Source organism: Variovorax nitratireducens (assembly GCF_051216545.1).
Lineage (GTDB): Bacteria > Pseudomonadota > Gammaproteobacteria > Burkholderiales > Burkholderiaceae_C > Variovorax.
In genome coordinates, this window is sequence record NZ_JBPJZO010000003.1 from 112,566 (window position 1) to 168,240 (window position 55,675).

The 55,675-nt window shown below is 65.2% G+C and carries 54 protein-coding genes (2 of these 54 only partly in view); 31 read left to right on the forward strand and 23 right to left on the reverse strand.

From position 1 onward, the window contains the following. Both ACSFA8_RS09780 and ACSFA8_RS09785 read left to right on the forward strand, forming a co-directional pair. Window positions 1-1,297 carry the 3' portion of an RAD55 family ATPase gene (locus tag ACSFA8_RS09780; RefSeq protein WP_435479318.1) on the forward strand. The gene continues 167 nt to the left of window position 1, outside the view, so the window shows 1,297 of its 1,464 coding nt (coding positions 168-1,464); its start codon lies off the left edge, out of view; the stop codon is at window positions 1,295-1,297. Window positions 1,298-1,316: 19 nt separating this feature from the next. Next, on the forward strand, window positions 1,317-2,648 hold the full coding sequence (locus ACSFA8_RS09785; RefSeq protein WP_435479319.1) for a hybrid sensor histidine kinase/response regulator: 1,332 nt from the start codon (window positions 1,317-1,319) through the stop codon (window positions 2,646-2,648). Between the two features lie 23 nt (window positions 2,649-2,671). Here the strand turns inward: ACSFA8_RS09785 and ACSFA8_RS09790 are convergent, their stop codons facing one another. Then, window positions 2,672-3,862 carry a sensor histidine kinase gene (locus ACSFA8_RS09790; RefSeq protein WP_435479320.1) on the reverse strand — a complete coding sequence of 397 codons (1,191 nt, stop codon included), beginning with the start codon at window positions 3,860-3,862 and terminating at the stop codon, window positions 2,672-2,674. A gap of 34 nt (window positions 3,863-3,896) precedes the next feature. On the opposite strand from ACSFA8_RS09790, the gene ACSFA8_RS09795 reads away from it, so the two are divergent. The 7 genes from ACSFA8_RS09795 (at window position 3,897) to ACSFA8_RS09825 (ending at window position 7,989) form a co-directional block, all read left to right on the forward strand. Next, a complete protein-coding gene (locus ACSFA8_RS09795; protein WP_435479321.1) occupies window positions 3,897-4,277 on the forward strand; it encodes a response regulator in 381 nt (126 codons plus the stop codon). Between the two features lie 188 nt (window positions 4,278-4,465). Beyond that, window positions 4,466-5,233, forward strand: a complete 768-nt coding sequence (locus ACSFA8_RS09800) for a TIGR04325 family methyltransferase (RefSeq protein ID WP_435479322.1) — start codon at window positions 4,466-4,468, stop codon at window positions 5,231-5,233. Window positions 5,234-5,287: 54 nt separating this feature from the next. Continuing rightward, window positions 5,288-5,521 (forward strand): DUF2933 domain-containing protein, encoded by a 234-nt coding sequence (locus tag ACSFA8_RS09805; protein WP_435479323.1) that lies wholly within the window; start codon window positions 5,288-5,290, stop codon window positions 5,519-5,521. After that, window positions 5,518-6,117, forward strand: coding sequence for a methyltransferase family protein (locus tag ACSFA8_RS09810; protein ID WP_435479324.1), 600 nt, complete (start codon window positions 5,518-5,520; stop codon window positions 6,115-6,117). The genes ACSFA8_RS09805 and ACSFA8_RS09810 overlap by 4 nt, the downstream gene beginning before the upstream one ends. Window positions 6,118-6,371: 254 nt before the next feature. After that, window positions 6,372-6,635: a proteophosphoglycan ppg4 gene (locus ACSFA8_RS09815; RefSeq protein WP_435479325.1), complete on the forward strand. Its 264-nt coding sequence runs from the start codon at window positions 6,372-6,374 to the stop codon at window positions 6,633-6,635. Between the two features lie 59 nt (window positions 6,636-6,694). Next, window positions 6,695-7,327 carry a L,D-transpeptidase gene (locus tag ACSFA8_RS09820; RefSeq protein WP_435479326.1) on the forward strand — a complete coding sequence of 211 codons (633 nt, stop codon included), beginning with the start codon at window positions 6,695-6,697 and terminating at the stop codon, window positions 7,325-7,327. Between the two features lie 137 nt (window positions 7,328-7,464). Next, window positions 7,465-7,989, forward strand: coding sequence for a hypothetical protein (locus tag ACSFA8_RS09825; RefSeq protein WP_435479327.1), 525 nt, complete (start codon window positions 7,465-7,467; stop codon window positions 7,987-7,989). Between the two features lie 84 nt (window positions 7,990-8,073). Here ACSFA8_RS09825 and ACSFA8_RS09830 read toward each other — a convergent pair whose 3' ends face one another. Next, complete coding sequence (locus tag ACSFA8_RS09830; protein WP_435479328.1) at window positions 8,074-8,601, reverse strand: YidB family protein; 528 nt, start codon at window positions 8,599-8,601, stop codon at window positions 8,074-8,076. 216 nt (window positions 8,602-8,817) lie between these two features. Here ACSFA8_RS09830 and ACSFA8_RS09835 point away from each other — a divergent pair, with 216 nt between their 5' ends. Next, a complete protein-coding gene (locus ACSFA8_RS09835; protein WP_435479329.1) occupies window positions 8,818-9,261 on the forward strand; it encodes a hypothetical protein in 444 nt (147 codons plus the stop codon). Between the two features lie 59 nt (window positions 9,262-9,320). Here the strand turns inward: ACSFA8_RS09835 and ACSFA8_RS09840 are convergent, their stop codons facing one another. After that, complete coding sequence (locus ACSFA8_RS09840; RefSeq protein ID WP_435479330.1) at window positions 9,321-9,722, reverse strand: Bug family tripartite tricarboxylate transporter substrate binding protein; 402 nt, start codon at window positions 9,720-9,722, stop codon at window positions 9,321-9,323. 119 nt (window positions 9,723-9,841) lie between these two features. Between ACSFA8_RS09840 and ACSFA8_RS09845 the strand changes: the two genes are divergently transcribed. Continuing rightward, window positions 9,842-10,072, forward strand: a complete 231-nt coding sequence (locus ACSFA8_RS09845; RefSeq protein WP_475544487.1) for a LysR substrate-binding domain-containing protein — start codon at window positions 9,842-9,844, stop codon at window positions 10,070-10,072. Here ACSFA8_RS09845 and ACSFA8_RS09850 read toward each other — a convergent pair. Genes ACSFA8_RS09850 through ACSFA8_RS09870 form a run of 5 tightly spaced genes read right to left on the reverse strand, consistent with a single transcriptional unit; the run spans window position 10,060 to window position 15,206 of the window. Next, window positions 10,060-11,052 (reverse strand): tripartite tricarboxylate transporter substrate-binding protein, encoded by a 993-nt coding sequence (locus ACSFA8_RS09850; protein ID WP_435479331.1) that lies wholly within the window; start codon window positions 11,050-11,052, stop codon window positions 10,060-10,062. The genes ACSFA8_RS09845 and ACSFA8_RS09850 overlap by 13 nt on opposite strands. Window positions 11,053-11,090: 38 nt before the next feature. Next, entirely contained in the window at window positions 11,091-11,951 is an 861-nt protein-coding gene (locus tag ACSFA8_RS09855) for an HpcH/HpaI aldolase/citrate lyase family protein (protein ID WP_435479332.1), read from the reverse strand. Window position 11,952: 1 nt separating this feature from the next. Beyond that, window positions 11,953-13,134: a CaiB/BaiF CoA transferase family protein gene (locus tag ACSFA8_RS09860; protein WP_435479333.1), complete on the reverse strand. Its 1,182-nt coding sequence runs from the start codon at window positions 13,132-13,134 to the stop codon at window positions 11,953-11,955. 16 nt (window positions 13,135-13,150) lie between these two features. Then, complete coding sequence (locus ACSFA8_RS09865; RefSeq protein WP_435479334.1) at window positions 13,151-14,320, reverse strand: acyl-CoA dehydrogenase family protein; 1,170 nt, start codon at window positions 14,318-14,320, stop codon at window positions 13,151-13,153. A gap of 13 nt (window positions 14,321-14,333) precedes the next feature. Then, on the reverse strand, window positions 14,334-15,206 hold the full coding sequence (locus tag ACSFA8_RS09870) for an HTD2 family dehydratase (RefSeq protein ID WP_435479335.1): 873 nt from the start codon (window positions 15,204-15,206) through the stop codon (window positions 14,334-14,336). A 104-nt stretch (window positions 15,207-15,310) separates the two neighbouring features. Here ACSFA8_RS09870 and ACSFA8_RS09875 point away from each other — a divergent pair, with 104 nt between their 5' ends. Next, window positions 15,311-16,207: a LysR family transcriptional regulator gene (locus tag ACSFA8_RS09875; protein ID WP_435479336.1), complete on the forward strand. Its 897-nt coding sequence runs from the start codon at window positions 15,311-15,313 to the stop codon at window positions 16,205-16,207. A 104-nt stretch (window positions 16,208-16,311) separates the two neighbouring features. On the opposite strand, the gene ACSFA8_RS09880 is transcribed toward ACSFA8_RS09875, so the two are convergent. Beyond that, window positions 16,312-17,622, reverse strand: a complete 1,311-nt coding sequence (locus ACSFA8_RS09880) for an aminotransferase class V-fold PLP-dependent enzyme (RefSeq protein ID WP_435479337.1) — start codon at window positions 17,620-17,622, stop codon at window positions 16,312-16,314. A 170-nt stretch (window positions 17,623-17,792) separates the two neighbouring features. Between ACSFA8_RS09880 and ACSFA8_RS09885 the strand changes: the two genes are divergently transcribed. Beyond that, window positions 17,793-18,716: a LysR family transcriptional regulator gene (locus tag ACSFA8_RS09885; protein WP_435479747.1), complete on the forward strand. Its 924-nt coding sequence runs from the start codon at window positions 17,793-17,795 to the stop codon at window positions 18,714-18,716. Window positions 18,717-18,734: 18 nt separating this feature from the next. On the opposite strand, the gene ACSFA8_RS09890 is transcribed toward ACSFA8_RS09885, so the two are convergent. Then, the gene (locus ACSFA8_RS09890) at window positions 18,735-19,628 is read right to left on the reverse strand and encodes an amino acid ABC transporter substrate-binding protein (protein WP_435479338.1); all 894 of its coding nucleotides are present in this window, start codon (window positions 19,626-19,628) and stop codon (window positions 18,735-18,737) included. Window positions 19,629-19,807: 179 nt separating this feature from the next. Next, entirely contained in the window at window positions 19,808-20,446 is a 639-nt protein-coding gene (locus ACSFA8_RS09895) for a TetR/AcrR family transcriptional regulator (RefSeq protein WP_435479339.1), read from the reverse strand. A gap of 191 nt (window positions 20,447-20,637) precedes the next feature. On the opposite strand from ACSFA8_RS09895, the gene ACSFA8_RS09900 reads away from it, so the two are divergent. Next, a complete protein-coding gene (locus ACSFA8_RS09900; protein ID WP_435479340.1) occupies window positions 20,638-21,891 on the forward strand; it encodes an aromatic ring-hydroxylating oxygenase subunit alpha in 1,254 nt (417 codons plus the stop codon). Between the two features lie 11 nt (window positions 21,892-21,902). On the opposite strand, the gene ACSFA8_RS09905 is transcribed toward ACSFA8_RS09900, so the two are convergent. After that, on the reverse strand, window positions 21,903-22,640 hold the full coding sequence (locus tag ACSFA8_RS09905; protein ID WP_435479341.1) for a Crp/Fnr family transcriptional regulator: 738 nt from the start codon (window positions 22,638-22,640) through the stop codon (window positions 21,903-21,905). Between the two features lie 144 nt (window positions 22,641-22,784). Here ACSFA8_RS09905 and ACSFA8_RS09910 point away from each other — a divergent pair, with 144 nt between their 5' ends. Then, a complete protein-coding gene (locus tag ACSFA8_RS09910) occupies window positions 22,785-23,729 on the forward strand; it encodes a 3-hydroxyacyl-CoA dehydrogenase NAD-binding domain-containing protein (protein ID WP_435479342.1) in 945 nt (314 codons plus the stop codon). Window positions 23,730-23,737: 8 nt separating this feature from the next. Then, a complete protein-coding gene (locus ACSFA8_RS09915; protein WP_435479343.1) occupies window positions 23,738-25,537 on the forward strand; it encodes a feruloyl-CoA synthase in 1,800 nt (599 codons plus the stop codon). Window positions 25,538-25,545: 8 nt separating this feature from the next. Here ACSFA8_RS09915 and ACSFA8_RS09920 read toward each other — a convergent pair whose 3' ends face one another. The 5 genes from ACSFA8_RS09920 to ACSFA8_RS09940 form a co-directional block, all read right to left on the reverse strand. Beyond that, complete coding sequence (locus ACSFA8_RS09920; protein WP_435479344.1) at window positions 25,546-25,971, reverse strand: hotdog fold thioesterase; 426 nt, start codon at window positions 25,969-25,971, stop codon at window positions 25,546-25,548. 53 nt (window positions 25,972-26,024) lie between these two features. Beyond that, entirely contained in the window at window positions 26,025-27,302 is a 1,278-nt protein-coding gene (gene boxA, locus ACSFA8_RS09925) for a benzoyl-CoA 2,3-epoxidase subunit BoxA (protein ID WP_435479345.1), read from the reverse strand. Window positions 27,303-27,432: 130 nt separating this feature from the next. Further along, window positions 27,433-28,860, reverse strand: a complete 1,428-nt coding sequence (boxB, locus tag ACSFA8_RS09930; protein WP_435479346.1) for a benzoyl-CoA 2,3-epoxidase subunit BoxB — start codon at window positions 28,858-28,860, stop codon at window positions 27,433-27,435. Between the two features lie 136 nt (window positions 28,861-28,996). Next, on the reverse strand, window positions 28,997-30,676 hold the full coding sequence (gene boxC, locus ACSFA8_RS09935) for a 2,3-epoxybenzoyl-CoA dihydrolase (protein WP_435479347.1): 1,680 nt from the start codon (window positions 30,674-30,676) through the stop codon (window positions 28,997-28,999). A 141-nt stretch (window positions 30,677-30,817) separates the two neighbouring features. Further along, window positions 30,818-31,726, reverse strand: a complete 909-nt coding sequence (locus ACSFA8_RS09940; RefSeq protein ID WP_435479348.1) for a helix-turn-helix transcriptional regulator — start codon at window positions 31,724-31,726, stop codon at window positions 30,818-30,820. Window positions 31,727-31,898: 172 nt separating this feature from the next. On the opposite strand from ACSFA8_RS09940, the gene ACSFA8_RS09945 reads away from it, so the two are divergent. From ACSFA8_RS09945 to ACSFA8_RS09985, 9 genes are all read left to right on the forward strand, one after another. After that, the gene (locus tag ACSFA8_RS09945; RefSeq protein WP_435479349.1) at window positions 31,899-32,366 is read left to right on the forward strand and encodes a 4-hydroxylaminobenzoate lyase; all 468 of its coding nucleotides are present in this window, start codon (window positions 31,899-31,901) and stop codon (window positions 32,364-32,366) included. A 27-nt stretch (window positions 32,367-32,393) separates the two neighbouring features. Continuing rightward, window positions 32,394-33,950 carry a 3,4-dehydroadipyl-CoA semialdehyde dehydrogenase gene (locus tag ACSFA8_RS09950; RefSeq protein WP_435479350.1) on the forward strand — a complete coding sequence of 519 codons (1,557 nt, stop codon included), beginning with the start codon at window positions 32,394-32,396 and terminating at the stop codon, window positions 33,948-33,950. Window positions 33,951-33,985: 35 nt separating this feature from the next. After that, a complete protein-coding gene (locus ACSFA8_RS09955; protein ID WP_435479351.1) occupies window positions 33,986-35,554 on the forward strand; it encodes a benzoate-CoA ligase family protein in 1,569 nt (522 codons plus the stop codon). Beyond that, on the forward strand, window positions 35,551-36,354 hold the full coding sequence (locus tag ACSFA8_RS09960; protein ID WP_435479352.1) for an alpha/beta fold hydrolase: 804 nt from the start codon (window positions 35,551-35,553) through the stop codon (window positions 36,352-36,354). Before ACSFA8_RS09955 ends, ACSFA8_RS09960 begins: the two co-directional genes overlap by 4 nt. Beyond that, window positions 36,351-37,520 carry an ABC transporter substrate-binding protein gene (locus tag ACSFA8_RS09965; protein ID WP_435479353.1) on the forward strand — a complete coding sequence of 390 codons (1,170 nt, stop codon included), beginning with the start codon at window positions 36,351-36,353 and terminating at the stop codon, window positions 37,518-37,520. Before ACSFA8_RS09960 ends, ACSFA8_RS09965 begins: the two co-directional genes overlap by 4 nt. 151 nt (window positions 37,521-37,671) lie before the next feature. After that, a complete protein-coding gene (locus ACSFA8_RS09970; RefSeq protein ID WP_435479354.1) occupies window positions 37,672-38,544 on the forward strand; it encodes a branched-chain amino acid ABC transporter permease in 873 nt (290 codons plus the stop codon). Next, window positions 38,541-39,494: a branched-chain amino acid ABC transporter permease gene (locus ACSFA8_RS09975; protein ID WP_435479355.1), complete on the forward strand. Its 954-nt coding sequence runs from the start codon at window positions 38,541-38,543 to the stop codon at window positions 39,492-39,494. The genes ACSFA8_RS09970 and ACSFA8_RS09975 overlap by 4 nt, the downstream gene beginning before the upstream one ends. Then, window positions 39,491-40,237: an ABC transporter ATP-binding protein gene (locus tag ACSFA8_RS09980; RefSeq protein ID WP_435479356.1), complete on the forward strand. Its 747-nt coding sequence runs from the start codon at window positions 39,491-39,493 to the stop codon at window positions 40,235-40,237. The genes ACSFA8_RS09975 and ACSFA8_RS09980 overlap by 4 nt, the downstream gene beginning before the upstream one ends. 1 nt (window position 40,238) lies before the next feature. Then, window positions 40,239-40,940 carry an ABC transporter ATP-binding protein gene (locus ACSFA8_RS09985; protein ID WP_435479357.1) on the forward strand — a complete coding sequence of 234 codons (702 nt, stop codon included), beginning with the start codon at window positions 40,239-40,241 and terminating at the stop codon, window positions 40,938-40,940. A 516-nt stretch (window positions 40,941-41,456) separates the two neighbouring features. Here the strand turns inward: ACSFA8_RS09985 and ACSFA8_RS09990 are convergent. The 3 genes from ACSFA8_RS09990 to ACSFA8_RS10000 form a co-directional block, all read right to left on the reverse strand. Beyond that, window positions 41,457-43,382: an acyl-CoA synthetase gene (locus ACSFA8_RS09990; RefSeq protein WP_435479358.1), complete on the reverse strand. Its 1,926-nt coding sequence runs from the start codon at window positions 43,380-43,382 to the stop codon at window positions 41,457-41,459. A gap of 58 nt (window positions 43,383-43,440) precedes the next feature. Next, window positions 43,441-44,541: a BMP family ABC transporter substrate-binding protein gene (locus tag ACSFA8_RS09995; RefSeq protein ID WP_435479359.1), complete on the reverse strand. Its 1,101-nt coding sequence runs from the start codon at window positions 44,539-44,541 to the stop codon at window positions 43,441-43,443. Window positions 44,542-44,660: 119 nt separating this feature from the next. After that, window positions 44,661-45,713, reverse strand: a complete 1,053-nt coding sequence (locus tag ACSFA8_RS10000; protein ID WP_435479360.1) for an adenosine deaminase — start codon at window positions 45,711-45,713, stop codon at window positions 44,661-44,663. Between the two features lie 190 nt (window positions 45,714-45,903). Between ACSFA8_RS10000 and ACSFA8_RS10005 the strand changes: the two genes are divergently transcribed. After that, window positions 45,904-46,179 carry a DUF4242 domain-containing protein gene (locus tag ACSFA8_RS10005; RefSeq protein WP_435479361.1) on the forward strand — a complete coding sequence of 92 codons (276 nt, stop codon included), beginning with the start codon at window positions 45,904-45,906 and terminating at the stop codon, window positions 46,177-46,179. 135 nt (window positions 46,180-46,314) lie between these two features. Next, entirely contained in the window at window positions 46,315-47,691 is a 1,377-nt protein-coding gene (locus ACSFA8_RS10010; RefSeq protein WP_435479362.1) for an FAD-binding oxidoreductase, read from the forward strand. 7 nt (window positions 47,692-47,698) lie between these two features. Here the strand turns inward: ACSFA8_RS10010 and ACSFA8_RS10015 are convergent, their stop codons facing one another. Then, window positions 47,699-50,629 (reverse strand): helix-turn-helix transcriptional regulator, encoded by a 2,931-nt coding sequence (locus ACSFA8_RS10015; protein WP_435479363.1) that lies wholly within the window; start codon window positions 50,627-50,629, stop codon window positions 47,699-47,701. A gap of 284 nt (window positions 50,630-50,913) precedes the next feature. Between ACSFA8_RS10015 and ACSFA8_RS10020 the strand changes: the two genes are divergently transcribed. The 4 genes from ACSFA8_RS10020 (at window position 50,914) to ACSFA8_RS10035 (ending at window position 53,577) form a co-directional block, all read left to right on the forward strand. Then, window positions 50,914-51,594, forward strand: coding sequence for a TetR/AcrR family transcriptional regulator (locus ACSFA8_RS10020; RefSeq protein ID WP_435479364.1), 681 nt, complete (start codon window positions 50,914-50,916; stop codon window positions 51,592-51,594). Then, window positions 51,591-52,319 carry an oxygen-binding di-iron domain-containing protein gene (locus ACSFA8_RS10025; protein WP_435479365.1) on the forward strand — a complete coding sequence of 243 codons (729 nt, stop codon included), beginning with the start codon at window positions 51,591-51,593 and terminating at the stop codon, window positions 52,317-52,319. Before ACSFA8_RS10020 ends, ACSFA8_RS10025 begins: the two co-directional genes overlap by 4 nt. A 199-nt stretch (window positions 52,320-52,518) precedes the next feature. Next, on the forward strand, window positions 52,519-52,938 hold the full coding sequence (locus tag ACSFA8_RS10030) for a hypothetical protein (RefSeq protein WP_435479366.1): 420 nt from the start codon (window positions 52,519-52,521) through the stop codon (window positions 52,936-52,938). Window positions 52,939-53,175: 237 nt separating this feature from the next. Continuing rightward, a complete protein-coding gene (locus ACSFA8_RS10035; protein ID WP_435479367.1) occupies window positions 53,176-53,577 on the forward strand; it encodes a cupin domain-containing protein in 402 nt (133 codons plus the stop codon). A gap of 190 nt (window positions 53,578-53,767) precedes the next feature. Here the strand turns inward: ACSFA8_RS10035 and ACSFA8_RS10040 are convergent, their stop codons facing one another. Both ACSFA8_RS10040 and ACSFA8_RS10045 read right to left on the reverse strand, forming a co-directional pair. Continuing rightward, complete coding sequence (locus ACSFA8_RS10040) at window positions 53,768-54,937, reverse strand: BMP family ABC transporter substrate-binding protein (protein WP_435479368.1); 1,170 nt, start codon at window positions 54,935-54,937, stop codon at window positions 53,768-53,770. Window positions 54,938-54,987: 50 nt separating this feature from the next. After that, window positions 54,988-55,675, reverse strand: partial view of an ABC transporter permease gene (locus tag ACSFA8_RS10045; protein WP_435479369.1) — the 3' portion only. The gene runs 233 nt beyond the window's last position; the window shows 688 of its 921 coding nt (coding positions 234-921); its start codon lies beyond the right edge, outside the window — the gene reads right to left on this strand; it ends in the stop codon at window positions 54,988-54,990.

Sequence of the window (55,675 nt, forward strand, 5' to 3'; positions counted from 1 at the left end):
CCACCGCGCCATCTTCTTCACTGTCCTCGGGGAACCTCCACTGAAAATGCTGCGCTACCAGCAGCAATACAGCTTCTTCGATGCGGCCAAGGTCAACGACTCGATCCGATTCATCAACCTGGCCGACGAAGTCGAAGCCGGTGACTACAACCGCGTCCTGAAGCGGATCGTCGAGGAGGTCGAACGCTTCGGGCCCGCGCTTGTCATGGTCGACTCGTTTCGCTCGGTGGTTCAGTCGGCAAGGAGCGTCGGCAAGAATGAGATGGATCTGCAGCAGTTCGTGCAGCGCCTCGGCATGCTCCTCACCACCTGGCAGGCCACGACCTTCCTGATCGGAGAGTACGTCGCTCTTGAAAGCGAGGCCAATCCGATTTTCACCGTTGCCGACGGCATCATCTGGATGGCTCAGTCTGTCGAGCGCAACTCGGTCGTGAGAAAAATCCAGATCATGAAAATGCGCGGCCATGCCACCATTCCAGGCCTGCACACTTTCCGTATCACCGACCACGGCCTTCAGATTTTCCCTCGCACGATCGGGGTGAGCCCCAGGCCCCCCGACGCCAAAGCATCCCTCGATGGCGGCAGCACTCCGGCGCGACTATCAATGGGCGTGCCACTGCTTGACGGTTTGATGGGCGGCGGCCTGCCGCTTGGGTATTCGCTTCTGGTCGCAGGGCCCACCGGTTCTGGAAAGTCGCAGCTTGCCGCGGCTTTCCTGGCCGAGGGCGCGCGCGCCGGAGAAAAGGGGGTCATCGCCGCCTTCGAAAGAACTCCGGCGCGATCTCACCAGGTGCGACTCGATGAATTGATCAGCAGCGGCGAGGTCGCGATGATCGATACGCGCGCGCTCGACTTGTCAATCGACGAGACGCTCCACGCCCTGACCGAACTGATCGAACGCACGGGCGCAACGAGGGTCGTGATCGACTCCATATCGGGGTTCGAGCTCGCACTGGCACCGAGCTTCCGGGAGGATTTCCGTGAGTCGCTGCATCGCATGATCGCAGTGCTCACCGGCTTGGGGGCGGCAGTGTTGTTGATCTCGGAGTTGGAAGACCGCTACATGGATCTTCGTTTCAGTCCCTACGGGGCAGCCTTTCTCACGGACGCCATCATCGTGCAGCGCTATGTGGAACTCGAAGGCCAACTTCAGCGAGTCATGGCCGTGGTCAAGATTCGGAACAGCGATCACAGCCATGAGCTTCGTCCCTATGAAATCACCGATGCCGGCATCGTTATCGGGCAAGCCACCCCGGGCATGTCTGGGTTACTGACGGGACATCCGCGGCAAACCTGAAGTCTTTTGAGGTTCCATCGTGACCGCCGAATTTCCGGATCCTCCAGCCCAAGCTGGCAGTTCGACGCCACAAGATCCCGCCGCGCAACCCGATCACGCCGCGGCAACCTACGATGATGCGACATTAAAGCTGATGCGGTTGGAAGCACGCAGCGACGATCTGAGAGAAGCCAACGAGCGCTTGGTCTTGGCCACACTTGCCGCAGAGACGCTCGAAGAAGCAGCCCGGAAATCGAAGCATCAGCAGGACGAATTCCTTGCGATGCTGGCGCACGAACTGCGCAATCCCTTGGCTCCCATTCGAAGCGCCGTCGCGCTGCTTGAGCGGCTGGACACGATCGATCCCCGGTTGACGACGATCAAGGAGGTGGTTCGGCGACAGGTCGATCACATGGCGCGGCTGCTGGACGATCTGCTTGACGCGTCGCGAGTGACCAGCGGCAAAGTTACGCTGCACCAGCAGACAACGAAGGTGAGCGAGTTTGTCAATCAGGCTGTCGAGATGTATAGAGCGCTCATCGACGCGCGTGGCCAGCAGCTCACACTGGACATGCCTGTCACGCCCATCTACGCACATGGGGACCCGACACGCCTGGCGCAAATCATCGGCAACCTGCTTCACAACGCGGCGAAGTACACGCCGGAGGGGGGCACCATCGCGGTGAGCGCCCGACCGGTGCAAGACACTATCGTGGTTCGGGTGATCGACAACGGAAGCGGCATTTCGGCCGAGGCGATGCCCCATATCTTTGACCTGTTCGCGCAGGAAGAGCGTTCCCTCAGCCGCAGTCAGGGTGGCCTCGGCATCGGGCTCACAGTGGTTCGCAACATGGTCGAGCGGCATGGCGGCACGATCGAGGCACGAAGCGGCGGACCTGACGCAGGCAGCGAGTTCATCGTGACCCTGCCGCGCGTGGAGAAGGTGGAGGAACCTGTCTTGGCGCCGACGCCCAAGGTCGCATTCGTCCCAGCTCGCATACTGCTCGTCGACGACAACGTCGACGCAGGCCTCTTGCTATCCATGCTGTTGAGAATGTCCGGGTATGAGGTCGAGGTCGCTCTTGACGGGGCCAGCGCTATGGTCGCGTTCGCCAACCAGCGGTCCCAGATAGTTCTCTGCGACATTGGATTGCCCGACATGAATGGGTATGAGGTCGCCAAGCGCATGCGCCAAATGGGCACTACTGGGCATTCACCGCCGCTCTTGATTGCGCTGACGGGCTACGAGGCCCCTGAAGACCGAAGACGCTCTCTGGCGGCAGGCTTTGATCACCATGTGGCCAAACCGGTCGACTTCGATGACCTGCTCAGGCTGCTTGAGAAGGCCGAGATTCCCTCGGGCGAATCGTAAGAGCGTAGCGCAGGGCTTAATTCTCAGAGCACATCCGAGCGGCGCGGGCGGACGTGTGAAGATTTCGGAAGAGTCACCGTGAACTGCACCCGGTGAGGGGAGGAATGGCCATGTACCTCTCCCCCATGCACCTTTGCAATTTGTCTGACGATGAACAGACCAAGGCCAAAGTGCGAGCGGTCAGGCCCCGGTTTGTGTGCGGCCCTACGGCGCAGCGGCTCGAATAGCTGCTCCATTTCGTTAGCGCCAATCTCATGGGTAGCCGCGTTCTCGACTATCAGCCGAACCACTTGATCCTCGCCCTCCAACCTGACCATCACGGGTTCTGAAGAAATCCCATGTTTGACAGCATTCGTAACCAGATTGCCGAGCGCCTCGCGGATTCGGGAGCCGTCGAACTCGCCTCGCGTGTCCCCTCGCACAGCCAACTCGATCGTGGCGCCTGGAAGTGCTGCGCGTTGCAGTTCAAGTTCGTCGCTGCATGCCGCCTCCAGGTCGATCGACACTCTCTCGATCGCCATCCCGCTGCCCAAGCCAGCCCTGTTGTATTCCAGCAGTGAGTCCATCAGCGAGGCCATCCGACGAGTGCTCCGCGTCAGTGTTGCTGTTGGCAGGGCAAGGTCTCTTGGCGCCTTCCGGGCGATGATCTCGGCGGTCATCGCGATGGCATTCAATGGGCCGCGCAGGTCGTGGCCAAGAACACCGAGAAAAATCTGTCGCCATCGCTCGACTTCGGCCGCATACACCCGAACTGACTCTGCCAGCGCCTGATCGATCGCCTCATTGAAACGACCGACGTCGTGCAACGCATTTGGGTCTGGAGGAGCAGCCTCCGACCAGAGACGCACGACACAAGAGCGTAGAGCGCGATATTCGGCAATGACCTGCTCGATGTGCAGCCCACTGCGAGCGCGAACGAGACCGTGGGTCTCGGCGGCGGTTTCCCGAGTTGTACCGGCGGCAAACGGGTCGCCATGAGACTTCTCAATCGACTCCGTCCTACTTTGGGCAGTGCGCAGGTCGGCTGAAATGGCTTTCAACACCTTCGGCAGATGGTCCCGAAGAACGACTTCGTCTTCGTCTTTCAACAACAGGATCGTTTTGGCATATGTAACCGATTCGGCCAAGATTTCTTCCCTGGCGAGTTCTAGAAAGTCAGCTAGTTGCATGGTCTCGGATGATGTCTGCGTCCGCGGGACGTCGGGTTTGCCCATTGATAGCCCATGCTTTACGGGAAAGCAATAAGAGATGACGCAAGCTTTTGAAATCCTCGTTCTTGACGACGAGCACGATGCCGCTGACATGATGTTTAGCTTGCTCACCTTGGAACTTCAAGGCGCCGTTGTCCGCGTTGTCTACACCGGCGAGGACGCCGTGGCGGCCGGCACAGAGCACCGCCCTGACGCTGCGATCTTTGATCTGGAGATGATTGGCTTGGGCGGGGAAGGGGCGGCACGAGCCCTGCGTTCAGCATACCCAGACTCCCAACTGCTTCTCATAGCACTCTCCGGAAACGTATTGCGACTTGCTGCACTTCGGGAGACGGGCACCTTCGACTACCTCTTGAGCAAACCACTTGACGTTGCAATGGTGATTGGTCTGTTGAAGGGTCAAGTTCGCGCAGCCTAGTTCTGGAAGCAAAGAGCTGCCAGGAGGCTGTGATGCTCGGGCCTGGGCGCGGCCGAGCCTGTCGCGCTCCGACGCCCCTTGCAGATCGGGCCCCTCGGGCGCGCAACTGTTACGCGGAAAACCCCAATTGAATACTTTTGAAGTACTTCGTACACTTTGTATCGCTTCCCAACCAACTTGGAGGAGGTATGAGTCTGCATCTACTGCCCTCGTCCATTCGCGAGTCGGTGTATCGCCGCAAGTTCCTGGAAAACCGCGAAGAGAATCTCTTCATGGGGTCCTTCGAAAGCTTTCGCGCCGCCGAGGCGGGCGCACCGCCCACGAAGGCCGTTGGATATGACAACGCGCCGGCCGAGGCCTTCTATAGCCATCAAATCTATTTCTACGACTATCCGGGCCTGTTTTGGTTGAGGCACTCGCTGGATGACGGCATGCGCAGCATTTTTGATCTGGGCGGCCACGTGGGTATCAAGTACTACGCGTTTCGCCGCATGCTGCACTACCCCGCCGATCTGCGCTGGACTGTCTGCGACGTGCCCACAGTGGTGAAATGCGGTCGGGAACTGGCGATGAAGCGCGAGGCCACTGCGCAACTCAGCTTCACCCCCAGTTACCAGGACGCGAGTGGTTACGACGTGCTCTATGCCTCCGGCAGTCTGCAGTACCTGCCAATGCAGTTGGCAGACATCCTTGCCGATCTGCCGATAAAGCCGAAACGGATCGTGCTCAACACGACCGCCGTGCATCCTGACCGCACGATCTACACGCTCAATAGCATTGGCTTTGCCGTTTGCCCTTATCGCGTCCAGCACCACGACGAGCTGCTAGCCGAACTTGTGGGTGCCGGCTACAGGCGGCGCGATGCTTGGCGAAACGAAGGCAAGCCTATCGAGGTGCCTTTCGTCGACGGCGGGGACAAGGCTTACTACGCAGGTTGCTGCTTTGACCGGTTCTAAGCGGGCGAGCCCAGTCTACGAACCCAGTAGCCCCTTCTTCCACGGAGCGTTGAAATGGAAACTCAGAGCAGTGAGCCGAGTTTTTGGCTGTCGGCGGGCGGAGACGCTTTGCTTGTCCTGGTGCTTATCGGCGGCTTCTTCCTCTACACCGAACATCGCGCACATCTGTTCGGGATGCTTCCATATCTTCTCGTCCTTGCGTGGCCGTTGATGCATGTGTGCATGCACCATGGGCACCCCCATGGCGGAAGTCGCTCAGGTCGTTTCCCGTCGGAAGATGATCTATGAACAGCGCCAACAATGACTATGGACTGTGGAGCCTTGTGCTCCTGAATTCCGTCGTGTTCATCGGATTCGCATATAGCTTCTTCAAGCCGTCCAAACAGCGGGACTGGACGAGCTTCGGCGCTTACTCCGCGTTCATCGTGGCATTGTTTGCGGAGATGTATGGCTTCCCACTCACGATTTTCCTGTCGGCTGGGTTCGGGCACGAGGCAGGGCATCTGCGGTGGCTGTTCACGTTCACGGGACAGCACAGCCATCCGCACACGGGGTTGTCGCACCTCCCCAGCTTCGTGACCATCTCTGCCGGCTTCCTGCTTTTGTCAAAGGCATGGCATGTTCTGTATCACGCGCAGCGACGCCACAAGGTTGCGACAGCAGGCCCGTATCACAGCATCAGGCATCCGCAGTATGTTGCGTTCGTCCTCATCATGTTCGGCTTCCTGCTCCAATGGCCGACACTGCTGACGCTCGCGATGTTCCCGGTGCTGGTCGTGACGTACGTCCGCCTTGCAATATCCGAAGAACATGAATCAGAGCGGGAGTTCGGGGAGGCCTGGCGTGCATATGCTGACGTGACTCCCCGCTTCTTCCCGTCCTGAAGCGGAGGTTCGCAGCAGCGCGCCTAATACTGCCGTGCCATCCGTGCCCGTCGTCCGCCTGGGAAGGCGGGGCGTCGCAAAGACGTCCAAAGGCCAAGGCCTATGCACCCGCCTGGGCCGAGGGCCCTTCAAGCGGCGGGAAGCGCCTACATCCTGACGCGCAACGTGCCGACCTCGTGTGCACACTCGCCCATTACCTTGGGTTTGCACTGTCCGGTCGGACAGTGATTCGGCAACGACCCAAGGAGACTCTCATGAAATTCACGTCACCGCTTTTCGCCGCCTTGCTTTTCGGCAGTGCGACGCTCGCCTGGGCACAAGGCACACCCCCCACGGTCACTCCGGCCAACCCGGCCACGGCGGCAGGCCAACAGAGCCCCGCGGGTGGCCCGATGGGCACGACTGGAACACTGCCACAGAACCAGGCGCCCACCGCGGCCCCTGCTGCGGCACCCGCACCGGCGCCGATGGATTCGACAGCGCCGCCGATGCGCCGGGCACGCGCGGACCGCAACTGAACGCGCGGCAGCCCTCCTTCCGGGGTTCCGTCCCCGGACTCGTTTTCTGAGGTTTTCAAATGACCTTCCAGAACCGCGGTGCCATCCCGCTCACCGCACTGCTGCTTGCCGCACTGTGCGCCAACGGGGCGCCCGCGGCGGACAGACCTGACGAGCCCGCCATCGCTGCGCAGCAATTTGCTGCTGCAGCGGTGCGCGCAGGCGACAACCAGCGCTTGCCATTTGCCGTAGTCGACAAGGTGAACGCCCGCGTCTGGGTGTTCGGCGTAGACGGCGAATTGCGCGGCACGGCACCGGTACTGCTGGGCCTCGCGATCGGCGACGATTCGGTGCCGGGCATCGGCGAGCGAAAGATGTCGCAAATCAAGCCCGCCGAGCGCACCACCCCGGCGGGCCGTTTCGTCGCCGAGCCGGGTCGCAATCTGCGGGGCGAAGACATTGTCTGGGTCGACTACGAGGCCGCAATCTCGATGCACCGGGTGCGCGCGACCAACGCCGCCGAGCGCCGGCTCGAGCGCCTCGCCACGCCCAGCGTGCGGGACAACCGGATTTCGTTCGGATGCATCAACGTGCCTGCGGCCTTCTATGACCTGCACATCCAGCCGGCATTGGGACAGGCGCGTGGCATCGTTTATGTGCTGCCGGAGACCCGCGCCCCGCGCGATCGCTTCGGCTTCCTCGGCACACCTTGAGTCTGCACATAGCTGTAGGTGTGCACTGGCAGCCCCCACAGCCCGTCGCCTTCACGCCGACAAGCACGCGGGCGCTGTCGAACCTGAAGCGCACGGTACAACTTTGGTTTCCCTACGTTTATTTTTGGAGACATTCCATGATTGATCGAAACGACACCCGTGTGCCCGGGGACGATGCAGATTCGCATCCCGCTGCGACTGGCCTTGGAGCCGTGCTCGGCGGCGCTGCAGGTGGTGTGGCGGGCGGCGCCGCAGCAGGCGCGGCGATTGGGGGAATGACGGGACCCGTTGGCGCCGCCGTCGGCGCCACAATTGGCGCGGTGGCTGGGGCTTTGGCCGGCCGCAGCTTGGCCAAGGCGGATCCGGTCGCCGAGGATACCTACTGGCGAGACAACTACGCGGATCGCTCCTACGTGGACGCCGGGTCGAGCTACGACGACTATGCACCGGCCTACCGCTACGGTGTCGACGCCTATTCGCGCAACCCGAATCGGAAGTTCGACGACGTGGAGCCGGAGTTGAGCCGCGATTGGGGCACGGCCCGTGGACGCTCCTCGCTGGAGTGGGAGCGCGCCAAGCACGCGACGCGAGACGCTTGGCAGCGCCTCAGCGACAACGTGGAACGCGCCGTGCCCGGCGACTCGGATCGCGACGGCCGCTGAGGGCTGAGCGTCTGCAGCAACAAACGGCCCGCGAGGGCCGTTTTGTTTGGGCGCGTGCGCAGTGGTTGACCCGGCCAGCGACGATCAGGACAGGCGCTTCAAATAGTCATCGACGCTGTTGGCAAGCGTGTTCCCTTCGGGCACCGTGCCGCCCGGCGTGAAATGGTCGACCACGTCGGGCAGGAGTTCGGAGAGGCCCGACCTCGCCTCGTCGCTGCTGATTCCGGCCTGCTGCGCCATCTGTTGCAGTTCATCCTCGCCGAACACATCATCGATCGCCCGCGCAGGCAGCGGCTCGTTCGAGCCGGTGCCCACCCAGGAGGCGGCCTGCTGACCGTAGCCCCGCTGCGAGAGGCGGCCAAGCAGGTCGCCCAAACCACCCCCACCCCCACCGCCGTCCCCCTGGTGGCCGCGCTGACTCAGCATGCCCAGGACGACCGGCAGCAAGGCCATCAGCACCGGACTCAGCCCGCTGCCGCGCCGGGCATCGTTGCGCCCGCCGAGCGCACTGCCGGCGAGGCCGCCGAGGATTTGGGATAAAAGGCTCATGATCATCTCCTGAAGGTTGGCCGCGAGCGCAGCACTTTGCATCGCATCGCCGGTGTAGTGCAACGATACGCGTACATCCGGCGGCCGCGGTGACGGCACACTTCGGCTTTCGGCCGCAGAGGGAACCTACGGCGGGTGCTATTGCTTCCGGAGCTTGCCGTTTCCGCCCTCGCGTTCAGGCCGCCTTCCGACGCTTTTCCGACGGTATGCCGACACCAAGCAGCGCCGTGATCTCCTGCACCAGGGGCACATTCCTCGTCTTGCTCCAGGCCACAGCCGTTGTCGCTGATCCGCCGCAAGGCGGGTACGATCGCGCAACGAATGAACACCGAGCACGACATGCGGATGCAGGCCGGCCGGCTCAGAGAGCTGGCCGAGGAGGCAGAACGATTCAATGTGGCGAGCAGCTGTGCTTGCCGGCTGATACGTGCTACTGGCTGGGAGAGCATGCCGGAGGAACGCTGGCCGGCCGAACTCATGAAGTTGCAAGGGACGTTGCGCGACGCTTCGGTCGACGAGCCGACTTTCGAAGAATTCCATCCAGCGGGCACGCGCTACGACTCACCGGATGCGCCCATTGCGTTGAACTTCTTCCCGTTCAACCGGTGCGACGTCTATCGGTGCACCCGTTGCCTGCTTCCCGCCCTTCGCTATACCGAGTACGGCGGCTACTACGTCGACCCCCGGGCACGTTGCGTGAGATCGGCGCTGATCGTCGATTGAACGCAGGCTGAAGAAGCTGACGTACGCACCACATGGCGCGCCGTGTCTTCAACCTGGCCTCAATCCGCTTTGATGCCCGCGTCCTTGATCACCTTCGACCACATCGCCGTCTCCTGATCGACGAACTTCGCGAGCGTCGGCGGATCCATGTAGGCGGCAAACGCGCCTTGATCCTCGACCTTCTTCTTGTAGGCCTCGCTCTCGACGATGGATTTGATCTGGGCCGTCAGACGTGCGACGACGGCGGGCGGCGTCTTGGCCGGCGCGAACAGGGCAAACCAGGACTCGACTTCGTAGCCGGGCAAGCCTGCCTCGGTGGCCGTTGGCACATTGGGCATCGACGGGTGCCGCTTGGCGCCCGCATAGGCAAGCGCCTTGATCTTGCCTGCCTGCACCTGCCCGATCACCGACGGCGGTGTGGTGATGAACATGTCCACCTGCCCGCTGATCAGGTCGGCCACCACCGGGCCGGCCCCCTTGTAGGGGACGTGCGTTGCGGGAACCTTCGTCTGGCGCGCGCTGCGGCCAATGCCGGGCGGCCCTTGCGACTGCGCGTACAGGTTCGCAGTTTCGACGCCATGTGCAGATGATTGCCGCGAGGCTCGGCGTCGGTGTGCTTCCCTTGCCCGCATGCAAGGAGCGCTTGGGCCCGCGCGGCCTGAAGGCGGTGCGCCTGACCGATGATTGGGCGCATCGCCACCTGATGCTCGGCTACAGCGCAGCGCGCCCACTTTCGGCGGCCGCGCGGCTGATGGTGGAACACCTGCTGCTTCCCGCTGGCGACGCGAAGGAATTCGGCTACTCGGCCTGAACGCCGGCGGCGCGGATGACCTTGCCCCACTTCACCGTCTCTGCCTCGAGGTGCTTGCGCAGGCCCTCGGGCGTCACCTTCTCGGGCGAAACGATTTCCGAACTGAGTTCGGCCAGCCGGTTCTTGACGTGGTCATCCTGCAATGCAGCGCGCAGCGCGGTGTTCAGCTTGGCCAGCGCATCCGGCGGCGTCTTCTTCGGCGCATAGACGCCATGCCACACCTTGACTTCGAAACCCTTGAGGCCCTGCTCGTCCAGCGTCGGAAGGTCGGGCATGGTGGAAAGGCGCTTCGACGTGGTGACGCCATAGACCTTCACGCGGTTGCCGTCCTTGATCACGGGCGCCGTCTGGGTGGTCTGGTCGCACAGCAGATCGACCTGCCCGCCCATGAGGTCGTTGAGCGCCGGCCCGGCCCCCTTGTAAGGCACCTCGGTCAGCTTCACGCCGATCTGATGGATGAACAACATCCCGCAAAGCTGCGATACCGCGCCGATGCCGGCATTGCCGATCGAAACCTTTTCTTTGTTCGCCTTCACGTAGGTAAGAAGCTCCTGGAAATTCTTCGCCGGAAAGTCCTTGCGCGACAGCAGCGTCATCGGGACGTCCATCACCTGGCCGATGTACTCGAAGTCCTTGAGCGGATCGTATGGAAGCTTTTTGTAAAGCGCCGGCGCCGTGGCCATGCCCATGTGATGGATGAGGATCGTGTAGCCGTTGGGCGCCGCGCGCGCCACGCGCGTGGCGGCGATGGTGCCGCCGGCCCCCACCGTGTTTTCGACGATGACCGTCTGCCCCAGCGACTTTCCCATCGGAATCGCGAGCATGCGGGCCACGACGTCCGTCGGCCCTCCTGCGGAATACGGCACCACCAGGGTGACCGGCTTGTCCGGCCATGCGCCCTGGCCCATGGCGGGTGTCGAAAGGGCCGCTGCGCATGCAACGATCCATGCGCCCGCGCGCAAGTTGCTGTTCAATTTCATGTCTTTGTCTCCGTTATGAATCTGGCCGAATACCTTGGTCAAAGTTGACCCTGTGCGTCGAGTGAGAGAAGCCGTTCGGCAAGCTTCACCACCGGCAAATCGACCATCCGGCCGTCGAGGCTGATGACGCTGCCGCGCGCGGCCTGCGCGGCGCCAATGACCCGGTGCGCCCACGCGAGCTCGTCGACGCTCGGCCCAAGCGCCCGGTGCGCAGGTGCGACCTGCTCGGGATGGATGCACAACTTGCCACCGAACCCCCCGCGTCGCGCGCGTCTCACGTCGGATTCCAGTCGAGCCACGTCGCGCCAATCGGGTGTGACGCCATCGACGGGCGCCGCAAGCCCGGCGCAGCGCGAGGCGAGAACAATCGCCAGTCGCACCGACACCAATTCCACCTCGTCGGCATCGCAGGCAAGACCGAGGTCGGCCTGAAAGTCCAAATGCCCGAACGCGAGGCGCAGAACCTGGGGTACGGCGGCGATGGCGTCCAGGCCAGCCCAGCCGGCGGCGGACTCGATCAGCGGCACCAACACGCCGGCCGGCCCCATGGCCTCTGCCAACCCCGCCAGGTCACGGGGGTCTTCAGCCTTGGGGGCCATGAGGCCGGCGAGCCCAGCCGCGGCCAACCGTGTCGCCAGCGCTTTGTCTTCGTCGTGCCACGGCGAGCCCGCCGCATTGACGCGAACCAGCACGCGCGCCCGGTCGACCTCCGGCAAGGCGAGGAATCCCTCTTCCAGGAGAACGCGGGCCGGTGCTTTCTTGTCCGGCGCGACGGCGTCTTCCAGATCGATGATCACCGCGCCGGCACCCGTGCCCAGCGCGCGCGCATAGCGCTCGGGCCTGTCGGCCGGCACGAACAGAAAGGTGCGGGCCAGTGCCAACGCAGATGCGGTGCGCATGTCAGATCGCCTCGGCCGCGCGCAGCGCAGCGATGTCGGCGTCGTTGCGGCCCAGGCCGCGCAGGATGGCTTCGGTGTGTTGTCCGATGGCGGGTACGGCGTCCATCCGGTAGTCGAATGCGCTCTGGCGCCCCGGCGGCAGCAGTGCCGGGATGGCGCCAGCCGGCGAGCCGATTTCGCGCCAGCGCTCGCGCGCCTTCAACTGCGGGTGCGCCCACAGCCCGGCCATGTCGTTCATGCGCGCGTTGGCGATCTGCGCGGCGTCCAGGCGCTCTTCGATCTGCGCCGTGCTGAGCGTGCCGAAGGCCTCGACGATGATCGCCTTCAGGGCACCACGATTCGCATTGCGCTTGGCGTTTGCGTCGAAGCGTGGATCAGCGGCCAGCGCCGGTTGCAGCAGTACCTTCTCGCAGAACACGCGCCACTCGCGCTCGTTCTGCAGGCCCAGCATCACAGTACCGCCATCGCCCGCGGCGAATGGGCCATACGGATAGATCGTGGCGTGCGATGCCGCGCTGCGCGGCGGCGGCGCAGCGCCTTCGTAGGCGTAGTACATCGGGAAGCCCATCCACTCGGCCAGCGACTCGAGCATCGAAACGTCGATGTGCGATCCCTTGCCGGTCTTGCCACGCTGCAGCAGGGCTGCCAGCACGCCGGTGTATGCGTACATGCCGGCGGCAATGTCGGCGATCGAGTTGCCGGACTTGCAAGGCTCCTCGGCCGTGCCGGTGACCGAGAGGAAACCGGCCTCGCTCTGGATCAGGAGGTCGTACGCCTTCTTGTCGCGATAGGGGCCGTCTTCGCCGTAGCCCGAGATGTCGCAGACTATGAGCCGCGGGTACCTGGCCTGCAGCGCCTCTGCCCCCAGCCCCATGCGCGCCGCGGCGCCGGGCGCGAGGTTCTGCACCAGCACGTCGGCATCGGCGATCAGCTCCAGCAGCACCGCCTGCGCAGCCGGCTGCTTCAGATCGAGCGTCAGGCTTTCCTTGGAGCGATTCACCCAGACGAAGTGCGAGGCCTCGCCGTCGACGCGCTGGTCGTAGGCACGCGCAAAGTCGCCGACGCCGGGGCGCTCGACCTTGATCACGCGGGCGCCCAGGTCGGCCAGCTGGCGTGTGCAGAACGGCGCTGCGATCGCATGTTCGAGCGAGACGACGGTGATGCCGTCGAGCGGTCTTGTCATGGCTTGGTGCTCCCGCTCAGAACGACCGCGGCAATCCGAGCAAGTGCTCGGCCACGTACGAGTAGATGAGGTTGGTCGAGATCGGCGCAACCTGGTAGAGGCGCGTCTCGCGGAACTTGCGCTCCACGTCGTATTCGCAGGCAAAGCCGAAGCCGCCGTGGGTCTGCAGGCAGGTGTTGGCCGCCTCCCAACTCGCCTTGGCCGCCAGGTACTTGGCCATGTTGGCTTCGGCGCCACAAGGCTGGCCTGCGTCGAACAGCGTGCAGGCCTTGAAGCGCATCAGGTTGGCCGCTTCGGCTTCGATGTAGTTGTCAGCGATCGGGAACTGGATGCCCTGGTTCTGGCCGATGGCGCGGCCGAACACGTTGCGGTCGCTGGCGTAGCGGCGCGCCTTGTCGATGAACCACCAGGCGTCGCCGATGCATTCGGCCGCGATCAGCGTGCGCTCGGCGTTCAGCCCGTCGAGGATGTACTTGAAGCCCTTGCCCTCCTCGCCGATCAGGTTCTCGACCGGGATCTCGAGGTTGTCGAAGAAGACTTCGTTGGTCTCGTGATTCACCATGTTGAGAATCGGCCGCACCGTCATGCCGTGTCCGATCGCCTGCTTCAGGTCGACGATGAAGATCGACATGCCCTCGGACTTCTTCTTGACCTCGGCCAGCGGCGTGGTGCGCGCCAGCAGGATCATCAGATCGGAATGCTGGATGCGCGAGATCCACACCTTCTGCCCGTTGACGACGTAGCGGTCGCCCTTTTTAACGGCGGTGGTCTTGATCTTGGTGGTATCGGTGCCGGTGGTCGGCTCGGTAACGGCCATGGTCTGCAAGCGCAGCTTGCCGCTCGCGATGTCGGGCAGGTACTGGCGCTTTTGCTCCTCGCTGCCGTGGCGCAGCAAGGTGCCCATGTTGTACATCTGGCCGTGGCACGAGCCGGCATTGCCGCCCGAGAAATTGATCTCTTCCATGATGACCGACGCTTCGGCCAGCCCGAGGCCAGAGCCGCCGTACTCGGCCGGGATCAGCGCGGCGAGCCAGCCGGCCTCGGTAAGGGCATTCACAAACGCATCGGGGTAACCGCGCTCGTGGTCAACCTTTTGCCAGTACGCGGAATCGAACTGGCCGCACACGGCCCGCAGTGCGTCGCGCATGTCCTGGTGGGCGTCGGGGGTTGGAATTTGGGTTTTCATGGGATTCGTTTTTTCAAGCGAGGGTTGCGGTGGCCTGCATCGTCAGCCAGCCGTCGGCGTCTTCTGCCCACAGGCGAAACGTCTTGCCGTCGGCTTCGGGGCGTCCGTGCACCCGGAAAGGCGCGATGTCGAAGGTGGGTCGCACGGCACGGAACTCGAAGCGTGCCAACGCGGCTTCTGGCTTCTCGCGACGCAGCAGGTCGACCAGCAGCGTGGCGATCAACGGGCCGTGCACGATCAGGCCCGGATATCCCTCGACCTCGGTCACATAGCGGCGGTCGTAGTGGATGCGGTGGCCATTGAAGGTCAGCGCCGAATAGCGGAACAGCAGCACGTCATCGGCCAGCAGGTCGCGGCTGAAGGTGGCGTCTGTCGGTGCCGCGGTCGGCGGCGGAGCCGCCTCGCCCGGCGCGGCCATGGCGCGGTAGACGATGTCGTGCTCTTCGGTCAGCGCCAGCCCGCGTTCGTTGTGAACCTCGTGCCGCACCAGCACGAACACCAGCTCGCCGGTACGGCCGGCCTTGTGCGTGACCGACGCGATGGTCGAAGTGCGCTTCACCGCATCGCCCACGCGCAGCGGGTTGCCTGCTTCCCACGCCAGCCGCCCGCCGGCCCACATGCGGCGCGGCAGCGGCACCGCGGGCAGGAAGCCGCCGCGCCTGGCATGGCCGTCCGGCCCGATCTCCGACTGCCGGTGGTGCGGCAGAAAATACAGCCAATGCCACAACGCGGGCAGCGGCGTGCCGGCCTCCGGCAGCGGATCATCGCGATCCAGCGTGGCCGACAGCGCGCGCACGGGTGCAGCGGTGATGCCGTCGGCAAAAGTTTCGCTGCGGCCTTGCCACGCCTGAAGCGCACCGATCTCTCGTTCATCCAACATCGTCATGTCTCCTTGCAGAACGTCATGGTCGCCGCTGCCGCAGCGCTGCACAATCTGCGATTTTTTTACCAAGCCTTCGGAATCTCCAGAGGCTCGCTAGAATTTCCGGCATGCAGTTCGACCAGACAGACCTGCGCCTCTTCCTCGCAGTCGCAGAAATCGGAAGCATCACGGGCGCCGCCGAACGCCAGCACCTGTCGCTTGGCGCGGCCAGCGCGCGAATCAAGGCGCTGGAATCCAAATGCGAAGTTCAGTTGTTCACGCGAGAGGCCCGCGGCGTGCGGCTTTTGCCTGCAGGCGAGGCGCTTTTGCACCATGCCCGCCTGCTGCTGGCGCAGGCCGAGCAGTTGCGCAGCGAACTGCACGAGTACCGCGGTGGCTTGCGCGGCCATCTGCGCATCTTCGCCAACACGACAGCAGTGACCGACCTGCTGCCGGAGGTTCTTCCGGGGTTCCTGAACCGTAACCCGCAGATCAGCGTCGACCTTCAGGAAAAGCCGAATGCTCTGATTCCGCGCGGCGTGCTGGACGGGCGCGCGGACGTTGGCATCGTCGCGGGCCAGGTCGATACCCTGGGGCTCGAAAGCATTCACTTCAGCACGGATCGGCTCGTGCTGGTGACCTCGCGGAAACATCGCTTTGCCAAGCGTCGCCGCATTTCCTTCGTGGAGACTCTCGACGAAGATGCGATCGGCATGCAACAGGGCAGCACCCTTCAGGCTTTCCTGAGCCAGATCACCGACAACCTCGGCAAGCACCAGAGACTGCGCGTGCGGCTCAGCAACTTCGACGCGATGTGCCGGATGATCAGCAGCGGCGTCGGCATCGGCGTCGTGCCCGAATCTGCGGCGCGGCGCAACCAGGATGCCATGCAGCTCGCCTTGATCGAGCTGACCGACCCCTGGTGCGTGCGGGAGCGCTATTTGCTGGTTCGCGAACGGGCCAGGCTGCCGACCTATGCCGGCGAACTGGTCGACATCCTCTGTGCGGCCCACAAGCCGGGGTGAAGCCCCAAACCTGCTTTGCGCATCTGCAAACCATGCGACAACTGAGATCGCACTGATGCAGTCATTGGCACGCTAGCGGCCAATACGCTGGCCGGGAAAGCGCGTCAGTCGGCTTTCATCGCAAGCGGTGCGGCATCTGCCAACGCCTGCCGGATCTCAAGCGTGATACGGAGAAAGCGGCGAACATCCGCGACCGAGTTGCAATGAAGCGGCGAGACGCGGACTGCGCCTTCCAGGCCGAACGAGTCGAGCATGCGTTTCGAATAGAGGCTCGTGGCGACGCGCTCATAGACGATGACACCCCGCTTCTCATACTCGCGAACGGCCTGGGCATGCTCCAGGTTGTCGATGCCGATGGCCAGGATCAGATCGCGCTTCGTCAGATCTTCGTAGTCCAGGAAAACTTCGACGCCGTCCATGCGGCGCAGGCCCGGCGTGCTGTCGTCGCCGTCGAGCATGTGCGAGAGCAGGGCTCGTTCGTGCAGTTCTATCTTCTGGATGCCGCTAACGAAGAGCGCGCGGCGGTCGTCGCTCGGGGCGAACTGCGCACCGAGCCAGCACACGTAGTTCACGATCTCGGTCACCACTGCAAATTGCCATGTGGCTGCGCTGCCCAGATCCCAGAAGTCTTTCTTTTTTCCGGCGAGCTTGTGGTGCGGCAGCACCGATGCGCGCTCAGAGAGCCACGACATGCCCGACCCGCGGCATCCGAAGAACTTGTAGGGCGCGATGTTGATGCCGTCGACGGGCGTCTTCTGAAGATCGATGAGACCATGCGGCGCATGCTGTACTGCATCAACGACGATGTAGAGATCGGGCTTGATGCGTCGTGCCCGCTCCACGATCTGCTGAATGTCCAGCTTGGCGCCCGAGATGTTGGACGCGTAGATCACGCTCAGCAATGACGTGTGCTGGTCGACCAGCCCGACGATTTCGTCGACATCGACACCGCCCGTGACCGGGTTCGATTTTGCGACGCGAAGCTCTTTGCCGAGCCGCCCGGCATAAAGCGACATGGCGTCGAATGAAGATGGATGCTCGAGCGCGGTCGTCACCATGTTCGTGCCGGGAACGTGCTCGGCGATGGCGCGAACCATGTCGAACATGCCGCCCGACGCGGTGAGCGAGGCGTACACGCTGCCGCCCTTCGCATTGAGGATGGTGCGAACGTCGTCCGTGCCTCGGGCCTGCACGCCTTGCAGGAACAGCGCCAGTTCGTGGATGCGTTCCGGGTTGTCGGGCAAGGCATCGATGCGCGCGAACTGTTCAACCGCGGCCTTCAGGCGGAACGAGCCGCCCGCGTTGTCGAAGTACAGCCGTTCACGGCCTGTCATGTCGTGGTCGACGTAGTGAAATCGGCTCTTGATTTCCTGCATCAAGGCATCGGAGAAGAGTTCGCCCTTGGCGGCATTCATTGGCTGGGTCCTGATCAAAGCGGGGAAGAAAAACTGGCGTATGCAAATGGACGCGCACAGTTTCTGAAGTTGATTTTCCGGTTCGTTGAAGATATCCAAAAGCGATATTTCTCGATACGATTCAATGACAAAAAGAGCTCGATGAACCCAACTGCCCTGCTCTTACCATGATGACCTTCAAGCAGCTTGAAGCCCTGTACTGGATCGGCCAGCTGGGCAGCTTTGCGCTTGCGGCCAACAAGCTCCACACCTCGCAGTCGGCAGTTTCCAAGCGCGTGCACGAACTCGAAATGGTGTTCGACACCGAGCTGTTCGATCGAACCCAGCGCTCCGCTCGTCTCACGGACAAGGGCGAGGAAATGTTTTTGCTGGCGAAGAGCCTGCTCGACCAGCGCGACGCGGCTGTCGAGCAGTTCAGCCGCCTCGAGGTGATCGAGCGGCGCGTGCGCATCGGCGTTACCGAGCTCACGGCAATGACGTGGTTTCCGCGCTGGGTCGAACTGATCCAGCAGCACTACCCCAAGGTCTCGCTGGAGCCCGACGTGGACAGCAGCGTCAACCTTCGGGAAAAGGTGTTGGCCGATGAGCTGGATCTGATCGTCGTGCCCGATGCGTTTGCCGACACGCGCATTCCGAGCAAGGCCATCGGACAGGTAGAAAGCGCATGGATGTGCAAGCCGGGCTTTGTGCCGGAAGAAGGGCCGATCCGTCTGCATGAACTTGCCGGGCATCGCATGCTGATTCAAGGCCGAAAATCCGGTACGGGCCTGCTCTACGACAGCTGGATGAAAGACCTGGGCGTCCAGGCTGCGAAGCCCATCGTCATTCACAACCTGGTGGCGCTCATCGGTCTGACCATCGCCGGATTGGGCGTGAGTTACCTTCCCAAAAGCGCAGTGAGCAGCATGATCGATGCCGGCTCGCTCAGGGTTCTCGACGTCACGCCGGCCCTGCCCCCGGTCACCTACGTGGCGATGTACAAAGGCGAGCATCGCAGCTCGCTGCTGGCGTCGATCATCATGCTGGCGCAAGACTGCTGCGACTTCACCCGGATGTTTCAGGGCACCGATGAGAGCAGCGCGGACGCAACGTGAGCGCGGCGGCGCCGCGAATCAGACGCCCTTGTTGTTCGGATTCTTGTAGAGCTCTTTCACCGGCTCCGTCATCGGAAAATTCAGGTTCGCGTTGGTCGGCGGAATCGGCTTCGTGAACCACTTGGCGTAGATCTCGTTGATCGCGCCAGACTTCATCAGATCGGTGACTGCCTTGTCGACGAGTTCCTTGAACTGCGGATCTTCCTTGCGATACATGATCCCGTAGGGTTCCTGGCGCAGCGATTCGGTGGTGAGGATCTTGAAGTCGCCCGGCGTCGGCGAAGTCGCGATCAACCCTGCCAATTGCACGTCGTCAAGGATGTACGCCACGGTGCGATCCGACGCCAGGAGCAAAAAGCCGTCGGCCGTGTCCTTGGCGGCAAGTTCTTCGACCTCGATGTTTCCGCTCTTGCGATAGCCGCGCAGGAGTTGCACGCCGGTGCTGCCGGAAACCGTCGAGACCTTCTTGCCGTTCAATTCGGCCAGCGTATTGATGCCGGAGCTTTTCTTGACCGCGGCAGTGATGTTCGTGACGAAGTGGCTCGGGGCAAAGGCCACCTGCTGCTGGCGCTGTACCGTGTTGGTCGTCGTTGCGCAATCGAGATCCACCGTGCCGTTGGTCAGCAACGGAATGCGGTTGGTGGAGGTCAGGATGGTGTAGTTCACCTTCAGCTCGGGCATGCCGAGCTTGGCCTTGATCGCATCCACGATCTTCAGGCAGATGTCATTGGTAAACCCGACTGGGTCGCCGCCGCCACCCGGCTTGTACGAGAACGGAATCTGGCTGTCGCGCCCACCGATCTGAACGGCGCCGCTCGCCTTGATTTTGCTCAGCGTGTCGCTCTGCGCCATGGTGGCGGAACACGCCACCGCAGCGGCCAGGCCGACGGCCATCGGAAGAGAAAATTTCATTTCGCGCTCTCGTGTGAGTTGAGGAACCCCGTCGCTGTCTCGGCTCGGATTGCAGCGCGATCAGAGGCAGGCACCCGTGAATTCTGGAAGTGCTCACACTTTTCTAAAAGCGATTAATTTTCACGCTGATAGACAACCAAAAGAGATTGGCGAGAGCGTGCCGCTTTGGCCATGCATGGTCAGAGGCGCTGCATTCTTTCCTGCGTTGCCCGGATGTAGCCCGCGACCGCGCACTCCACGTCGCCCACGAGTTCTTCCGTGCCAGGGCAGACCTCCTGCACCAGCAAGGCCTGCTCGACCATCGCATCGACGATCGAGAACGCGTTGAACGCGGTGCGCACCGGATCCAACGCTGGCGGCCAGTCGGAAGACGCGACGAGGGCATCGCGAAACAGGGCAACGAACTCACGGTAGATCTCGCGGTAGCTTGCGGGTGAGGAGAGGCGGCGCTCGAGGTACAGCAGCGCGCGCCATTCGTCGGCCTGGCCGAGCAGGCCTTGCACGTACGCTGCCACCACGGCGCGGATCGTCTGCCCGGTCGTGCGTGGAACAACCGACACCATGGCGGCCTGCGCGAGGATCGCGGCCTGCTTGCGCATCCAGCTGCGAACGGTGACCGCGGCGATCGAGTCCTTGCCCGGAAAGTAGAGGTACAGCGTGCCCAGACCGACACCCGCGACACCTGCGATATCGCGCATCGACACCTTCTCGTAGCCGCGCTCGACCAGCAGCAGGACAAAGGCATCCTGGATCGCGCCGCTGGTCATCCACGCCCGCGACTGCAGGGGCTTGCGCCGGGGTTTCACGATCGTGTTCATGCGTCTGGCGGGCTCGCGGCATCAAGGGGTGGGCCCATCTTCGTGCTTCGAGCCGGCCGCGGCAAGGCGGCCGCGGCAAGGCGGCCCCGGTGGACGGCGCAAAGCTGAACACCTTCGTATTTCCCCTGCACAACCTCCTCCCGTACAGAACCCGAACACGCCCGGCATGCATCCGGCCTAAGCTGACGACCATGGCACCACCCGAACAGGAAGCGATCACGATGACGAGCATGTCGAGCATGCCGGGCAACACGCCGATGCCGGCCACGCTGGCCGATTTGGTTCACCGCCTCGATCAGGCCCGGCTCACCGGCACGCGTGAGGAGGGCGACGAGGCTGGAACCGTGCCCGCCAGCCACTACACGGATCCGCAGCATTGGCAGCACGAGCAAGCGTCGCTGTTCGGGCAGTGGCCCATCGTCGCGGCCCACAGCTCGGAAGTCCCGGCCGGATCGGCACTGCCCTTCGACGCGCTCGGTGTTCCCATCGTCCTGACCCGGGCGGCCGACGGCCGCGCGCGTGCGTTCTTCAACGTCTGCAGGCATCGCGGCATGGCGCTGGTCAGCGCCGACGGCCCCGAACCGGCCAAGGCCAGGCCCTGCAAGGCGCTGGTCTGTCCGTACCACGCCTGGACCTATGAACTCGATGGGCGGCTGCGGCATCGCCTGCATGCGCAGACCTTCGATGGCATCGACCCAGCCACGTTGAACCTGGTCGAACTACCTTGCGACGAAGCGGGCGGGCTGATTTTCGTCAAGCGCACGCCCGGCGCGACCTTCTCGGCCGAGGCGTTTTTGCAGGGGCTGGACAAGCATCTGCACTGGATGGATCTGCCCCGGATGACCGTGTTTCGCAAGGTCGACCGGGTGTACCCGGCGAACTGGAAGCTCACGGTCGACGCATTCCTGGAGGGCTATCACATCCGGGTGCTGCATCGCGACACGATCTACCCCTTCTTTGCAGATGCCTACACGGTCAACCTGCATGCAGGGCCGCACCAGGACTCGCTGGTGGCGCGGCGAACGGCCTTCGATGCCTTCGCGTCGCCGCGCGACCGCTACGAACTCTGCAAGCTGGCCACGCCGACGCAGCTCGTGTTTCCGAACACCTTCCTCATCTGGCACCCCGACTACGTAAGCCTGATCGGCATGTTCTCGCCGGCGGTGGATCAGATCCGCTGGGTGCACACGATGCTGATTCCGCCAGACCGCGCCGGCGAGGACTGGACGGCCCATTGGGAGAAGAGCTTCCGGCTCATCGAGCAGACGGTGTTCCAGCAGGAGGACATCGCCACTGCGGTGGCGATCCAGCGCGGTCTGTCCAGTGGCGCCAACACGCACTTCCATCTGGGCCGGCTCGAACACGAGGTGATGCGTTTTCACCGCGGCATCGACGATGCCCTCGGCGGAACGCTGGTGCCCGCCGGCGGGGTTCTGTCGCCATAAGGCGATGAGATTCAGCGCAAAGGCACCGCCTGTTTTGTGAAGTCGGGCTGCCCCAGTTCGCTCAGGCGCGCGAGCTCCAGGATGGTGATGCCACCGTACTCGATGCGCACCAGCGAAGCCGCCTTGAACTGGCTCAGCGCCTGGTTGCAACGTTGCCTTGAAAGGCCGACGAGGTTGGCCAGTTCCTCCTGCGAGATCTGCAGATGGTGTTCTGCGCCGGGATGCAGCCAGGGGTGCAGCAGCCCGACCAGCGCCCGCGCAACCTGTGCCTCGACACCCAGCAGACGATGCGCCGCAAAGTCGCCCATGAACCAGTGCAGGCGCTCGTTGATCTGGCTCAGCAGAAACCGGCCGAACGCAGGCTGCGTGCCGTGAAGCCAGTCGAACGTGTCTTTGGGCAGCATCACGACGCGGCTGAAGCGCAGGGCGACGACCTCGGCCTGCATCGGTCGCCCGCGCAGCAGGCTGCCTTCTCCGAACCAGCTGCCGACGGACAAGCCGCCGAGCGTGACCGAGCGGCCGTCGGGCGTGCCGGTCGACCACTTGAGCACCCCTTCCAGCACACCGAACCACCAGAGCGGCGTTTCGCCATGGCGGATCAGCGCATCGCCGGCAACGACCGTCCGCTCGAATGCGTCCGACAGCACCTGCTGCCGTGCGGCTTCATCGAGCTGGGGGTACCACGCCGACTTGGCGAGCAGTTGGGGTGTCGAGAATGCGGACGCTCGTTGCGCCGTCCTGGTGGTCATGGTTCGCTCCTGCAGCCGTCGCAGCCCTGGTGGTTTCCCGGGGGCCGATTGTCGTGCAAACGACTGTGCAGCCCCGGCCGGGCATCGAACAATACGAGGCTTCCTCGAGGTGCCCCGACCTCCATTGAACCTACCCCCACGACCATGAACCCTCCCGTCATCCAGCGTGTTGCCGTCGTCGCCACCGGAGTGATCGGTGCGAGCTGGGCCGCGCATTTCCTGGCCCACGGGCTCGACGTGTCGGCCACCGATCCTTCGCCGGGCGCGGAAGACCGGCTACGCGCGAGCGTGGCGCAGCACTGGTCGACGCTGCAGCGGCTGGGCCTGGCGGCCGGCGCCGCGCAGAACCGGCTGCACTTCAACGCGGATCTGGAACAGGCCGTCGCAGGCGCCGACTTCGTCCAGGAAAACGGGCCTGAACGGCAGGACTTCAAGGCAGAACTTTTCAAACGCCTCGACGCGGTTTTGCCGCCCCATGTCATCCTGGCGTCCAGTTCCTCCGGGCTGTCGACCACCAGCATCCAGTCGGCCTGCGTCCATCCGGAACGGGTGGTGCTGGGGCACCCTTTCAATCCGCCGCACCTCATCCCTCTGGTCGAAGTGATCGGCGGGGAGCGCACGTCGCCCGCCACGATCGAGCGTGCCATGGCGTTCTACGCCTCGATCGGCAAGAAGCCGATCCACGGGCGCAAGGAGATCAAGGGGCACATCGCCAACCGGCTCCAGGCGGCACTGTGGCGCGAGGCGTTTCACCTGGTCGAACAAGGCGTGGCCTCGGTCGAAGACATCGACCTTGCAATCGCCTATGGCCCCGGCCTGCGCTGGGGCGTGCTCGGGCCATTTCTGAACCTGCACCTGTCGGGCGGTGCCGGCGGTATCCAGCATGTGCTGGATCATCTCGGCGGGCCGATCGCGGATTGGTGGCAGGATCTGGGGCACCCGGACATGAGCGCAGCGTTGAAGGCCAAAGTGGTTCAAGGCGTTGCCGACGAGATGCAAGGCAGGCGGATCGAAGATCTGGAAGCATCGCGCGATGCGCTGCTGATCGATCTGATCAAGGCCAAACAAGGTCAACAGTTCACAGACTGAGAAACAACATGGTCGCCCTCTACGACAACCCCGACCTGGTAGCGCCAGCGCGAACCATCTGCACTGCCCACGCCGACGGCAGCATCGTGCTGTCCTCGCCGGAACCGCTGGGCCCCTACGCGCGCTGCATCGGCGAGTGGGTCGAGCAGTGGGCCCACGCCACGCCCGAGGCGCTGGCGCTCGCCGAGCGGGACGGCACCGGCGCCTGGAAGCGCCTCAGTTGGGGCGAACTCCGAAAGGCAGTGGGCGCCATCGCACAGGGCCTGCTCGACCTGAAGCTGCCGCGGCAGCAACCGGTGGTGGTGCTTTCCGACAATTCCATCGACCATGCGCTGCTGATGCTGGCCGCTATGCACATCGGCATCCCGGTTTGCTCGGTCTCCAGCGCGTACTGCCGGCTGACCCGCAATTATTCGAAAGTCCAGGGCATCCTGGACGCGTTGCAGCCCTCGCTCGTCTACGCGTCCGACGCCAAGGTCTACGGCCCCGCACTGCAGGCCTGCGCAACCCCGGCCATCAAGGTTCTGAGCGAAGGCTTCGACGCGCTGCCCGGCGCGTTGAGCCTGCGTTCGCTGCTGGACGTGGTCGAGACGCCGGCGGTCATGGCCGCGTTCGCCGGCGTCACCGGCGACGACCACGCGAAATACCTGCTCACGTCAGGCTCCACCGGCCATCCGAAGGTCGTCATCAACACCCATCGGATGCTCTGCGCGAACCAGCAGACGCTGGCGCAGACCTGGCGGTTCCTGGCAACGGAAAAGCCCATCCTGCTCGACTGGCTACCCTGGAGCCACACCTTCGGCGGCAATCACAACCTGAACCTGGTGCTGCGCAACGGCGGCGCACTCTACATCGACGAGGGCCGCCCGGCACCGGGACTGATCGAACGCACGGTGCGCAATCTGCGCGACGTGCGGCCCAACCTGCACTTCAACGTGCCACGTGGCCTGGACATGTTGCTGCCCTTCCTGGAAGCCGATCACGCGCTGGCGCGCGACGTCTTCTCGCGGCTGTTGCTGGTCTTCTACGCCGCTGCGGCCCTGCCTGCGTCCACATGGTCGCGCCTCGAACGGCTCGCGGCGCAGGTGCGAGAGGAGCCCTTGTGGTTGACCACCTCGTGGGGCTCAACCGAAACCTCGCCCCTGGTCACCAGTGCCCACTACAAGCTCGACAGTGCGGGTTGCATCGGGCTGCCGCTGCCGGGCCTTGAACTGAAGCTGGTTCCCAACGGCGAAAAGCAGGAAATGCGTGTGCGCGGCGTGTCGGTCTTTCCCGGCTACCGCAATGCACCCGAGCTCACGGCTGCGGCGTTCGACGAAGACGGCTTCTACAAGATCGGCGATGCCGGCTACCTGGTCGACCCGGCGCACCCGGAGCACGGCGTGATGTTCGACGGGCGCGTTGCCGAGGACTTCAAGCTCACCACCGGCACCTGGGTTTCGGTGGGAACCCTGCGCCTGAAGCTGGTCTCAGCCCTGTCCCCGTATGCGGCGGACGCCGTCATCACCGGCCATGACCGCGACGAGATCGGCGCACTGATCTTTCCGGGGGCCGCGTGCGCGCAGGCCGAAGCCGGGGCGGTGGCCGAGAAGATCCGGGAGGTGCTGCAGGCCTTCCGCGTGGAAGGCGGCGGCTCCTCGCAATGCCCTTGCCGCGCGATGCTGCTGGAGGAGCCGCCGAATGCCGATGCCGGGGAGATCACCGACAAGGGCTATGTGAACCAGCGCGCCGTGCTCACGCGCCGCGCGGACGAAGTCGCCCTGCTCCATGCCCCCGCGCCGCATGCGCGCGTGATACTCGCCCCCTGAAACGCAGGTCAGCGGGGTCGAACGTTCATCAGTGCCATGGTGATCTTCGACACGCACACGAGATCGCCCTCTTCGTCGCGGATGTCGATCTGCCAGACCTGGCCTTCCGAATCGCTTTTCAGCGGGCGCGTGATGCCGGTGACCCAGCCCGACGTGGCCGTCTTCAGATGATTGGCATTGATGCTCAAGCCCACCGCTCTTTGGGTCGGCGGCGTCGCATAGTGCCCGCCACAGGAGCCGAGCGTTTCGGCCAGGACGACGTTGACGCCGCTGTGCAGCCCTTCGCCCCACACCGTGCGGCGATCGACCGGGGCGCGCGCGCGGATGAAGTCGTCACCGACCTCGAGGAACTCGATGCCCAAAGCCGCCGTGGCGGAGTTCTGGTGGGCCTCTGCCAGGGCTGCAATCGAAATGTCCTTTTTCCAGATGCTCATCGGTGTCTCCATGTTCGGGGTGGCAGCCGCCGATCATAGGACGCGGGCCGCGTTCAGTAGGTTTCGAGGTGGAGGCGCCCTTCGCGCTGCAGCGCCGTGCCAATCGCGTCCCAATCGAGGCCGGCCTCGGCCGCCACGTCGCGCAGGGCGAGCACCACGCCCTCTTCCATGCTCTTCAGGCCGCACACGTAGAAATGCGTCTGCCCGTCCTTCAGCAAGGCGGCGAGATCGGCGGCACGTTCACGCATCGCGTCCTGCACGTAGCGCTTGGGCTGCCCCGGCGTGCGCGAGAACGCGAAGTTGATGTCGATGAAGTCTTTCGGCAGCGTCTGCAGCGGGCCGAAGTAAGGAAGCTCCTGCTGCGTGCGTGCGCCGAAGAACAGCAGCAGCTTGCCCCCTTCGAACTTGCCGCTCTTGCGCAGGCGGCGGCGCCATTCCGTCATGGCTCGCATCGGCGCACTGCCGGTGCCGGTGCAGATCATCACAATGTGCGACTTCGGGTGGTTGGGCATCAGGAACGATGCGCCGAACGGGCCCACCACCTGCACCTTGTCCCCCACCTTCAGGTCGCACACGTAGTTGCTGGCCACGCCGTGCGCCGGCTTGCCCTGATGGTCTTCGGTGACGCGCTTGACCGTCAGCGAGATGTTGTTGTAGCCGGGCCGCTCGCCGTTGCGCGGGCTCGCAACCGAGTACTGCCGCGCGAAGTGAGGCTTGCCCTTGCCATCCACGCCGGGTGGAATGACGCCGATCGACTGCCCTTCCAGCACCGGGAATGGCATCGCACCGAAGTCCAGCACGACGTGGTGCGTCTGGTTCTCGAATCCGGCTTCGGTGCAGTTGAAGTTGCCGACCACCGTGGCGGTGACGGGATCCTTCGGGGAATGCAGGTTGGTGTAGGCGTGCGCGGCCGACCACGGCGGCCTGGTGGCGCCGTATTGGGCCGAGTTGAAAACAGCCGCACCGGGCTCCGACGCCGGCTGCGGTGCCGCGGCCGGTGCCGGCACGGCGGCCTGGCCTGTTGCCGGGACGCCTTCTGCCTCGAGTTGCTCGGGCGTGAGTTCGGCCGGAAGCTCGTCCCACGTCAGTTGCTCTTCGATCGAGTAGGCCCGCACCACGGGCATGATTCGCCAGTTGTCGATCGATCCCGTGGGGCATGGCGAGATGCAGGCCATGCAGCCATTGCACACGTCGGCGCGCACCACGTAGTTGCGGTCGTCATGCGTGATCGCATTGACCGGGCAAGTTGCTTCGCAGGTATTGCAGCGAATGCAGATCTCGGGATCGATCAGGTGCTGCTTGATCACCCCGGCTTCAATGACCATGTCCATGTTGTTCTCCTGAAGCCCTCCCCCTCCGGGGGAGGGTTGGGTGGGGGCACGCCGCGCTTGTCGTGGTCACGCCGCTGGCCCCCATCCCTGCCTTCCCCCAGCGGGGGAAGGGGCAATACCCCAATACCGGTCAGCCGAAGCGCACGTACTCGAAATCGACCGGCTGCCGGTTGATGCCCATGACCGGCGGCGCGATCCAGCCCGCAAACTTGCCGGGGTCGACCACACGCCCCATCAACGAAGCGACGAAGGCGAAGTCGTCCGGCGACGGCAGCCATTCGTTCTTCTTCGCGGCCCATTCGGTCTCGTTCACGACGCGGCCGTCCGGCGCCATCCGGATGCCGGCCAGGGCGCCGATCTGGCGGTTGAACGCCTTGTGCGGCACGATCAGCCTGGTCGGGATGCCCGCCTTTTCCAGCACCTTGTTCCAGCGCATCACGCCGGCCACCGAATCCTTGATGAAGTCGTCGCGCAGCACTTCATTGAGCGCATTGAGCATCGGCACGTCCTTCTCGAGGAGCTGGCCGTTCTGCACCTCGAGCACCTTGTAGGTCTGGCCCTTGAGGATGTGGTCGTCCGTCCGCTTGCCTTCTTCGTAGCGGCCTTTCAGGCCCGTGCTGTAGAAGGTCGCGGCATTGCTCGACTGGTCGGCACCGAACAGGTCGATCGTCACGCTGTAGTGGAAGTTCAGGTAGCGCTGGATCGTTCCGAGGTCGATCGCGCCGGCCGCGCGCACCTTCTGCGGGTCGTCGGTCTTGAGTTCGTTCATCACTGCGGCGGTGCGCGACAGCACGCGCGAGACGCCGCTCTCGCCGACGAACATGTGGTGCGCTTCCTCGGTCAGCATGAACTTGGTGGTGCGTGCCAGCGGATCGAAGGCGCTCTCCGCCAACGCCGACAGCTGGAACTTGCCATCGCGGTCGGTGAAGTAGGTGAACATGAAGAACGCGAGCCAGTCGGGCGTCTTCTCGTTGAAGGCGCCCAGGATGCGCGGGTTGTTCTCGTCGCCGGAGGTGCGTTGCAGCAGCGCTTCGGCTTCTTCGCGGCCATCGCGGCCGAAGTGCTTGTGCAGCAGGTACACCATGGCCCACAGGTGGCGGCCTTCTTCGACGTTGATCTGGAACAGGTTGCGCAGGTCGTACATGCTGGGCGCCGTGAGGCCCAGGTGCCGCTGCTGCTCGACCGATGCGGGCTCGGTGTCGCCCTGCGTCACGATGATGCGGCGCAGGTTCGCGCGGTGTTCGCCGGGGATGTCCTGCCAGGCTTTCTCGCCCTTGTGGTCGCCGAAATGGATCTCGCGGTTGGCATCGCCCGGGTTCAGGAAAATGCCCCAGCGGTAGTCCCGCATCTTGACGTGGCCGAACTGCGCCCAGCCCTGCGGGTCGACGCTGACCGCGGTGCGCAGGTACACGTCGTAGTTGGTCGAACCGTCGGGGCCGACGTCATCCCACCAGTTGATGAAGTTCGGCTGCCAGCCTTCGAGCGCGCGCTGCAGCGTGCGGTCTTCCCCGAGATTGACGTTGTTGGGAATCTTCTCGCTGTAGTTGATCGTGCTCATGACGGAACCTTTATCGATTTGGTTGCTAGAGAGTTGTCTGTTCGGGAAACGCCGCGGAACCGGCTTTGCCGGGCCGCCAGCGTTGCCCCCTGCAAGGGGGTTGGCGTAGCGACACGAAGTGCGCGAAGACTGGGGGTCATACCCGATTCAAGTCGAACCCGGCCTTCTCGCCGGTGCCGTAGACCTTGAGCGCGCCCTTTTCACCCACGGCGTTCGGACGATTGAAGATCCAGTTCTGCCATGCGGTCAGCCGGCCGAAGATGCGGGTGTTCATGTTCTCGCGCTGCGCAAAGCGCAGGTTGGCCTCGAGGCCAGTCAGCGAATCCGGCGACATGGCGGCCCGTTCCTCGAGCGCAATGCGGATCTCGTCGGCCCAGTCGATGTCGTCCGGCGCCGCGGTCACAAGGCCGAGGGCGAGCGCCTCGTCTGCGTTCAACGCCTTGCCGAAGCTGGCACGGGCGGCCTCCAGCGGGCCTTCTTCTTCATAGAAGCGGCGCTGCAGGCGGCTCTGGTCGTTGACCATGACCAGCTGGCCGAAGTTGAAGGCATTCAGCGACAGGGTCGGTGCATGCTCCGGGTCGTCGGGCAGCGCCAGCATGTAGGCCCGGTCGGCTGCGAAGGCCAGCTCGGCCAGACTGCCCGCGAAACAGGAATCGGAGTCGATCAGGGCGAACAGGCTGCGCGACGAGACGTCCAGGCGCGCGAAGGTTCTGCGCAGCAAGCCGATCGTCTCGCGCACGAACCAGTGATCCTGGTTGGCAAGCATTGTTGCGTCGCTGGCGAGCACCGCGGCCGGGTCGCCCTTGGTCTTGAGCTGCCAGGTGCCGATGTCGAGTGCGTTGGTGCGCATCGAGAGGATCGCGTCGTCGAGTTCCCGCGCCATCGCAAACGGCCACCAGGTGGCGCCGGCTGCCTCGATGGCGGCGATGTCGGCCGGCTGTGCGCCGACCGGTGCATGAACCGTGAACGTCGCCGAGCGCGATGCCCGGTCGATTTCGACCTGCACATGCCGGTAGCGCAAAGCGTTCTCGCTGTCCTCGCGTTCGATGCGGGTCAACTGAACACCCTGGGTGCCCGCAGGCGTTTGCGGACGATCGCTGGCCTGGCCCAGTTCGACCGCGCGCTGCTGAACCGTCGCCGCGAACTGAGCCGGCTTGACCACGGCGTCGACCAGGCGCCAGTCGACCGCGCGCTGGCCTCGCACGCCTTCCACGCTGGTGCAGAAGATATCGGCAAGGTCGTGGCGCACGTGGCGCTTGTCGGTGACGCGGGTCAGGCCGCCTGTGCCGGGCAGCACACCCAGCAACGGCACCTCGGGCAGCGACACCGCCGACGACCGGTCGTCCACCAGGTAGATCTCGTCGCAAGCCAGGGCCAGCTCGTAGCCGCCGCCGGCACATGCGCCGTTGACCGCGGCCAGGAACTTGATGCCGGAATGTTTGGAGGTGTCTTCGATGCCGTTGCGGGTTTCGTTCGTGAACTTGCAGAAGTTCACCTTCCAGGAGTGGCTCGAAACGCCCAGCATGAAGATGTTGGCACCCGAGCAGAAGATCCGGTCCTTGCCGCTCGTCACGATGACCGAGCGGACTTCGGGATGTTCGAAGCGCACGCGGTTCAACGCGTCGTTCAGTTCGATATCGACGCCCAGATCGTAGCTGTTGAGCTTGAGCTTGTAGCCGGGGCGAATGCCGCCGTCCTCCGCAATATCGAGCGACAGGCGCGCCACGGCGCCGTCGACGCTGAGCTTCCAGTGGCGGTATTGAGTGGGGTCGGTGCGGTAGTCCACAGAGGCCGGGGCGGTGGCGATTTCAGTCATGACGAGTCTCCTGTGCGGCGAATTGAAGCAACATATTGCATTTGACTGGCCGGGTTACCGCCAGAACATGCATCATCTTGCATGTTTTCGAGCGTGTCAACCCTCGCATCGATTTATTACAGCCGCGGCCGGCGGGCGGCGTCAGTGCGAGGGCATCAGGCGCTCGCGCACGGCGGAGCGCAAGGTTTGAAAGCTTTCGGCGAGGCCATGCCCGGACGTGTCGATGGTGATGTCCGCCTTTGAGTAGAAGGCCGCACGGCCCGTGAGGATCCGGCGCAAATCGTCCATTGCCTCCTTGCTCGCGGCCATCGGGCGCGTGTCGCCCTGCGCAGCGACGCGGCCCATGTGCTCCTCGGGCGCCGCCTGCAGCCACACGGTGGTGCAGTGCGTCAGCAACTGGTTGAAGGTGGCCGGATCCGAGACGATGCCGCCCGGGGTGGCGATCACGACCTCGCCGTAGATCTGCACGGCCTCCTCGAGCGCCCGCCGCTCGTAGCGGCGGTAGGCATTGGTGCCGTACAGATCGTGGATCTCGCGCACGCTGCAGCCGGCGAACTTTTCGATTTCCCGGCTCAGTTCCACAAAGGGCACTTCGAGGTCGTCCGCCAGCATTTGGCCGAGCGTAGACTTGCCCGCGCCGCGCAGGCCGATCAGGGCGATGCGTCGGTGCCGCGCAGGGTCGCTCGAAGCCGAGTCGAGCAGCTCGCCCAGCGCGACCCGCACCCGGCGCAAATCCGCCTCGCCCCGACGCTCCAGCATTTCACGGATCAACAACCATTCCGGCGAACTGGTGGTCACGTCGCCGACCAGTTCCGCAAGGGAACACTGCAGCGCGTTGGCGACCTGTTGCAGCACCAGGATCGACGCATTGCCGATCCCGTATTCCAGATTGGCCAGGTGCCGCTCGGACACACCGGCCGTCAGCGCCACCGCCTTGCGCGTCAGGCCGCGGCGTGCGCGCAGGTTGCGAACCCGCTCGCCCAGTGCCATCAGCAGCGGGTTCTTGACTTCTTCCGCGACGCTGATGACCGCGTCGGCTCGCTCGTTCATGTCCATTCCTTGACTGCGTGCCGGCGCCTCAGGGTAAACGCCATATATGCACTATATTGCTTGACACGACTTAAGGGCCTGCGTATCGTTTCTCAACAGGCAAGATACTGCACGCGACGCCATACCGCAAGCCCGCAGCAAATTCTCACCCCACAAAGATCGCCCACTCACGATGTCCAAAGAAGCATTTCATCAACTCGTCTCGGCCCTGACGGCCGAGATTGCCGACCGGCCGCTCGACTCTGCACTCGACCAGTGGCTCAACGCCCGGCACGGCGCCGGAACCCCCACATTCGAAAACCTGAAGCAGGCCTGCATCGACGGCGTCGCCGAGGGCTGGCTGTGCGAGCGCGAAGGCGGCGGCATCCGGTACGGACGCGTCTTCAAGGCAGAGGATGCGCTGCACCGCTTTTCGGTCGACGTGGTCGACATGCAGGACATCGCCGGCCCGCACCACAGCCACCCGAACGGCGAGATCGACCTGATCATGCCGCTCGAAGGCGAGGCCACCTTCGACCACCGCCCAGCCGGCTGGTGCGTCTACCCGCCCGGCAGCGCGCACCACCCGACCGTGGCCTCGGGCCGCGCGCTCGTCCTCTACCTCCTGCCCGAAGGGCAGATCCAGTTCACCCGCGCCTGAATTCCGGGCTTTCGAATCAACATCTTCATGACCGAACTTCTTCCCAATTTCGTCGCCGGCCGCTGGCAAGCGGGCAGCGGCGAAGGCGTGCCGCTTTTTGATCCGGTGCTGGGCACCGAACTGGCACGCGTCGACGCGACTGGCCTTGACCTGGCCAGTGCATTCGGCTTCGCACGGGACACCGGCGGCGCTGCGCTCCGCGCACTGACCTACCGCGAACGTGCGGCCCTGCTGGGCGCCATCGTGAAGGTGCTGCAAGCCAACCGCGACCTCTACTACGAAATTGCAACGGCCAACTCGGGTACGGTGAAGAACGACTCGGCCGTCGACATCGATGGCGCAATTTTCACGCTGGGCCAGTACGCCCGATGGGGCGAGGCGCTGGGCGACGTCCGGGTGCTGGCCGACGGCGACGCCGTCAAGCTCGGCAAGGAGCCGGTGTTCCAGTCCCGCCACATCCAGGTTCCGACGCCTGGCGTGGCGCTGCTGATCAACGCCTTCAACTTTCCGAGTTGGGGTCTTTGGGAAAAGGCCGCGCCCGCCCTGCTCTCGGGCGTGCCGGTCATCGTCAAGCCCGGCACCTCGACCGCATGGCTGACCCAGCGCATGGTGCGCGACGTCGTCGACGCCGGCGTATTGCCGGCCGGCGCACTGTCGGTGATCTGTGGAAGTTCGCAAGGGCTGATGGATCAACTGCAGGTGTTCGACGTGGTCTCCTTCACCGGGTCGGCGGAAACCGGTGCGGTGATTCGCTCGCACCCGGCCGTGTCCAAGCACTCGGTGCGCGCGAACATCGAGGCCGACAGCCTCAACTCGGCGCTGCTGTTGCCCGATGCAGCGCCGGGCTCGGAAGCCTTCGACCTGCTGGTGCGCGAGGTGGTGCGCGAGATGACGGTCAAGTCGGGCCAGAAGTGCACCGCGATCCGGCGCGTGATGGTGCCGGCCGCTCACTACGACGCCGTGGCCGAAGCGATCGGTGCCAAGCTCGCGGCCATCACCGTCGGCAATCCGCGCAACGAATCCGTGCGGATGGGTTCGCTCGTCAGTCGTGCGCAGCTGAATGCCGTGCGCGAAGGCCTGGAGGTGCTGAAGGCACAAACCGGCGTGCTCTACGACGGCAGCCAGGCACCGCTGGTCGACGCCGACCCCGCCGTGGCCTGCTGTATCGGGCCGGTGCTGCTCGGCACGCGCGACGCGGACGGCGCCGAACGGGTGCACGAGATCGAGGTGTTCGGCCCGGTCGCGACGCTGCTGCCCTACCGCGACATCGACCACGCGGTGGCATTGGCCCATCGTGGCCAGGGATCGCTCGTGACATCGCTTTATGGCGCAGACGATGCGGCACTGGGCCAGGCCGCGATTCAGGTCGCGGCGAGCCACGGACGTGTCCACGTGATCACGCCTGCCGTGGCCAAGACCCACACGGGCCATGGCAACGTGATGCCCATGTCGCTGCACGGTGGCCCGGGCCGCGCCGGCGGCGGCGCCGAACTGGGCGGCCTGCGCGCCCTTGATTTCTATCACCGCCGCAGCGCGATCCAGGCCAGCCCAGAGGTTCTGGCGCGCCTGGGCACGGCAAGCTGACAGCACGCTCAAACAAAAAGCCCCCGGAGACACCGATGAGCCTGCCCTCAACCTTCAATTTCGCCGAACACCTGTTTGCGCTCAACCGCGGGCGCGCCCGGAAGATCGCCTACATCGACGACCGCGGCACGCTGAGCTACGGCGGGCTTGAGGAGGGTGCCCGGCGCTTCGCCTCGGTGTTACTGGCGGCGGGCATCCAGCGCGAAGACCGCGTCCTGTTGCTGCAACTGGACAGCACCGACTGGCCGGTGAGCTTTCTCGGATGCCTCTACGCGGGCGTCGTGCCGGTCGCGGTCAACACGCTGCTGACGGCCGACGACTACGCTTACATGCTGGAGCACAGCGGCGCGACGGCCGCGCTCGTCTCAGGCGCGCTGGCGGGCGTGCTGCTGCAGGCCATGGCGAAGGCACCGAACGCGCTCAAGCGGCTTATCGTGTCGCAGCCGACCGGGACGCTGCCGGACAACGCGCTGGACATGAGCGCGGCCATCGCGGCCGCCGAACCGCTCGCAGCGCCCGCCATGACAGCGCCCGGGGACCACGCCTTCTGGCTCTATTCGTCCGGCTCGACCGGCCGGCCCAAGGGCACGGTGCACTCGCACGCCAACCCTTGGTGGACGGAAAAGCTGTTCGGCACCCCGGTGCTCGGCCTGACGGAAAGCGACGTCTGCTTTTCGGCCGCCAAGCTCTACTTTGCCTACGGCCTGGGCAACGCCCTGACCTTTCCGCTGTCGGTGGGTGCGAGCGTGGTGCTCATGGCCGAGCGCCCGACGCCCGATGCCACCTTCCGGCGCTGGACGGGTGCCACCCCGAGCGGCGACGGCGTCAAGCCCACCGTATTTTTCGGCGCGCCCACCGGCTTCGCAGGGATGCTCGCTTCAGCCTCGCTGCCGGCGCGCGAGGCGGTCGCGCTGCGCATGTGCTCTTCGGCCGGCGAGGCGCTGCCGGGCGAGATCGCACAGCGTTTCAAGGCGCACTTCGGCTGCGAGATCATCGACGGTATCGGCTCGACAGAGATGCTTCACGTGTTCCTCTCCAACCGGCCCGGCGACATCCGCTACGGCACCACCGGCCGCCCGGTCGAGGGCTACGAGATCGAACTTCGCGGCGAAGACGGCCGGCCCGTGCCCGACGGCGAGGTGGGCGACCTGTTCATCAAGGGCCCGAGCGCCGCATTGATGTACTGGGGCAACCCCGAAAAGACGCGCGACACCTTCCAGGACGGCTGGACGCGCAGCGGCGACAAGTACTCGCGCGACGCGGACGGCTACTACACCTACGCCGGGCGCAGCGACGACATGCTCAAGGTCAGCGGCATCTACGTGTCGCCGTTCGAGGTCGAATCCACGCTGATGCTGCACCCTGCCGTGCTCGAAGCCGCCGTGATCGGCAAGGAAGACGCGGACGGCCTGACCAAGACCAAGGCCTATGTGGTGCTGAAGGCCGGCCAATCCGCCAGCGACGACGAACTCAAGGCCTTCGTGAAGGAGCGGCTGGCACCCTACAAGTACCCGCGCTTCATCGAGTTCGTCGACGAACTGCCGAAGACCGCGACAGGCAAGATCCAGCGCTTTCGCCTGCGCGAGCGGGAGCGGGCTGCATGAGCCCCGCGCCGGAGTTCACCGCCATCCGGTGGCGGGAGCGAGAGGTGCGCATCGAGTGCGCGTGGATCGCGCCGGAGCGCACCGCGGCGCCGCTGGTGGTGTTCCTGCACGAGGGGCTCGGCTCGGTCGCAATGTGGAAGGACTTCCCGCAGCGACTGTGCGAGGCCGGCGGCTTTCGGGGCCTGGTGTTCTCGCGCCCCGGCTACGGCCGCTCGACCCCGCGGGATGCCGACGAGACCTGGGACGTCGATTTCATGCACCGCCAGGCGCACGAGGTGTTGCCGGCGCTTTTCGACGCGCTCGGCATCGAGACCCCCTGGCTGTTCGGCCACAGCGACGGCGGCTCGATCTCGCTGCTGTACGCAGCGCGCTTTCCCGAGCGCGTCGCGGGCCTGGTGGTGCTGGCGCCGCACATCTTCGTGGAAGACGTGACCGTCGCGAACATCGAAGTGGCACGCATGGCCTACGTCGGCACCGACCTGCCCGACAAGCTCGGCCGCTACCACGACAGCGCCGACTCGGCCTTCTGGGGCTGGAACCGCATCTGGCTTCACCCGCCGTTCCGGCAATGGAACATCGAGGCCGAGCTCGCTACGATCCGCTGCCCGGTGCTCGCGATGCAGGGCGTGGACGACGAGTACGGCACGCTGGAACAGATCCGCGGCATTGCGCGGCATACGCCGCAAACGCAGCTGCTCGAATTGCCCGACTGCGGGCATTCCCCACATCGCGACCGGCCGGAACAGGCAATAGTCGCGACAGTTTCATTCATCGACCACCACCGGAGACAAGAACCATGAGCCACCGCATCGCACGCACCACCCTGACCGCCCTCGCCCTGGCCTGCATCGCCACGCTGGGCCATGCCCAGCAGGGCAAGCTGAAGGTCGGTCTCATGCTGCCCTACAGTGGCACCTTCACCGCGCTCGGTGTGGCGATCGAGAACGGCTTCAAGCTGCGCGTCGAGGAACAAGGCGGCAAGCTCGGCGGCCGGGAGATCGAGTACATCAAGGTCGACGACGAGTCCGATCCGGCCAAGGCCACCGACAACGTCAACAAGCTGATCAAGCGCGACAACGTCGACGTGATCGTCGGCACCGTGCACTCCGGCGTGGCGATGGCCATGGCCAAGGCCGCCAAGGAGAGCGGCACCGTGCTGATCGTGCCGAACGCCGGCGCCGACGCCGTGACGGGCCCGATGTGCGCGCCGAACATCTTTCGCAGTTCGTTCTCGAACTGGCAGCCGGCCTTCGCGATGGGCGAGGTCGCGGCCAAGCAGCAGGGCAAGAAGAAGGCCATGACCATCACCTGGAAGTACGCGGCGGGCGACGAGTCGGTCGCCGGCTTCAAGGAAGGCTTCGAGAAGGCCGGCGGCCAGGTCACCAAGCAACTGAACGTGCCGTTTCCGAACGTGGAGTTCCAGGCGCTGCTGACCGAGATCGCGGCCGCCAAGCCCGATGCGGTGTACGCCTTCTTCGCGGGCGGCGGCGCAGTCAAGTTCGTCAAGGACTACGCCGCGGCCGGGCTCAACAAGACCATTCCGCTCTACGGCCCCGGCTTCCTGACCGACGGCACGCTCGACGCACAGGGCGAGGCGGCGCAAGGCATGCTCACCACACTGCACTATGCCGACGGCCTCAACACGCCGCGCGACACCGCTTTCCGCACCGCCTATGCCAAGGCCTTCAAGCTGCAGCCCGACGTGTATGCGGTGCAGGGCTACGACGCGGCGCAGATGCTCGGCATCGGCCTGGCCGCGGTCAAGGGCGACATCGGCAAGAAAGCCGAGTTCGCCTCGGCCATCGAGAAGGCGAAGATCGACAGCCCGCGCGGCCCGTTCTCGATCGGCAAGTCGCACAACCCGGTGCAGGACATCTACCTGCGCAAGGTCGAGGGCAAGGAAAACAAGATGGTCAGCATCGCGAGCAAGAGCCTGGCCGATCCGGCCCGTGGATGCAAGATGTAAGCACACCCCCGTCCCTCGCTCACTTCGTGTAGCTCGACTCCCCCCTCGAGGGGGCGACACCAGCGGCCCGGCAAAGCCGGTTCCGCGGTGTCACTCGAACATCACGGGCGCCTGGCGCCCGGTTCCTCAAGCCTACTGGGATGACCACAACGTGGATTTCGGCACCTTTCTCGTCCAATGCCTGAACTCGGTTCAGTACGGCCTCCTGCTCTTCCTGGTCGCGTCGGGCCTCACCCTGATCTTCGGGATCATGGGCATCATCAATCTGGCGCACGGCAGCTTCTACATGCTGGGCGCCTACATGGCGTTCGCGCTGTCGCCGCTGTTCGGCGACCAGTTCATCGTGATGCTTGCGGCCGGCGTGGTGCTGGCCGCGGTGTTCGGCTACCTGCTGGAGTGGGTCTTCTTCAGCTACCTCTACCAGCGTGACCACCTGCAGCAGGTGCTGATGACTTACGGGCTCATCCTGGTGTTCGAGGAGCTGCGCTCGCTGCTGGTCGGCAATGACGTGCACGGCGTCAAGGCGCCGCCCTGGCTCGAAGGCAGCTTCGCGCTCGGCGACCTGATGAGCTACCCGTGGTATCGCCTGTTCGCCTCGGCTGCCTGCATCGCGCTGGCGATCGGCCTCTACCTGGTGGTGAACCGCACGCGGCTCGGCATGATGGTGCGCGCCGGCGCCAGCAACCGCGACATGGTGCGCGGCCTCGGCATCGACATCCGCCGGCTCTACCGCATCGTGTTCGCGGCCGGCGTGGCGCTGGCCGCACTCGCCGGCATGATCGCGGCGCCGATGTCCTCGGTCTACCCGGGCATGGGCAGCAGCGTGCTGATCATCTGTTTCGTGGTGGTCGTGATCGGCGGCATCGGCTCGATCACCGGTGCGCTGGTCGCGTCGCTGCTGGTGGGTTTCGTCGACACCTTCGGCAAGGTTTTCTTCGCCGAGCTGAGCGGCATGGGGGTGTACGTGCTGATGGCGATCGTGCTGATCTGGCGCCCCGAAGGCCTGATGGGACGTAAAGCATGATGCGCCGCCTCAACCACTTTCTGCCGCTGCTCTGCGCCATCGTGCTCGCGCTGCTTGGGCCGGCGCTGAGCCCCTATCTGTCGGACTTCATCGTCAAGGTGATGATCCTCTCCATCTTTGCGCTGAGCCTCGAACTGCTGGTCGGCATGACCGGGCTGGTGAGCCTGGGCCATGCCGCGTTCTACGGCATCGGCGCCTACGCCACGGTGCTGGGCTCCGGTGCAGAGGGCGGCTCCATTGCATGGCTGCTGCCGCTGGCGATGGGCTCGGCCGCAGCGTACGCGTTGGTCGTCGGCGCGCTCAGCCTGCGCACGCGCGGCGTGTACTTCATCATGGTCACGCTGGCTTTCGCGCAGATGGCGTATTTCGTGTTCCACGACACCAAGGTCGGCGGCGGCAGCGACGGCATCTACATGTACGTGAGACCGGTGCTCGGCGCGCTCGACATGGAGAACCGGCGCGTGCAGTTCTATGCGGTGCTCGCCGCGCTGGTGGCCACCTACGGCCTGCTCGCGCTGATCCGGCGCTCGCGCTTCGGCGCGGCGCTGGCCGGCATCCGCGTCAACGAGCAGCGCATGCGCGCGGCCGGCTTTCCGGTCTATGGCTACAAGCTCGCGGCCTTCGTTCTGGCGGGTGCGCTGGCCGGCCTGGCCGGCTTTCTGGTGGCGGCGCGCGACGGCGTGGTCAACCCCGAGCTGCTGGCCTGGCACAACTCCGGAGAGGTGTTGCTCATGATCATCCTCGGCGGGCTGGGCCACCTGCGCGGCGCGGTGATCGGCGCGGTGGCGTTCACGCTGCTGAAGGAATTTTTGTCGACGCAGGCCTTCGTCGGGCCGCTGGCCGACCACTGGCAGCTGACGCTGGGCCTCGCGATCATCGCGTTCGTCGCGCTGCTGCCAAAGGGCCTGATCGGCATCGCGGCGCGTCTCGCGCCGAGGAGTGCAGCATGAGTGCCCTGCTGGCCGTCAACAGCCTGACCCGCCGTTTCGGCGGCCTGGTCGCCGTGAGCGCGGTAACGCTCGACCTGCATCGCGGCGAGGTGCATGCGGTGATCGGCACCAACGGTGCGGGCAAGTCGACGCTGATCAACATGCTCTCGGGCGAGATCGCCGCCTCCGACGGGCGCATCACGCTCGAAGGCGACGACATCACCACGCGTGCGCAATCGCGCCGCGCGCGCGAAGGCGTCGGCCGCAGTTACCAGCGCACCACCATCTTTCCGGAGTTCACCGTGCACGAGAACTGCCGCCTGTCGGCACAGGCCGCAGCGCCGCGGCCGTGGGCCATCTGGCAGGCCTCGCGCGGCTGCGCCGTGAGCAACGCGGCGGCCGATGAAGCCCTCCGCGCAGCCGGCCTCGAGGCCGATGCGCAGCGCATTGCCGGCACGCTGAGCCATGGCGCCAAGCGCCAGCTCGAAGTCGCGATGTGCCTTGCCACGCGGCCACGCGTGCTGCTGCTGGACGAGCCGCTCGCCGGCATGGGCGCCGAAGAAACAGAACGCATGCTGGCGCTGCTGACGCGGCTCAAGACATCGCACGCGATCCTGCTGGTGGAACACGACATGGACGCGGTGTTCCGCATTGCCGACCGCATCACGGTGATGGTCAACGGCACGGTGATCGCGACCGGCGATCCGGCAACGATCCGCAACAACGCGGACGTCCGCACCGCCTATCTGGGCGAGGAGGATTGAGATGCTGAAAGTCGAGAACCTCAACACCTACTACGGCGACAGCCACATCCTGCGCGGCGTGGATATCGAACTGCCGGCAGCCACCTCGGTCGGCCTGCTCGGACGCAACGGCATGGGCAAGACCACGCTGATCCGCACGCTGATGGGCTACGTGCGGCCCGCGGCCGGCCACGTGCAGCTCGATGGCGAGGACGTGACGGGCTGGGCACCCGAAAAGATGGCGCGGCGCGGCATCGGCTACGTGCCAGAGGGCCGTGGCATCTTTCCGAACCTGTCGGTGCGCGAGAACCTGGTGATGAGCGCGCGTGCCGGCATCGACGGCCAGCGCGCCTGGACTTTCGATCGCGTCATGGCGACCTTTCCGCGTCTGACCGAGCGGCTCGGACACGGCGGCCAGCAGCTCTCGGGTGGCGAGCAGCAGATGCTGTCGATCGGCCGTGCGCTCATGACCAATCCGCGCCTGTTGATTCTCGACGAGGCCACCGAGGGGCTGGCGCCGCTGGTGGTGGTGGAAATCTGGCGCGTGATCGCCGACATTCGCGCGACCGGCATCGCAACGCTGATCGTCGACCGCGACTGGCGCAAGGTACTGGCACACACCGACCGTGCGGCCGTGATGGAAAAGGGCCGCATCGTGCTTGCATCGGAATCGGGCGCGCTGGCTGCGGCCCCCGAAGCCCTGTCTGCGCTGCTGGGCGTCTGATGCGGTCTTGCATTCACAGCGTCCGACGCTGATCTGACCGCTGGGGTTCCGGGGCGGGATCACGCGCGTGGGATTCCCGGGGCGGGAACAGGGCGCGGAGTTCCGGGGCGCCGAGGTGTCGGGCGGGGCGAGGGCGCTGAGGGTCCGGGGCGGAGAGATCCGGGGCGGGCTCAGGGCGGCGGGGCACGCTGCTCCGCGAATGTCCCCCGGCCTGCGGCCTCCTCCTTTATTTCGCTGCGCAGCGCGCCCCACCGCCCTGATCCTGGAAGCGATGTGACCGTTTCGCACTGAACATGCAGAGCGTGCCCAAGGCCGCTGGTGGTGGGTGGCCCCTGCAGCGAAATAAAGGAGGAGCCGAAGGCGGGGGACATTCGCGGAAGGGGCCACCCGCCGCCAGCGGCCTACCCCCGGCGCCCAGCGCCCGTCGCTCTCCCTCACGGCTCACCCTCACGGCTCACGGCTCACGGCTCACGGCTAAACGCTAGTCGCTCATTGCCCGGCGGCGAGCCCCAAGCCTCAGGCCAGTTGCACCGCAGTCTTGACCGGCAGCGGCTTCAGTGCGGCTTCCAGGCGTGCCTGCAACGGCCCCGCCAGCGCGCCGACCGCGACAGGGTCGATCAGCACCCGAACGCCCAGGTGTTCATCGGCCACGACGCGCGGGCGTGCGGCCTGCGGGATGCCGAGTTCGTCGCAGCCCTGCGCGACCAGCACAGTGGCCACCTGGCCGGCGGCCAGCGCCCGCAGTTCGGGCTTGTAGATCTTGCCGACGTTGGTCATCGGCATGTGCTCGATCACAGTGACCGACTTCGGCCGGGCCGGTGCTTCGTCGACACGGCCGGCCGTGAAAGCGCGCAACTCCTCCTCGGTCACCTCCGCGCCGGGCACCAGCGTCGCGAACGCCACGGGCAGCTCACCCGCGTAGGCGTCGGGCGCGCCGACCGCGGCGCAGAGTTGCACGGCGGGATGCGCGCCGAGCGCATCCTCGATGGTCTTGGGGTCGATGTTGTGGCCGCTGCGGATGATCAGATCCTTGGAGCGGCCCGTGAGGTTGAGCCGCCCTTCGCCATCAATCCAACCAAGGTCGCCGGTCGCGAGCCAGCCGTCGGCAGTGAACGCCTTGGCGGTATCGCCGGCATCCAGAAAGCCCGAGAACACGTTGGGCGACTTGAACAGCACCATGCCGTGCTCGCCCGGCGGCAACTCGCGGTCGCTGGCGCCGCCGTGGTCGTCGAGCGCCACGATGCGCATCTGCGAATAGGGCAGCGGGAAGCCGACACAACCGGCCGGCCCTTTCACACCCGGTGGCGTGACGGTCGAAATCCCGGCCATCTCGGTCATGCCCAGGCTCTCGTGCACATGGAGGCCGAACAGGCGTTCGAAGCGCGCCGCCAGCTCGGGCGCAAGCACGGCAGCACCGGTGCGGCAGTACTTGATGGAGGAAATGTCGGCGCCGGCCAGTGGCACGTTGGCCAGCGCCGCCAGCACGGTGGGAACGGCCGACAGCGAGGTCGGCCGGAATTTTTCGACCAGCCGCCAGTAGTTGGCGACCACCGCCTTGCTGCGCAGCAGCGCCGTGGTCGGAATGATGGTTTCGACCCCTGCCGACAGGGCCGCCAGCGACGCCGGCAACACGCCCGCGACGTGGAACAGCGGATAGCCATTGATCGTCACGTCCATATGGGTGAGCCCCTGCAACTGCACACAGGCCCAGGCCGTGAACACCTGCGCACCGTGGCTGTGGCGCGCCAGCTTCGGCGCGCCGGTGGTGCCGCCGGTATGGAAGTAGGCGGCGATGTCTTCGGGTGCGATCTCGCGACCGCTGGCCAGGCGGTCGTCGGGCTGCGTCGCACGCAGCGCGACGAAGTCGCCGACGCCCTCGGGCAGTTCGACCGCGGCATCCGCCGGCTCGTCGTGCGGCGAGACACGCAGCACCTTGCGCAGCGACGGCACCTGCCCGCGCAATCGCATCGCCTTCGACCACATGCCGGACTCGGCATCGGAGCCATAGGCGATCAGCACCTTGGCACCGGCCGCGTTCATCAGCGACACCAGCTTCTCGTCGGTCAGCAGCGGGTTGAGCGGCTGCACGATGCCGGCCGCCTCGCCGCCCCACAGTGCCAGGTGGTATTCGAGGCAACCGGGCAGCAGCACCGCGACCGTGTCCTGCGGGCCGACGCCGAGCGAATGCAGCAGGTTGGCGGTCTGGTGGATGCCGGCCAGCAGCTGCGCGTACGTCCAGCGGATCGGCGGCGTTTCGGGGTCGGCGTCGCGCAGGAAGGTCAGCGCGGTGCGATCGCCATGCGCCGCGGCCGCGTTGCGGAACAACTCGTAGGTGCTGCGCGCGGTGATGGCTTGTTCGAGCGGCGTGGCTTCGAGGCGGCGCACGTCGGCCAGGGAACGGATGGGAAAGGATGCCGTGAAAGGCGGGGCCACGGGGCGCATGCAAGTCTCCTGGGGATCGCGGTCGATGCTACCCCCACCCGCCGCCGGGCTCAGTCGCCTACGAGCCGGCGCGCACCAGCTTGCCCTGCACGCCTTCGGCCAGCCAGTTCATCTGGAGAATCTGCGCGTCGGTCAGCGCCACGCCGCGCGGGATCACGACATGGCCTTCGTTGTCGCGCACATCGGCCACCGCGCGAAAGGGCTGCAGCTTGCCGGCCGCGATGTCGCGCTGACGCGCCAGCACCTCGTCCTGCACCGCCTTGGGCACCTTGGGGCCGAAGTCGCCAACGCGGATCATTCCTTCCTTGACGCCGCCCCAGACCGAGCCGCTCTTCCAACTGCCGTCCAGCACCACGCGGGCGCGCTCCGTGTAGTAGCCGCCCCACTGGTGCGTGACAGCGACGATCTGCGCATCGGGCGCGACTTTGCGCATGTCGGAGTGGTAGGCCACGGCCATCCGGCCGCGCTCCTGTGCCGCGGCCATCACGGCGGTGGAACCGGTGTGGAAGGCGATCACGTCGACGTCGTGGTTGAACAGCGTCATGGCTGCGTCGCGCTCCTTCGGCGGATCGAACCAGGCGTCGAGCCAGACCACCTTGACCTGCGCTTTCGGATCCACCGAGCGCATGCCGAGCGTGAAGGCGTTGATGCCCTGCAGCACCTCGGGGATCGGGAAGCCCGCGACGTAGCCCGCGACATGCGTCTTCGTCATGCGGCCGGCCGCGATGCCGGCGAGATAGCGGCCTTCGTAGTAGCGCGCGTTGGCCACCGCCACGTTGGGCGCGGTCTTGTAGCCGGTGACGGACTCGAACTTCACGTCCGGAAAGTCCTTCGCCACCTTCAGCGTCGGCTCCATGTAACCGAAGCTGGGCGTGAAGATCAGCTTGTTGCCCTGCTGCGCCAGGTCGCGGATCACGCGCTCGGCATCAGCGCCCTCGGGCACGTTCTCGACGTAGGTGGTCTTGACCTTGCCCGGCAACGCCGCCTCGACGGCCTTGCGGCCCTCTTCATGCTGGCGCACCCAGCCGGCATCGGTGAGCGGCGCAACGTAGACGAAGCCGACCTTGAGCGGATCGGTCGCAGGCGCGGTGGTTTGTGAAAAAGCGGGCGACGAAAAGCAACAGGCAGCCGCAAGCGCGGCCACGAGGTTTTTGTACATGGTGTTCCTCTACATGGCCCCGGTGAAACAGAAACGCGTTGCAGCCGGGACGCCTGCAATGCGGGCCATATTTTAGGCGCTGTGGCGCGCGGCCCGCCTGCGTGCTCGACGCGCGAATCTCAGGCGAAGCTTTCGAACGCGGCGTTGAGGCGGTCGACGTAAGCGCGTTTGGCCGCGGCCTCGATGAAACTGCCCTCGAAGCTGTTGGCGGCGAGCTGCCACGCCTGCTGCGCCGTGAGACCCGTGGCCGCGAAAGTCTGCACGAAGTTCTCGTTCATGTAGCCGCCGAAATAGGCCGGGTCGTCGGAGTTCACCGTGGCGACCAAGCCGGCATCGAGCAAGGCGCCGAGGTTGTGCTGGGCCAGATCGGGGAACACGCAGAGCTTGAGGTTGGACAGCGGGCAGACGGTCAGCGGGATCCTGTCCTGCGCCAACCGCTTCATCAATGCCGCGTCCTTGGTGGCCTGCACACCGTGGTCGATGCGCTCGACCTTGAGGACGTCGAGCGCACTCCACACGTACGCGGGCGGGCCCTCTTCGCCCGCGTGCGCCACCAGGTGAAAGCCCAGCGCGCGGCAGCGCGCGAACACGCGGGCAAAACGCTCGGGCGGATTGCCGACCTCGCTCGAATCGAGCCCGATGCCGATGAATTTGTCGCGGTACGGCAGCGCCTGCTCCAGCGTCTCGAATGCATCCTCTTCGCTCAGGTGCCGCAGGAAGCACAGGATCAGCGCGGCGCCCACGCCGAGCTTCGATTGCGCATCGACGCAGGCGCGGTGCAGCCCGTCGATCACCGTCTTGATGTCAACGCCGCGCGCGGTATGCGTCTGCGGGTCGAAGAACATCTCGCAGTGCACCACGTTGTCGGCCGCGGCGCGCTCGAGATAGGCCCAGGCCATGTCGTAGAAGTCCTGCTCCTTCAACAACACGCTGGCACCCGCGTAATAGATGTCCAGAAAACTCTGCAGGTTGGTGAAGGCATAGGCGCGGCGCAGATCCTCCACGCCGGCGTAGGGAATGGTCACGCCGTTGCGCTGCGCGAGCGCGAAGATCAGCTCGGGTTCGAGCGAGCCTTCGATGTGCATGTGCAACTCGGCCTTGGGCATGGCACGCAGCAGGGCGGGCAGGCGATCGGCGGAGATCTTGTCGAAGGCGGGGCGGTGGTCGGTCATGGCGGGGAAATCTGCGTTGTGATCCGCAAAGCATAAGCGCAGCCACACGGTGTGATGCACGAGATGGGCTTCTGGGGAGTTGCCGGGCGTGCGCAGTTCCGCTACTGTCTGGCAGCTACACCGCCGAAGACCGGAGAAGCGCTTGCTCCCATGGCGTACCGCTCCTCGCACCGATGTCGCGGAGGCTCACATGCCGCTGTTCCTGATTGAGCGCCACTTTGCCGAAAAACTCGACCTCACCGCCGACGGCATCGCCGCGATTTCGAAGATCAATGGCGAGACAGGGGTCAACTGGCTGTTCTCGTTCCTGAGTGCAGACAAGCGCAAGTCCTACTGCCTGTACGAAGCGAAGGATCCGGAAGCGATCCGGGAGGCGGCACGCCGTGCGAACGTGCCGGCCGACGTGATCATCGAAGTGCAGCAGGTCTTTGGAACCGATCCCCGGGTTCTTGCGTCGCTGGCCTGATCAGGCCCCGCGCCCGGGCGGTGCCGCCATCGCGCCGATGGTCAGAACTGACTATTCCCTCGCGATGGAACGATGCGTACAACTGCGCCCTGGCTTCACGTTCATTTGAACGTGCCACTCACCAGGAGAAACGCCATGCCGAGCCCCGACGAAATTGCCCAACTTTCCTCCGTGCTGCGCGGCCGCATCGTGCAGCCCGGCGAGCCTGATTACGACACCGCGCGCAAGGTCTACAACGCGATGATCGACCGCCACCCAAGGCTCATCGTGTATTGCCGCGACGTCGCCGATGTCATGCACTGCGTCAACTTTGCACGCGAGCAGTCGCTTCTGCTGGCCGTTCGCGGCGGCGGGCACAACGGCGGCGGCCTCGGAACCTGCGATGAGGGGCTGGTGATCGACCTGTCGCTCCTCAGGGGCATCCGTGTCGATGCGGCGGCGCGCACCGTGCGGGTCGAAGGCGGCTGCACCTGGGGCGACGTGGATCACGCCGCCCATGCGTTCGGCATGGCCACGCCGAGCGGCATCATAAGTACCACCGGCGTCGGGGGTCTCACGCTCGGCGGCGGCCTTGGTCACCTGACGCGCAAATGCGGCCTGACGGTGGACAACCTGCTCGAAGCCGACGTGGTGCTGGCCGACGGCAGCCTGGTTCGCGCCAGCACTGAAACGAACCCGGATCTGCTCTGGGCGCTGCGGGGCGGAGGCGGCAATTTCGGCGTTGTAACGTCTTTCCTGTTCAGGCTGCATCCGGTGGACACGGTGGTCGCCGGCCCGACCTTCTGGCCGCTCGAGAGCGCCGGCGAGGTCATGCGCTGGTATCGCGAGTTCATCGTCTCCGCACCGGAGGATCTGAACGGCTTCTTTGCCTTCCTGACGGTGCCGCCGGTAGAGCCTTTTCCGCAGGCGCTGCATGGCCAGGCCGTGTGCGGCGTGGTGTGGTGCTACACGGGGGCGCCGGAAGATGCCGATGCGGCATTCAAGCCCGTGCGTGAGTTCGGCTCGCCGCTGATGCACGGTGTGCAGCCGATGCCCTTCCCGGCGTTGCAAAGTGCGTTCGACGCGTTGTATCCGCCGGGCCACCAGTGGTATTGGCGCGCCGACTTCGTGAATGAACTGTCGGACGCTGCCATCGCCGAGCATCAGCGCTTCGCCGCAAAGATGCCAACGCCGCAGTCGACGATGCACCTGTACCCGATCGACGGCGCAGCGCATCGCGTCAAGTCGTCCGACACCCCGTTTTCATACCGGGATGCGACCTGGGCCGAGGTCATTGTCGGCGTCAGTCCCGACCCACAGGATGCGGAGAAGATCAGTTCCTGGACCAAGGGCTACTGGGATGCGCTGCACCCGCATTCGGCCGGCGGCGCCTATGTGAACATGATGATGGACGAGGGCGAGGAGCGCATCCGCGCGTCCTATCGCGACAACTACCCGCGGCTGGCGAAAGTCAAGCGCCAGTACGACCCGAACAATCTGTTTCGCGTCAACCAGAACATCCGCCCGGAATGACCCCTCGCTACTTCAGCAGGCCTTCGCGACTGGCATAGGCCGCGGCCTCGGTTCGGTTGGCGGTGTAGGTCTTTTCCAGGATGCTGCGCACGTGGTTGGCGACGGTGTTCGGGCTGATCGTCAGCACTTGGCCGATTTCGCGGTTGTTGCGTCCTATCGCCATCAGGCGAAGTACGCCGACTTCGCGCTGGGTCAGTCCACAGGGGAAGGTCGGCCGCGGCGCGGCGATGGCTTCGGTCAGCGCGGTGATGCGCGGCGTCAAGGCATCCATGCCCAGCGCGGTGCTCTCGGCCAATGCATCGGCAAGCAGCGTACGCACCCGATCGAGATCGCAGGCAGACGCACGCCGATGCAACATCACGGCATACGCGTAGCGGCTGTGCGCCAGCCAGACGCGCCAACCCGTTCGGTGATCCATCGCGAGCGCGGCTTCGAAGTGGCGCTCGGCCACCTCCCATTGCCCCATCACGGTGGCCAGTCGACCCAGTAGCCGGTCGGCCGAGCCCAGGCAAGGCCCGCCGGAGTCAGCCACGAGGTTGGTGCCGGCATGGCCCTTCAGCAACGGGTACAGCAGCGCCGCACGCGTGGCGTCGTCGAGGTAGACACTCACCTCGGCGGCGAACATGGCGATCGTCATCGTGCTGGCGTCCGTCGGCGCCGCCAAGGCACGGCTCCATGGCAGGCTGTCGAACTGCGCCTGGCACTCGGGCCGCATGTCCAGTTCGGCATACAGGAGGGCCAGCCCGGGCTGCCAGATCTGCGCCTTGGGCGTGGTTCCCACGAAGTGGTGCAGCAGCGGCAGTGCCTCGCGCAGCCGGCCTTGCTCGCGCCGCAGGCAGAACATCTGCATGCCATAGGCACCCACCGCCAGGTGTTCGGCGACGCGCCGTCCGAGTTCCAGCGCCTCGGTGGCCCAGGCTTCGGCGTCGGCAAAGCGGCCTTCGTTGATGGCCACCAATGCCTCGATGCATCGGCAGACCGCCTGGTCGCGCAGCGAGCCCGACTGTTCCGAGAGGCGCAGGCCTTGCTCCCGCACGCGCGTCAGCAAGGGGATGTCGCCAACGCCGATGAGGTCGAGCAGGAAGTACGACAGCAAATCCTGGTTGAGCAGCGGCTGTCCCAGCGCCTCGGCGATTCCCCACGCTTCGTGGGCGGCCGCCAGCCGCTCGTGCAGCAGGCCGGGCCAGTAGATGCCCGAGGCGATCGAGGCCAGGGCCAGGCGAAGCCCGCTCATGTCGCCGATCTTCCGCGCCAGCGTGACCGCGCGATGGTGGGCCTCCTTCGCCGCGTCCGCACGGGCGCAGTAGACGTGAGCCCGACACAAGCAGCCCAGCAGTTCCACTCGCAACGGATCTTCCGCCTGGTGCAGGGCGATCGCCTCAAGCAGCAGAACCACCGCCGGCTCGCCGAACCGGGCCGCAATGACACTGCTTTTTTCAAAGCCGACGGCGGCCTGCGCAAACAGCGCGCCCAGGCCCTGGATGCGCGCGAGGTCGGCCGCCTCCTGGTAGGCCGCCCGTGCCTGTTCACCAGCCCCAAGCAACAACTCGACTTTGCCGAGATCCAGCAACAGGCGGCAGCGCTGGCCGGCATCGTTGGCGAAATGCGCCCGCTGCAACTGAAGCGCCAGTTGGTAGAGGCGCACGGCCTCCTCGAAGGCGAGCAACTGTCCCGCGTGCTCGGCCGCCTGCTTCGCATAGGCCAGCGCCTTGACCGCTGCGCCGCCGGGCCCGGCCTCGCTGAAGTGGTAGGCCAACTGCGGCAGCACCGTGTAATCATCGGCGCCATAACGCCGCTCGAGCATTTCACCGATGCGAAGGTGCAGGCGCGCCCGGCGCAGGCCCAGCATTTCGTCATACACAGACTCGCGGATCAAGGCGTGGCTGAAGCGAAACTGCTGCGTCTGCGGCACCGGCTCGATCAGGTGCACAGCCAGTGCTTCTTCGAGCGCCAGCAGGACTTCGTCTTCGGACTTGTCGGCTGCCAGCCGCGCCAACAGATCCAGATCGAAGGTTCGGCCGATACATGCGGCGATCGACAGCAGCCTGCCGGCCGATACGGACAGGCGGTTCATACGCTTGCCGATGACTTCGCGCACGCCGGTCGGAATTGTGATCAGCAGGCGCGGGTCGTCGATGACCGATCCCAAGGCCTGCGGCGCGCGCGTCTCCTTCATGAGCCGCAGCAGCTCTTCGAGATACAGCGGATGCCCTTCGGTGCGCGCGTGGATCGCACTCAGGAAATTGGCACTCGCAGGGCCGCCACCGGCGGCCACCACGAACTCCTCGGTCTCCCGATGGTTCAAGCCGGTCAGTTCGAGTCGCTGGAATGCGGGCAAGCGCGCGAGTTCCGCCAGGGTGTCGAACAGCGGATGCCGGCGCGACAGTTCGGTATCCCGATAGGTTCCTACTACCAGCAAGGCGCTGTCTTCGAGTTCCGCGGCCAAAAACGCGAACAGGCGCAGCGAGGTCGCGTCAGCCCAATGCAGGTCTTCGAAGACCAGCATCTGAGGTCCTTGCTGCGCGGCGCGGCGCCAGAACCCGGCGATGGCGTCGAACAAGCGGAAGCGCGACTGCGCGGTGTCTCCCGCTTCGGTGCCGGGCTGGGGTGGAGAGAACTGCGTGGCCAGTTCGGGAACGATGCTCGCGATGTCGGCCAGTCCCGCGCCGAGCGTCTGGGCCGGATTGGCATCGCCACTGCGACGCAGATAGCTGCGGATCAATTGTCGCCAGGGCCAGTACAGCGGCGCGCCTGGCTCTTCGAGACAGCGCCCCCACACGACAGACACGCCATCCTGTTCGGCTCGCCCGGCCATTTGCTGCGCCAGGCGCGTCTTGCCAATGCCGCCCGAGCCGGCCAGAAGCACGACCTGCCCGTGTCCCTGGCGGGCATTTGCCAGCGCGCTGGTCAGGAGCGCCATTTCCTGCTGGCGGCCCACGAACAGACTCGACGGACGTGACGATGGGTGTGGTGCTGCCGGTGCTGACCCGGCGTCCGTGTCCGGGCCCGCGGCGCCCAGGGCGGCTACGGTCGCGCTTTCGGCGTCAGCAGCAAGGATGACTGTGAGCCCATGTCTGACAGCAGGTTGATTCAACGCAGTGGCTCCGGGTGTGGAGGTGCAAGAGCACGCGCGAAGTATCTGCGTCGTCGCACGCCCGGTCAAACGCCCAACTGAGCGAGCCGTGGCCCGGAGACCAAGGCTTCCACCACTCCCGAAAATATTTGAATTTACGTAAATTCAAACTAAAGTTTCCGCTCAACCATTTGAGCCAGGACATGCCGACTCGCAGCTACATCCCCGGCAAGCGGCTCGCGCAAATGTCGGAGCGACGCCAGCGCGTCACCGCCGCGGCGGCCCAGTTGCACGCCGCGAAGGGGCCGCTTGCCACGAGCTATGCCGATATCGCGCAGCGCGCGGGCGTCTCACTGCCCACCGTGTACAGCTATTTCCCCACGCAGGCCGCCCTGATGACCGCGTGTACGGGCCATGTTGCCGACCGTGCCCCGCCTTTGCCGGTGAACGCAATTCTGGCTGCGCCCGACTTGCGCGCAGCCGCAACGACACTGGTTGCGGCCGTGGATGCATTGCACGCCTACGTCGAGCCTTGGGCCACCTGGCGGCAAGAGCTGGTCATCCCGTTTCTCGCGGAGTTGCGAACCACCCGCCGCGAGCAGCTGACAGCGCTGCTGGCGCGGTTGCTCTCGCAGCATCAGAAGGGTTCCCAGGCGGTGCAGGCGGCCGCTTGGGAGTCGCTGTTGTCCTTTGATCTCTGGCAGCGGCTCGTGCAGCAGCACGCCTTGCCGCGTGCCCGCGTGCGCGCACTCCTCATCGACCTGTTGCTGGCTGCGCTCGGACCCCGAGTCAGCGACATCCAGTCCCCCGGTCCGCGGAGACGACCATGAACACGCCAACGGGATCGATCACCGAGATTGCACCTGACATCCACCGCATCAGCGTCGCCATGCCACCGGGACTCATTCCCGGCGGCTTTTCGTTCAATCAGTACCTGCTGGTAGACGAGCGCCCATTGTTGTTCCACACCGGCCCGCGCAAGCTGTTTCCGCTGGTACGCGCGCAGATTGAGAAGGTGCTGCCGCTTGAGCAACTGCGCTACATCGCCTTCTCGCACGTCGAGGCCGACGAGTGCGGCGCACTCCCGGAATTCCTGGCGGCCGCACCGCAGGCACAGCCCGCGTGCAGCGACATCGCAGCCATGGTGTCGATCCGCGACATGGTCGACGTCGAGCCGATCGGACTAACTGACGGGCAGCCGCTCGACACGGGGCGCCACAAGCTCGTGTGGCAGTCCGTGCCCCACTTGCCGCACGGGTGGGAGTGTGGCTACTTGTTCGATGAATCGTCCAGGACGCTGTTCTGCGGCGACCTGTTCACCCAGCCCGGCATGGGTGAGCAGGCGCTCGTCCACGAAGACATCGTGGAATCGAGCGAGGCCTTCCGCGGGCGCATGGACTATTTCTCACACAGCCTGAACGCGCCGGCACAGATCGACAAGCTGGCGCGGCTGAACCCCGTGACGCTGGCCTGCATGCACGGCAGTGCCTGGTCTGGCGATGGCGCCGCACATCTGCGCAAGCTCGGCCGCTCGCTGGCAGCAACTCCAGCGTGATCAGAGGCGCGGCCGGAGGGACGCACTACCGCAGTACCGAGCCCCTCAGCGCCGCGCACCGCAACTTCGCTGGCCGCTGGATGGCATGATGGCGAAACAAGCGAGGTACAGCCATGACTGATCACCGCGAGAACTGGGAAGAGGCTGCAAAAGCCATTTCTGCGAAAGCGCAATAGCGCCAACGCGCGGAGGGGCTCAGATGCTTCCCATCGTCATTGCGCTCATAGCGACCGTCGTCCTGCTCGTCTGGATGGGTTTTTTCATGATGGGCTCGCTGCCACTGCTGGTGCTCAAGCACGACACCCCGCTGGACTCGCGCTTCATCCGGGGGCTGTTCAACGTCTACTACGTTGCCGTGATGCTGACGGCGAGCGTGGCGGCACTCAGCTATGCATGGTGCGGCAAGCCCGCCTTCGCCTTTGGCATGGCCTTCATCGCAGCCCTGGCGTTCGCGCTGCGCCGCTGGATCGTCATCCCGCGCATGGACGTCCTGCGTCACACGATCCCAGCCGCCGACACTTCGATCTTCCAGTTCCGCCAGCTTCACATCGCCGGGATGATGCTCAACGTGGCGCAGTTGGGAACTGTGGCCTGGGCCTTGACGCAGTTGGCTCTATGACCCCGGCGGAGGGTGGCGCCGCGCGGGGTGCCGCACAAGATCGGGACGCCGGTCGCGATGAGAAGCGTGCTCCGCTTCAGGGAGCCGCGCCCCAGCGCGAGCCCACTGTCGTGGGCCGGCCATGGCAAGCAGAATGGCCGATCCTGGCCGGATGCCCCACGGCATGAAGTTGCCGTGCGCGCTTGCGCCGCTCTGAATTGCGGATCAGAGTGCGATCTCATCACTCCGGAGAACCAGATGGAATCGCCGCTTCTTGATACGCCACAGCGCTTTGTCCTCAGCCACCACAACGAGGCCGACTTCAAGACAGGTGGCTTGCGGGACTATTCGTGCTACCGCGACCTCGGCGTCGCAGCCGCGACCAACGGGCTGGCCGAAGCCCACGTCATCCGCATGATCGCGCCCTTCCGGGCGGAACTCAGCCAGCGGCATCACCACAACGTGAGGTTCCAGATGGTCTATTGCTTGAAGGGCTGGTTCGAGACCGATTTCGAAGGCATCGGTCCGCAGCGCCTGGTCGCCGGTTCGAGCTGGGTTCAACCACCCGGCATTCGGCACACGGTCATCGATTGGTCGGAGGACTGTGAGCTCCTCGAGATTCTCATGCCCGCTGATCACGAGACGGTCAACGACTCATAGCGTCCGATCCGCCTAGGTCGATCGTGGCAGAGCGTTTAAGAACAAAAAAAAGCTGCCTAACCGGCAGCCTTCATAGCGGAGTGGAATTCTTCGCGCAAACACCGCGGAACCGGCTTCGCCGGCCCGCTGGTGTTGCCCCCGGCAGGGGGTTGGCGCAGCGACACGAAGTGCGCGAAGCCTGGGGGCGAGCCTACTTCTTTTCGCCCGGAACCTTGCCGTCCACACCCTTGACGTAGAAGTTCACGCCCGACAGGAACTTGTCGTCGGCCACCGCGCCGGCCGCCACGAGCTCCTTGCCGTCCTGGCCGACGATCGGGCCCTTCCAGATCGAATAGGTGCCGTCCTTCAGGCCCTTCTTGACCTCTTGAACCTTGGTCTTGATGTCGGCCGGAATGTCGTCGGCGAGCGAGACGATGTCGATCGCACCCTCCTTCACGCCCCACCAGGTGGCGCCGGTCGCCCACTTGCCGTCGAGCGCGTCCTGCGTGGCCTTGATGTAGTACGGGCTCCAGTTGATCACGGCCGAGGCCAGGTGGGCCTTCGGGCCGTAGGCGGTCATGTCCGAATCCCAGCCGAAGGCGCGCTTGCCCTTTTCCTGCGCGGTCTTGAGCACGGCGGGCGAATCGGTGTTCTGGAACAGCACGTCGGCACCGCCATTGATGAGCGCGGTGGCCGCTTCGGTTTCCTTCGGCGGGCTGAACCATTCGTTGACCCACACCACCTTGGTGGTGATCTTCGGGTTGACCGACTGCGCGCCCATCGTGAAGCTGTTGATGTTGCGCAGCACTTCTGGAATTGGCACCGAGCCGACCACGCCGAGCGTGTTGCTCTTGGTCATCGCGCCCGCGATGATGCCGGCCATGTACGCGCCTTCGTAGGTGCGGCTGTCGTAGGTGCGCATGTTCTCGGCGGTCTTGTAGCCGGTGGCATGCTCGAACTTGACTTCCTTGCTATCGGTCGCGACCTTGAGCATGGGCTCCATGTAGCCGAAGGTGGTGCCGAAGATCAGCTTGTTGCCCTGGCCCACGAGATCGCGGAACACGCGCTCGGCGTCGGCCGATTCGGGCACGCTCTCGACGAAGGTGGTCTTGATCTTGTTGCCGAATTCCTTCTCGAGTGCCTTGCGGCCGTTGTCGTGCGCGAAGGTCCAGCCGCCGTCGCCGACCGGGCCGACGTAGGCAAAGGCGATGTTGAGCGGCGCAGCCGGAGCCGGTGCGGCAGCAGTCGGTGCCGGGGCGGCCGGGGCGGCAGCCGGGGGTGCGGCCTCTTCCTTCTTGCCGCAACCCACCAGGGCGGCCGAAGCGACGGCCGTCAGGGCCGCCAGCTTGAGCAGGGAACGCTTGTTCATCAGATCATTCATTGTCGGAAATCCTCAAAAGGCAGGTTGCGAAACAAGAAAACACGAATGGATTATGAGCCGGGGTAGAACGGTTTTCCGATCGACGCCGGCATGTTGATTCGAATGAAGGCCGGATTGCGCGAGATCAGCGCCAGCACCACGATGGTGGCGAGGTACGGCATCATGTTGAGGAACTGGCTCGGAATGTCGACGCCGACGCTCTGCAGGTGAAAGCCAAGCATCGTGACGCCGCCGAACAGGTAGGCGCCGAGCAGCACGCGCGCCGGCCTCCAGGTGGCGAAGGTGGTGAGCGCCAGCGCGATCCAGCCCTTGCCGGCCACCATGTTCTCGACCCACAGACCGGTGTAGACCACCGACAGGTAGGCACCCGCCAGCCCGCAGAGCGCACCGCCCGCGAGCACCGCCAGGAAGCGGATGCGCCGCACCGGGTAGCCGAGCGCGTGCGAAGACTCCGGCGACTCGCCGACCGAGCGCAGCACCAGCCCCGAGCGCGTGCGGTAGAGGAACCAGATCAGCGCAAAGGTAAGCAGCACCGCGAAGTAGACGATCGGATGGTGCTGGAACAGCGCCGGCCCGACCAGCGGCAGATCGCCCAGAAACGGCAGCTTGTACTGCACGCTCTCGGGCAGCTTGGCCTGCACATAGTTGATCCCGGCAAAGGCCGAAAAGCCCACACCGAACAGGCTCAGCGCGAGCCCGGTCGCGTACTGGTTGGTGTTGAGCCAGATCACCAGCACG

Coding starts and splice junctions, on each gene's coding strand:
- ACSFA8_RS09790 (WP_435479320.1), bottom strand. CDS start 3,862: ATGGGCAAACCCGACGTCCCGCGGACGCAGACATCATCCGAGACCATG.
- ACSFA8_RS09795 (WP_435479321.1), top strand. CDS start 3,897: ATGACGCAAGCTTTTGAAATCCTCGTTCTTGACGACGAGCACGATGCC.
- ACSFA8_RS09800 (WP_435479322.1), top strand. CDS start 4,466: ATGAGTCTGCATCTACTGCCCTCGTCCATTCGCGAGTCGGTGTATCGC.
- ACSFA8_RS09805 (WP_435479323.1), top strand. CDS start 5,288: ATGGAAACTCAGAGCAGTGAGCCGAGTTTTTGGCTGTCGGCGGGCGGA.
- ACSFA8_RS09810 (WP_435479324.1), top strand. CDS start 5,518: ATGAACAGCGCCAACAATGACTATGGACTGTGGAGCCTTGTGCTCCTG.
- ACSFA8_RS09815 (WP_435479325.1), top strand. CDS start 6,372: ATGAAATTCACGTCACCGCTTTTCGCCGCCTTGCTTTTCGGCAGTGCG.
- ACSFA8_RS09820 (WP_435479326.1), top strand. CDS start 6,695: ATGACCTTCCAGAACCGCGGTGCCATCCCGCTCACCGCACTGCTGCTT.
- ACSFA8_RS09825 (WP_435479327.1), top strand. CDS start 7,465: ATGATTGATCGAAACGACACCCGTGTGCCCGGGGACGATGCAGATTCG.
- ACSFA8_RS09850 (WP_435479331.1), bottom strand. CDS start 11,052: ATGAAATTGAACAGCAACTTGCGCGCGGGCGCATGGATCGTTGCATGC.
- ACSFA8_RS09855 (WP_435479332.1), bottom strand. CDS start 11,951: ATGCGCACCGCATCTGCGTTGGCACTGGCCCGCACCTTTCTGTTCGTG.
- ACSFA8_RS09860 (WP_435479333.1), bottom strand. CDS start 13,134: ATGACAAGACCGCTCGACGGCATCACCGTCGTCTCGCTCGAACATGCG.
- ACSFA8_RS09865 (WP_435479334.1), bottom strand. CDS start 14,320: ATGAAAACCCAAATTCCAACCCCCGACGCCCACCAGGACATGCGCGAC.
- ACSFA8_RS09870 (WP_435479335.1), bottom strand. CDS start 15,206: ATGACGATGTTGGATGAACGAGAGATCGGTGCGCTTCAGGCGTGGCAA.
- ACSFA8_RS09875 (WP_435479336.1), top strand. CDS start 15,311: ATGCAGTTCGACCAGACAGACCTGCGCCTCTTCCTCGCAGTCGCAGAA.
- ACSFA8_RS09880 (WP_435479337.1), bottom strand. CDS start 17,622: ATGAATGCCGCCAAGGGCGAACTCTTCTCCGATGCCTTGATGCAGGAA.
- ACSFA8_RS09885 (WP_435479747.1), top strand. CDS start 17,793: ATGACCTTCAAGCAGCTTGAAGCCCTGTACTGGATCGGCCAGCTGGGC.
- ACSFA8_RS09890 (WP_435479338.1), bottom strand. CDS start 19,628: ATGAAATTTTCTCTTCCGATGGCCGTCGGCCTGGCCGCTGCGGTGGCG.
- ACSFA8_RS09895 (WP_435479339.1), bottom strand. CDS start 20,446: ATGAACACGATCGTGAAACCCCGGCGCAAGCCCCTGCAGTCGCGGGCG.
- ACSFA8_RS09900 (WP_435479340.1), top strand. CDS start 20,638: ATGGCACCACCCGAACAGGAAGCGATCACGATGACGAGCATGTCGAGC.
- ACSFA8_RS09905 (WP_435479341.1), bottom strand. CDS start 22,640: ATGACCACCAGGACGGCGCAACGAGCGTCCGCATTCTCGACACCCCAA.
- ACSFA8_RS09910 (WP_435479342.1), top strand. CDS start 22,785: ATGAACCCTCCCGTCATCCAGCGTGTTGCCGTCGTCGCCACCGGAGTG.
- ACSFA8_RS09915 (WP_435479343.1), top strand. CDS start 23,738: ATGGTCGCCCTCTACGACAACCCCGACCTGGTAGCGCCAGCGCGAACC.
- ACSFA8_RS09920 (WP_435479344.1), bottom strand. CDS start 25,971: ATGAGCATCTGGAAAAAGGACATTTCGATTGCAGCCCTGGCAGAGGCC.
- boxA (WP_435479345.1), bottom strand. CDS start 27,302: ATGGACATGGTCATTGAAGCCGGGGTGATCAAGCAGCACCTGATCGAT.
- boxB (WP_435479346.1), bottom strand. CDS start 28,860: ATGAGCACGATCAACTACAGCGAGAAGATTCCCAACAACGTCAATCTC.
- boxC (WP_435479347.1), bottom strand. CDS start 30,676: ATGACTGAAATCGCCACCGCCCCGGCCTCTGTGGACTACCGCACCGAC.
- ACSFA8_RS09940 (WP_435479348.1), bottom strand. CDS start 31,726: ATGAACGAGCGAGCCGACGCGGTCATCAGCGTCGCGGAAGAAGTCAAG.
- ACSFA8_RS09945 (WP_435479349.1), top strand. CDS start 31,899: ATGTCCAAAGAAGCATTTCATCAACTCGTCTCGGCCCTGACGGCCGAG.
- ACSFA8_RS09950 (WP_435479350.1), top strand. CDS start 32,394: ATGACCGAACTTCTTCCCAATTTCGTCGCCGGCCGCTGGCAAGCGGGC.
- ACSFA8_RS09955 (WP_435479351.1), top strand. CDS start 33,986: ATGAGCCTGCCCTCAACCTTCAATTTCGCCGAACACCTGTTTGCGCTC.
- ACSFA8_RS09960 (WP_435479352.1), top strand. CDS start 35,551: ATGAGCCCCGCGCCGGAGTTCACCGCCATCCGGTGGCGGGAGCGAGAG.
- ACSFA8_RS09965 (WP_435479353.1), top strand. CDS start 36,351: ATGAGCCACCGCATCGCACGCACCACCCTGACCGCCCTCGCCCTGGCC.
- ACSFA8_RS09975 (WP_435479355.1), top strand. CDS start 38,541: ATGATGCGCCGCCTCAACCACTTTCTGCCGCTGCTCTGCGCCATCGTG.
- ACSFA8_RS09980 (WP_435479356.1), top strand. CDS start 39,491: ATGAGTGCCCTGCTGGCCGTCAACAGCCTGACCCGCCGTTTCGGCGGC.
- ACSFA8_RS09985 (WP_435479357.1), top strand. CDS start 40,239: ATGCTGAAAGTCGAGAACCTCAACACCTACTACGGCGACAGCCACATC.
- ACSFA8_RS09990 (WP_435479358.1), bottom strand. CDS start 43,382: ATGCGCCCCGTGGCCCCGCCTTTCACGGCATCCTTTCCCATCCGTTCC.
- ACSFA8_RS09995 (WP_435479359.1), bottom strand. CDS start 44,541: ATGTACAAAAACCTCGTGGCCGCGCTTGCGGCTGCCTGTTGCTTTTCG.
- ACSFA8_RS10000 (WP_435479360.1), bottom strand. CDS start 45,713: ATGACCGACCACCGCCCCGCCTTCGACAAGATCTCCGCCGATCGCCTG.
- ACSFA8_RS10005 (WP_435479361.1), top strand. CDS start 45,904: ATGCCGCTGTTCCTGATTGAGCGCCACTTTGCCGAAAAACTCGACCTC.
- ACSFA8_RS10010 (WP_435479362.1), top strand. CDS start 46,315: ATGCCGAGCCCCGACGAAATTGCCCAACTTTCCTCCGTGCTGCGCGGC.
- ACSFA8_RS10025 (WP_435479365.1), top strand. CDS start 51,591: ATGAACACGCCAACGGGATCGATCACCGAGATTGCACCTGACATCCAC.
- ACSFA8_RS10030 (WP_435479366.1), top strand. CDS start 52,519: ATGCTTCCCATCGTCATTGCGCTCATAGCGACCGTCGTCCTGCTCGTC.
- ACSFA8_RS10035 (WP_435479367.1), top strand. CDS start 53,176: ATGGAATCGCCGCTTCTTGATACGCCACAGCGCTTTGTCCTCAGCCAC.
- ACSFA8_RS10040 (WP_435479368.1), bottom strand. CDS start 54,937: ATGAATGATCTGATGAACAAGCGTTCCCTGCTCAAGCTGGCGGCCCTG.